This window comes from Actinomadura physcomitrii, from assembly GCF_008923205.2.
GTDB lineage: Bacteria > Actinomycetota > Actinomycetes > Streptosporangiales > Streptosporangiaceae > Spirillospora > Spirillospora physcomitrii.
Map to the genome: position 1 here is coordinate 63,035 of NZ_WBMS02000016.1, position 54,793 is coordinate 117,827.

Genomic DNA, 54,793 nt, shown 5'->3' on the forward strand with positions numbered 1-54,793 from the left:
CCGCCCCCCCCCCCCTGTGGGGGGGGGGGGGGGGGCGCGCGCCCCCCCCCCCCCCCCCCCCCCCCCCCCCCCACAACTCAACGGAGCCGTGCGGCGGGCGGGAGTGCGATGAGCCATCCTCGGATCGACTTCGACCCCTTCGGAGAGCCCCGCCCGCCCGGCACCACCCACGCGATGCTCGACGAGCTCCGCGAGCAGTGCCCGGCCTTCCGCAGCTCCGCACGGGACGGATTCTGGGTGCTGACCCGGTACGCCGACATCCTCGCCGCCTACCAGGACACCACCGCGCACTCCAGCCGCGCCATCGCCGTCATCGACCCGGACCCGTCCTACCGGTGGATACCGGTCATGCTGGACCCGCCCGAGCACACCACCTGGCGGCGGCTGCTGCGCCCGCTGTTCACCCCGGCCCGGGCCGCCGCGATGGAGGGCGCCGTCCGGCGGCGGTGCGCCGAGCTGATCGACGCGCTGGCCGCCGGGGGCGGGTGCGACTTCGTCGCCGACTTCGCCCGCCGCTACCCGACGGCCGTCTTCCTCGAGTTCATGGGGCTGCCCGTCTCCAGGCTCGAGGAGTTCCTGGAGTGGGAGTACGCGATCCTGCACGCGCCGCCGGCGGAGGGCGGGCGCGTCGAGGCCATGGGCCGGGTGGCGGCCCTGTTCCAGGAGCTGATCGCCGAGCGGCGCCGGGACCCGCGCGACGACGTCGTCAGCGCCGCGATCGCCTTCGAGCCGGACGGCAGGCCCGTCACCGACGACGAGCTGCTGCAGCTGTGCACCCTGCTGTTCCTGGCCGGCCTCGACACCGTCGCCGCGCAGCTGTCGTACTCGTTCTGGCACCTGGCGCGGCACGACGCCGACCGGGCCCGGATCGCGGCGGAGCCCGGCATCGTCCCCGACGCCGTCGAGGAACTGCTGCGCGCCTACTCCCTGGTGCTGCCCGCCCGCAGGCTCACCACGGACGTCACGAAGCAGGGCTGCCCCATGCACGCCGGCGACATGGTGATGCTGCCCCTCGCGATGGCCAACCGCGACCCCCGCATGTTCCCCGACCCGCGGACCGTCGACTTCGACCGCGCGTCCAACCGGCACATCGCGTTCGGCGCGGGCCCGCACCGCTGCCTCGGCTCCCACCTGGCCCGGCTGGAGCTGCGGGTCGCCCTGGAGGAGTGGCACCGGCGCATCCCGCACTACCGGATCCCCCAGGACGCCCGCCCCGCCGAGCACGCCAGCCTCGTCCTCGGCCTCGACACCCTCCCCCTCACCTGGGAGCGGTAGGGGCCGGGGGCCGGTCAGTCGCCCGGGCCCTCGACGGTGCCGGCGGGCCGACTATGAACTCATTGGGCGCGGCGGCCCGTGGCGGCGCTCGCGCTGGCGTCGCGGAGGTGGCGCGGAGGCGCCGGCCGCGCGTCAACGGCCGCCGCCGTGCGAGCACCGTCCCGTCCCTTGGCACGTTCCGCAGGTGCGGCCGCCGGGCAGCGTGCCGCTACCCCCGCAGGTGGGGCATCCGGGGCAGTCGCATGCCAGGACGGGATGGTGGACGGGGGCGGCGCGGCGGCCGGTGGTGGTGGCGGCGGGCATCGGGGTCTCCCATGGCGGGTCGCGGTGATCGACATGGCGCCGCTCGTAAGGCAGAGCGGTGCAAATTCTCCCGACGCCGTAACTACGCGTCGATGATGTGCAACTCTCCGATTACCGCCACCGCGCCATGGACGCCGTCCCTCGCGGGTACCGCTCCCGGCCGTCGCCGCTCATTGACATCCGGCGCTCGCCGTGGATGCCGCGGCGGAGCCGGTCGCGGCGGCGGTGGCGGCGATCGTCGCGGCCGTCGCGGCGGCCCGGATCGCCGCGCGCCGGACGGCGCGGATCCGGCCCGTCGAGGCGCTCGGCGACGCGGCGCTGGCCCTCGTGGCGGACCTGCGCGCCGTCGCCGGACGCCGCTCCGGGGACCCGGACGTCACCGGGCTCGTCGAACGGCTGAGCGCCGAGAGCGCCGACTTCCGCCGGCACTGGGCCGAGCACCGGGTGGCGGTCCGGCGCCTCGACCGCAAGACCCTCCTGCACCCCCGGGTGGGCCGCCTGCTGATGGACTGCGAAATCCTGCTCACCCCCGACCTGTCCCGGAAACTGGTGGTCCTCGCCCACGCGGACGCCGACACCCGCGAGCGCCTCGACCTGCTGCGGGTCATCGGCACCGAGGAGTTCGCCACCGGCGCCCCGGACGCGCCCGCGTCCTGGGAGGGGGAGGTCTGGACAGATCGGCACGCCGGTTCTACTTTGTTCTCGATCACGCTAGGACCGGCGGCGGAGCGGAGGTCAATGGTGAGCTGAGATCGTGGCGAATGCCCGGCCGAATCGATCGCAACGCACCCTGACCATGGGCTCCCACAATGGCTGATGAATCGCGGACCGACCCGCCTTCCATTCCGATACCGGCCGTTACCGGCGCGTTAAGCCGCCGGAACGCGCGGTATTGCGGGTAAGGCCGCTATATTGACCGCGGCAGGCGGCCGCCGGACGGAGCGGCGCGCATCCGAGATCGGCCCCGCGCGAGCGGCCGCGCGGGCACCCCTGGCTGGACGGTTGCATGGCTCGTCGTGAACGCCCGCTGGACCCGGCGGCCGGCCCGCTGGAGTCGTTCGCGCACGATCTGCGCGCGCTGCGGCTGTCCGCGGGCGAGCCGACCTACCGTCAACTGGCGCAACTCGCCGGATACAGCGCCTCGACACTGTCGGAAGCCGCCAGCGGCGTCCGGTTGCCGACGTTATCGGTGACGCTCGCCTTTGTCGGCGCGTGCGACGGCGATACCGAGAAGTGGGAGCGCCGCTGGAAAGAAGTCCACGCCGCCGTGCAGGCGTCGGAGGACGCGGCGCCCGCCCCGGAAGACAAGGAGCCCGCCCCGGAAGACGAGGGCCCAGGCGTAGAGGACGCGGGCGTAGACGGCACAGGGAACCCAGGGGAAGAGGACGCGGGTGCGGAGACCGTCGTCAGGCGGGAGATCCTGCGGCCGGACGTGCCGAACGAGCCGCCGGTGCCGCGCGAGTTCCATTCGATCGTCATCGGACCGGCCGCGGACGGCGGCCTGACCAAGCGGAACGCCGCCGCCATCGCCGCGGCGGTCCTGCTCGCGGCCGGCCTGTTCGTCATCGGGCTGAGCCTCGGCGGGCGCGACGGCGGGCACATGGACATGGGCGGCTGCCCGATGCCGGGGACGAACCCGAAGTTCACCGCCACCGCGTACGGCGACGGCGCGCACATCCGGTCCGGCGCCGGCCTCGACCGGCCGGCGGTGGCGACGGTCCCGGCGGGCTGCGTCATCGGGTTCACCGGCTTCTGCATCGGCGACAAGGTCACCGACCGGACGGCGGGCATCCCGGACAGCCGCTGGTTCGTGCTCCCGGACGGCCGCGTCGTCGCCTCCGCCGTCGTGCACGGCAACCCGCCCACGCACCTCGCGCCGTCCGGGTGCGCCGGGGCGCATCCCGCGCCGAAGAAGCTGTCCCTCAAGGCCATCGGGGAGCCCTCGCCGGACTCCCGCGTCGTCCTCACCGCGGCGGGCTCGGACGTGCAGATCGTGGGGTTCGCCGCCTACTACGCGGCCGACCCCGCCAGCCCCGAGCTGCGCCTGTGGCACCAGATCGGGATGACCGGCGACACCACGACCAGCCTGTCGGTCACCTGGCGGCCCGACCGGCTGCCGGCCCCCGTGCGCCCCGGTGACCGCGTCCCGGTCGCGGCGGTGGCCTGCTACGGCGGCGGCGCCCCGGCCGAGGCGGCGGCCGTCGCGTCGCTGCGGCTGCCCGGCCCGCACGCCGCGGCGGCGCTGGCGGCGCCGTCCCCGACGGTCGACGCGTCGGCGCGCGAGGCCGCCTGCAAGTACCCCAGCGCCTCCTGAGCAGACGCGCCCGCCCGCGTTCGGACGATGGACTCCGGCGTTCGCCGAACGACGCCGCGGCGCTCCGGTCACCGGCCCGGCCCGTGCCATCGAAACCCCCTCTGGCCTGCCCTTACAACGGCCGAACCGGTCGTCCTGACAGTCCCCGGCGGTCCCGGTGTACGGCGCTGATTGATCTTCTTCGGCGGATGTGTCGATCAATCAATGCGGCCGGTAGCAACGAGGGGCGACGAGCCGAGTCGACCGAACGGAAGGACGCACCGCATGAAGCTGACGAGGACCCGGGCCGCCATCACGGGGCTGCTCGCGACCGTCGCGGTCACCGGCGGCCTGGCGGCGGGCGCGGTGCAGGCGTCCGCCGCGCCGCACGCCGCTCCCGCCGCCGCACCCGCCGCTCTGCCCGCCGTCAATATGGAGGCCACCGTCCTGGCCGCGCAGATCGACCCGCGGCGCGCCGACGACACGCTGACCCCGGGCGCGAAGGCGTCCGTCCTGGCCGTCGAGCAGGCGCTCCAGGCCAGGGACCTCCTGGACGCCCGCTGGGTCGACGGCTACTTCGGCACGGAGACCATCTCGGCGTACGCGGCCTACCAGCGCTCCCTCGGGTACAGCGGGCTCGCCGCGAACGGCCTGCCGGGCGCCACGTCGCTCGCCAAGCTCGGCGAGAACCGCTACACGGTCACCAACAAGATCGGTCCGGGCGCGAAGGTCCAGCGCGACGGGTACACGGTCGACGCCCGCACCCAGGCGATGCTCACCGAGGCCGAACGGCTGCTCGGCCGCAAGCTCGTGCTGTCGCAGGGCTCCTACAACCCCGGCGGGGACCCCTCGTCCGCCGGCACCCACGACGGCGGCGGCGTCGTCGACATCAGCGTTACCGGGATGTCCGCCGCCACCCGCACGTCCGTGGCGCGCGCGCTGCGCCAGGTCGGGTTCGCGGCCTGGGTCCGCAACCCGGACCAGGGCGACTGGCCCTGGCACATCCACGCCGCGGCGATCAGCGACACCGACCTGTCCAGCCAGGCGCAGCACCAGACCGGCGACTACTACCTCGGCCTCAACGGCCTCGCCAACCGGGCCCCGGACGACGGGCCGCGCATCCCCATCCAGACCTGGGAGGAGTACCAGCGCACCCACTGACCGGGTCCGGCTTCCCGGACCCCGACCCCGACCCCGACCAGGCGTTCCATGCATCTCCACACCCCCTATCGAAAGAGGAGACCATGCCGCACCTGAAGAAGTCCCTGACGATCGCCGGCGCAGCGCTGGCGCTCACCGCGCCCCTCGTCGCCTCCGTCTCGCCCGCGTACGCGGCGTCCCGCGACGGGGTCTGCGACAGCGGTGAGTTCTGCTACTACTACAACAGCAACGAGGCCGGATCGATCTCCGACTTCACCACCTCGATCGGCGACTACGGCGCCACCCAGCCCTCCTGCTACGAGTTCAAGGGCGCCGGAAACGGCAAGGGCGTCTGCGTGAAGAACAACGCGGCGTCGGTGTGGAACCGCACGAGCCACACGGTGCGGGTCTACTACAACAGCAACTACGGCGGCTCCCACCAGGACTTCGCGGCCGGTGCGAAGGGCAACCTGAACGCCACGCTGAAGAACAACAACGCCTCCCACCAGATCCTCGACGGATCCGGGCAGACGCCGCGCAACGACTACGACGGCAACGCGCGGGGATTCGCGCAGAACAACTGCACCGCCTTCGCAGCGTGGCGGATCGCGAGCCGGCTCGGCGTCCCGAACTTCAGCAACTCCTACGGCGGGACCACCTGGGGTAACGCGGGCACCTGGGACGACGCGGCCCGCCGGGTCGGCGTGACCGTCAACAAGACCCCGTCCGTCGGCGCGATCGCCGTCAATGACGTCCACAAGGTCGGGCACGTCGCCTACGTGAACAAGGTCTACTCCGACGGCTCATTCGACGTCGAGGAGTACAACTGGAACAACCCGCTCGCCTACGGCACGCGCTCGCACGTGCACGTGAGCAGCGCCCAGGCCGACTTCCAGTGGATGCTCCACTTCTGAGAGGCGGCCGGAAATGGCGATTCGCGCAAGGCTGATCGGCCTGCTGGCCGCCGTGGCGACGGTCATGGCCGGAGCCGTGGTGGTGGCCGGGCCGGCGTCCGCGGCGTCCCGTGACGGGGTCTGCGACAGCGGCGAGTTCTGCTACTACTTCAACAGCAACGAGGCCGGTTCGATCTCCGACTTCACCAGCTCCCTGGACGACTACGGGACGACCCAGCCGACCTGCTACGAGTTCAAGGGCGCCGGAAACGGCAAGGGCGTCTGCGTGAAGAACAACGCGGCGTCGGTGTGGAACCGCACGAGCCACACGGTGCGGGTCTACTACAACAGCAACTACGCCGGCTCCTACCAGGACTTCGCGGCCGGTGCGAAGGGCAACCTGAACGCCACGCTGAAGAACAACAACGCCTCCCACCAGATCCTGGTGTCGCCGCCCACCGGCTGCAAGACCGACGGCACCAACAGCAAGCTGCCGACCTCGATCCTGGTGTACCGGGTGAGCCTCGGCCGGGTGGACCGGGTCGACTTCAAGACCTACGTCAAGAACGTCCTCCCGAACGAGTGGATCTCGAGCTGGCCGAGCGCGTCGCTGGACGCCGGGGCGATGGCGGTCAAGAGCTACGCCTGGTACTGGGCGCTGCACTCGACCCGCAAGACCCCGGGCGGCGCGTGCTACGACGTCCGGGACGACACGGGCGACCAGGTGTACCGGCCGTCCTCGGCGGTGTCGTCGACGTCCGCCGCCGTCGACCGCACGTGGTCGACCCGGATGACCCGCAGCGGCAACATCCTGATCGCGCACTACTGCTCCACCACGACCGCCTGCGGCGCCTGGGTGGACGGCAACTGGATGTCCCAGTACGGCTCGCGCGACATGGCGAACGCCGGCTCGGACTTCCGGGCGATCCTCCGCCACTACTACCGGGACATCGTCCTGTCCTGACGCTCTCCCCGCCCGCGGCGGGGCACCGGCGACCCGCCGGCGCCCCGCCGCTTCGCGTTCCCGCGAAAATCCTCGCGCCGACGGGAATTGAGTCGACCCGACTCATGTTTACTTAGTCGGAAGCCGCAGGAGTGAGACGGAGGAGATCGAGATGAGCAGCCTGACGCTCTGGCAGCGGGACCCCTTCACCGAGTTCGACGCGCTGGTCCGGCGCGCCTTCGGCCCCTACCGCGCCGACGAGCGGTTCGCCGGGTTCGTCCCGACGGCCGAGGTCGCCCGGGACGGCCAGGACGCCGTCGTCAGCCTGGACCTGCCGGGCCTGGACGCCGGCAAGGACGTCGCGATCGAGGTCGAGCGGGGACGGCTGGTCGTGCGCGGTGAGCGCCGCGACGAGCGGACGGGCGAGCGCGGCCGCCGCGAGGTGCGCTACGGCGCCTTCCGCCGCGAGTTCGTGCTGCCCGAGCACGTCACCGCCGACGCCGTCACGGCCGACTACGACGCGGGCGTGCTGAAGGTGCGGGTCGCGGGCGCGTTCGCCGAGACGGAGCCGCATCGCGTCGCCGTCACCGTCGGCGGGCGGCCGGCCGTGACCGGCGGCGAGGACGGCACCGACCAGAACGCCTGATCAAGGGCCGTTCCACGGCCGACGACAACGCGCGGGCTCGCCGCTCCGGCGGCGAGCCCGCGCTTGCTTGCCTTACCGGTGTCCCTTCGCGGACGCGGCACCGGCGGGCACGCGCGGTGCCGTCAGGGCGCGGCGGTCGGCTTCGGCGACGGTGCCGCCGGCGTCCCGTCCTCGGTCGCACATGTCCGTCACCCCGCGAGCATCTCACCGCCGCCGCCCTGCCGCGCGCGGGGCCGTGGGACCTCTACAATTCCGCGGATGGCCGGATATCAGGATCATGATGTGTTCGAGGGCCTGGACGTCTCGGCCCTGCCGCCGCGCCAGCAGCGGATCCTGGCCACGATCCGGGACTGGGTCGTCCGGTACGGCTACCCGCCGAGCACCCGCCAGATCGGCGACGCCGTCGGGCTGCGGTCCGCGTCGTCGGTGTCGCGGCACCTCGCGAGCCTGGAGGACAAGGGCTTCCTGCGCCGCGGCGCCGCCGTGGCCCGCCCGATCGACGTGCGGTCCTTCCTGCGGGACGGCGCGGACGAGGCGCCCGCCGGCGACTCGGTGCCCGTCCCGGTCGTCGGCGACATCGCCGCCGGCGCGCCGATCATCGCCGAGCAGCACGCCGACGACGTCCTGTCGCTGCCCCGCGAGCTCGTCGGGCGCGGCACCGTGTTCGCCCTGCGGGTGCGCGGCGACTCGATGATCGAGGCGGCGATCTGCGACGGCGACACCGTCGTGGTCCGCCGGCAGCCCGAGGCGCACTCGGGCCAGATCGTCGCCGCGATGATCGACGACGAGGCCACCGTCAAGGTCTACCGGCGCCGCGGCGGGCACGTCCTCCTCGAACCCCGCAACCCGGCGTACGACGTCATCGACGGCGACCGCGCGGTCATCCTCGGCATCGTCGTCTCGGTCCTGCGAAGCGTCTGAACCGGCGCCGTCATCCGGAGCCGACGGCCCGCGCCACCTCCTCCGGATGGGTGAGTTGCGGATGGTGGCCCGCGCCCGGGATGACCGTCACGGTGACGTCCGGGAGCGCGTCCAGCAGGGCCTGCCCTTCAGGGGTGAGCGGGTCGTCGGAGCCGACGATGACGTGCACGGGTCCCCGGTGGCGGCGCAGCCCGGCCCGGAGCTCGTGTAGACCTCGGTGACGTCCGCGCACCCGTCCTCGATCAGCGCCGGCCCGGAGAAGTCGGCGCGCAGGTCGGCGGGGGGCTCGCCGTGCCCGTGGTCGTCGAGCCAGCGGACGAGCCGCCGCCACATGGAGAACGACCGGGCCACGGGGAAGGTCGTCATGATCCCCTAACCGGACGCGGCGGCCGGACCGGTGTGGAGCACCTCGCGGGCCTGCTCGGCGGAGCGCAGCAGGCTCTCGCTGACGAAGTCGATGAAGCGGGCCCCGCCTTCGAGGCGCGCGGCGGCGGGCGTGCCGGGGCCGAGGACGGTGACGCCCTGCCGCATGGCCTCCATGACCTGCACGAGCGCCTTGGCGCTGGCGACCAGCGACTGGTACCAGATGTCGTCGTCGACGATGTAGCGCTCCCGGCGGCCCTCGGCGCGTTCCCGCCGGACGAGGCCCTGCTCCTCCAGGAACGTGATCGACTTGGACACCGACGCCGGGCTGACCTGGAGGCGCCCGGCGAGTTCGGCCGCGGTGAGGCTGCCGGAGTCGGTGGTGTAGAGGCAGGCCATCACGCGGGCCATCATCTTGGGCGTGCCCGAGGCCATGAAGACGGTGGTGAGCGTCTCCTCGAACTCGCGCACGGCCTCGGGGTCGCGCCCGTCGGCCTGCGCCGGCGGCTCCGCGCCGCGCGCCGCGGGCCGCCTGCGCCGGCGGGCGCGGCGCTCGGTGGCGCGGTGCGCCAGGTCGGCGCGGTAGCCGGTGGGGCCGCCGTTGCGCATCACCTCGCGGGTGACCGTCGACGTCGGACGGTCGAGACGCCGGGCGATCTCCGCGTAGGCCAGGCCGTCGGCCAGCCCGGCCGCGATCTGCTGGCGTTCCTGCTGGGTGAGCCTGCCTCCCGGCATCACGGCCCTCCTTCGCGCTCCTCGGACGTCCTCACCATAGCGTTCGCGCTTCCGGAAAGATGATGAGCGCTCCGGCGGGGGCGCGTCCGTCAGGAGTCGGCCGGGACGGTCGTGACGACCTTGCCCTGCGCGTTCGCCGCGAGGTAGCCGCCCCCGTAGTCGTCGGTGAAGTAGACCATCATGGTCGGCCGGTCGCCGTTGAAGGTCCACGACGCCTTGATGATCACGTACTTGTTCGTCGGCTTGGGCACCTTCAGTGTGCGCGCGGCCCGGCTCATGAGCGCCGGCAGGGCGTCCCAGTTGAAGCCGTTCAGGTTCACCGTGGCGTTGTCGGTGATGCCGATGCTGGGACGTCCCTTGACGGCGGCGTCGGCGCCCTTCTCGTAGGTGTAGTTGTCGAACGCGGCCCGCCGCCCGCGGACGGGCGCGTCGGCGGTCGCGCGGTCCTCGTAGACCGTCATGCCCGCGAACTGCTTCGCGCCCGACGCCGCCTCGAACTTTTTGATCACGTCGCGGACGGCGGCCGGGGTGAGCAGGGTCTTCGGCCCGGCGGCGGCCTTCCCCGGGCCTTCCTCGTCGTAGGGGGCCGACGGGCCGGACGACGGGAGGCGCGCGCCGATGTCGGCGTCACCGGCGTCCTTGAGCAGCCTCGGGACGACGATGATCGCCGTCACGAGCAGCACCGCAGCCACGCAGGCCACGGGCACGGCGATCGCACCGATGATCAGTCCGATCCGGCGCCGCCGCACCGGCGCGGCGGGCGCGGTGCCCGGGAACCCGCCCGGATTCGTCCCGGGGCCCACCGGCTGGACGGGCGGGGGCGGCGGGGGCGGCGCGAGGCTCGGCCCGGCCGCCGCCGCCTGGGCCAGCAGCTGGTCCAGTTCGGGCGCCGCCGGCCGGGCCGCCGGGTCGGGCACCAGCAGCGCCTGCAGTGCGCGCGCGAGCGGACCGGCGTGCCGCGGCGGCGGGATCCGCGCGGCCATCACCGCCGCGAGCGTCGCCGCCGCGGTCGGCCGGCGCAGCGGGTTCCGGCCCTCGACCGCCACGTACAGCAGCAGGCCGAGCGACCACAGGTCCGACGCCGGGTCCCCCTCGCGGCCGTGCAGCCGCTCCGGTGCGATGTACTCCGGCGAGCCGACGAGCCCGCCGGTGGCCGTGACCCGCGACGCCTCCTCCAGCACCGCGATCCCGAAGTCGGTCAGCACCGCCGTGCCGTCGTCGCGCAGCAGGACGTTCGCGGGTTTCACGTCGCGGTGGCAGATGCCCGCCGCGTGCGCGGCGCGCAGGGCCGCGAGGATCCCGCGCCCGATCGCCGCGGCCTCGGCGGGCGGCAGCGGCCCGTCCGCCAGCCGGTCCTGGAGCGACCGCCCCGGGACGAGTTCCATGACGAGCCACGGGTGCGGCATGTCGGGCGAGTCGACGATGTGGTGGATGGTCACCACGTTCGGGTGGTGGAGCCGGGCCAGCGCGCGCGCCTCGCGCATCACCCGCTCGCGCATCATCCCCGCCACCGCCGTGTCGTTCTCGGCCGCATCGGTTCCGGCGAGCCGCACCTCCTTCAGGGCGACCTCGCGGTGCAGGGCCAGGTCGAACGCGCGCCAGACCGTCCCCATCCCGCCGCTGCCGAGCCGTCCCCGCAGCTCGAAGCGCCCGTCGATCACCATCCGCCCAGAGGTCACGCCGCACAGCCTAGAACCACCGATCGCCAGAAACCGGGCAACCCGGACAAGATCCCGCGCGCCCGCGCGGGCCCGCCGACCGGCGACTCCCCGTAGCGGCTCGGCGCCGTTCCATCATCGGGTCTGGTGGGCGCGCGGAGGCTGATGCACACTGCCCACATGCCCCACGCCGGCCACCTCGAAGGACCGGACGGGCTGCGCGTCGAGGCCGTCCGGCTCGGCGACGCGGACGTGGCCTTCGCCCGCGCCCACCACCCCGACGCGCGCGCCGGCCAGACCTGGTTCCTCCTCACCCGGCACGGGCGCCTGGTCGCCTACTGCCGCGACGTCGAGGAGGTCGCCGAGCACGTCGACCTGTCCGACCTGCACGGCCCCGGCGAGGCCGCCGAGGACGCCTGCTAGGAGCCGGCCGGCTCCTGCGCTCGCGCGGCGGGCTTAATTGGAAAGACTCTTGGCAGTAATGGTGTTGTCCGCAACCGTGATGGGCGTCGACACCACTTCCTGATGCGCGCGTCAGACAACGGCAAACCGACCCAACCCCCGCCAGGAGAGTTTCCGTTGGTCACCCGCAGATCGTTCCTCGCAGCGGCCGGAACGGCCGCGCTCGCCGTCCCGTTCGGACGCGGCCTGCTCGGCACGCCCGCGTCCGCGGCACCGTCCACGTGCGGGCTCACGCTCGCCAACCACGGCTCCGCTCCCGTCAGCGCCTACATCACCGGCCGCGAGCAGGGCACCGGCCGGCTGATGCTGCTGCGCGCCGACAGCACGCCGTACTATCCGCCCTCGCCGTCCGCGCCGCAGACGCCGCTGCCCGTGGACTGCTCGATCCCCGTCGGCGCGGGCGGCGAGGCGAACCTCACGCTCGGGCAGATGTACGGGGCCCGCATCTACTTCGTGAAGAACGACAAGCTCGCCTTCTACGTCAACCCCGGGCCCGCGCTCGTCGAGCCGGCGTTCGCCAACCCGTCCGACCCGAACTACCTGAAGACCTGGTCGTTCTGCGAATTCACCTTCAACCCGACCCAGCTGTACGCGAACATCTCCTACGTCGACCTGCTCACCGCGCTGCCGATCGGGCTCGACCTCGCCGGGGACGCCGCGCACACCGTCGCGCCCGCGCCCGCCGGAGCGGTGAACGCGGTCGCCGAGGCCCTCGCCGCGCAGAAGAACGCCGACGGGCAGCCCTGGGACCGGCTCGTCATCCGCGACGGCGGCGGCGTCCTGCGGGCCATCGCCCCGCAGTGCTACATGGCCGACAACCCCGGCGCCTTCTCGTCCTACTGGGACGGCTACGTCGGCCGGGTGTGGGACAAGTACGCCGGCACCGACCTGCGCGTCGACCTCCAGGGCGGACGCGGCGTCTACACCGGGCGCGTCACCGGCGGCGTCCTCACCTTCAACGACGGGAGCACGTTCGCGCGGCCCGCGTCCAAGCCCGTCTTCACCTGCAACGACGGGCCGTTCGCCAACAACCCGGGCGACTCCGACGTCAAGAAGGGCCTGCTCGCCCGCATCGCCGCCGCGTTCAACCGCAGCACGATCCTGAGCAGCGCCGACCAGCCGAACGGCACCCCGGAGTCGGACTACTACCAGGACCCGACCACCAACCACTGGGCCCGGATCCTGCACGCCGAAACCCCGATCGGCTACGCGTTCCCGTACGACGACGTCTGCCCGGACGGGCAACCGGACGTGTCCGGCGCCGCCGTCGACGGCAACCCGCGGCGCCTGACCGTGACCGTCGGCTGAGCCGTCCGCCCGGGGCGCCGGCTTGGGCGGTCAGCGCGCGGCCGCCCAAGCCGGCGTCCAATCCGGCGTCCAGGTCCTGGCGCCGTCTTGGCCGGACGCCACGGCGGCGAGATGGGCGCGCAGAACGCCCAGCGCCGGATGGGCGTTGTCGCGGTGCCACAGGACCGAGTGCGGGTAGACGGGCGTGGGATCGGTCACCGGGATACGGCGCAGGCCGTGTCCCGCCGACCAGACGAGACGCGTCCGCGCGCCCATGAACGTGGCCAGGGCCGGGGTGTCGGCGACGGTGTCGAGCAGGGCGTCGGATCCGAAGTTGGGCCCGGTCGCCTCGATGGTGAGGCCGAACTCGGCGACGAGGTCGTCGTAGTAGGCGGCCCACTCGCTTCCCGGGACGATGCCGGGCATCCAGATCCGGTGCCCGGCCAGCCGCCCGAGGGGCAGCGACCGCGCGGCCGCCAGCGCGTGGCCGGGACCGGTGAGCAGTTCGAGTGCCTCGTCGAGCACCCGGACGTGCTCGACGTCCCGGGGAAGGGGCCGGCCGGGCTCGCCGACGGCCCGGAACGTCGCGTCGATCGCGCCGGACCGCAGGGCGCCGACGGCCGTCTCCATGTCGTGCAGCATCACCACGTCGAGGTCGATCTCGGGGTGCGCGCGGTGGAAGCCGCGCATCAGTCCCGACACCGCGCCGCGCGAGTTGATGATGTCGACGCGCAGCGGACGGCGCGCCGCGTGCACGGACGCGACGGCCCGGTCGGCGGCGCGCAGCACCTCCCGGGCCTGGGGCAGGAACGCCTGCCCGTCGATGGTGAGCTCGGCGCCGCGCGGCGTGCGGGTGAACAGCCGCACGCCGAGGCCGCGCTCCAGCGCCGCGATGCGCTTGGAGACGGCCTGCTGGGTGACCGCCAGCTCGGCGGCGGCCTCCTGGAACTGCCCCGCGTCCGCGGCGGCGACGAACGTCCGGACGGCTTCGAAGTCCATGCGGCAGACCCTAGGGCCACGACCAACGGCCATTTCCACCCCGCGAAGAGATGGGGTGGCGTGCGGCGTCCGTGCGAGGGGTGCGGCAGGATGAGGGGCATGGGACAGGTCGTGGTCACCGCGGAGAAGACGCTGAGGTCGAGTCCGGGACGGGTGTTCGATGCGCTCGCGGACTACACGGGCGTGCGCTCGAGGATGCTGACCGAGCACTACAGCGAGTACGACGTGCGCGAGGGCGGGCAGGGAGAGGGCACGGTGGTGCACTGGAAGCTCGCCGCCACGAGCAAGCGGGTGCGCGACTGCCTCTTCTCCGTCAGCGTCCCCGCGGCCGACACGCTCGTGGAGAAGGACGCCAACTCCTCGATGGTCACCACCTGGACCGTGTCGCCGGTGTCCGAGGGGACGCGGGTCCAGGTGCGGACGACCTGGGACGGAGCCGGCGGCGTCGGCGGATTCTTCGAGCGCACCTTCGCCCCGAAGGGGCTGCGGAGCATCTACGACGCGCAGCTGGCGAAGCTGGACACCGAACTCGGCGCCTGACCCCGGGTTCCGCCATCCGGTCGCCGACGCCGCCCGCGTGGCCTGCGCGGGGACGTCGGCCGGGCGGGCGGGCGCCCAGGCCGCCAGCAGCTGGACGGCGGCCTCGGTGGCGCTGCCGGCGACCGGCACGAGCACGACCAGCCGCTGCCGCGCGTCGCCGACCGGCACGAAATGCTCGAACGCGAACGTCACGGTGCCGAGAGCCGGGTGCCGCAGGTTCTTCGCCCCGTGCGCCCGGACGCCGACGTCGCCGGCGTCCCACAGCGCCCGGAACGACGCGCTGCCCTCGCGCAGCTCGCCGATCAGATCGGCCAGGGCGGCGTCGGCGGGATACCGCGCCCGCGTCACCCGCAACTGCCCGGCGGTCACCGCGGCGGCCTCGTCGTGGTCGACGTAGAAGTCCTGCTGCCGGGGTCCAGGAACAGGTGCCTGGCAAGGTTCGCCCGAGGCGGTGAGGCGACGGCGTCGAGCACCTCGGGCGACGGATGCCCGGCGCGGCCGGCTCGCGCTGACGGTCGCGGGGCATAGGCTGCCGACTGCTGGAGGTGAGGACGATGAACCCGCGGCGCATCGCGCTCAACCGGCGGCACAGCTACGAGATGGGGGTGCTCTTCTCGCGGTTCCTCGAACTCCATCCGGACGTCGAATCCGAAGTCCACGGGGCGCAGATGACCGACGAGCACGAGGCCGCGTGGACGGAGTTCAGCGCCGGGCTGCTCCGCCGCCACCAGGCCGAGCGTTCCGCTCTCGCGGACGTGCTCGAAGCCGAGGCCCGCGACTGAACCGGCGCACCGCGCGGCCGGTTCGGCCGCGGCGGCCCGTGGCCGAATGTCCGCTTCCGGCGTGTTTTTCGGCGTCACCGGCACGACACACCTGGCCCGGCTTGCTTAACTATGGACGATCTTGTCGTTACTGTCGTACCTCAGGCTCGGCGAACGGTCACCGGAGGTAGCGATGCGGTCCGGACGGTGGTTGCTCGTCGCCTGGCTGATCACTGGGGCGCTCGCCGCGGGACAGCGCCACTACTACGCCCACTTCGACGGCAGCTGCACCAAGTTCGCCACGATCGGACTCACCTGGGCCACCGGGCCGCTCAACTACATCGGCCTCAACCCCAGCGCGAACTGCAAGGTCCCCGAGCCGAGCAAGTGACGCGCCGGGGTCCCGGGCCGAAGACGCCCGCCCCGGACGCCGCCGCTACGAGCCGCCGCCTCCCGGCCCCGCGCCCGCGGCGGGACCGGACCTTCCCTGGGATCGGCGGATGAGGTGGGAGACCAGGACGAGGGCGGTGGTGAGGACGGCGGCGGCCAGCGCGATGTACGCGGTGGAGCCGATGGAGATGACGAACTCCTGTCCGAGCCGGCGCAGCTCGGCGGGGGAGAGCTGGTTGAACTCGGAGTTCTTGCTGTGCAGCGCGGCCTTGTTGAGGAGGAACACCGCGACGGCGGCCACGGCGAGGCCGCCCGGGACCGCGGCCCAGGTCGGCCTGAACCGCCGGGTGAACTCTGCGCTGATCACGATGTTGACCACGGCCACGGCCATGATCAGCGTGAGGACGCCCCAGACCGTCTCGATTCCGTGGACCTGGGTTGCGGCCTGGAGGATCTCGGTCTCGTGGCCGACGTTCTTCGTGCCGACCTTGGCCCAGGGCAGGAACGTCGTCGCGGCCAGCACCGCGGCGACGACGCCCGCGGCACGTACCAGCACGCGGCTTCCTGCCGGGGTGCGCGGAGCGGAGGCCGGTTCGACGCGCGTGGAGGCGGCCGAACCTTGGGCCGCCGCCCGGACGCCCTCACTGAGCAGGGATCGCGTGAGAGGAAGCGTCGGCGGTTCACTCGACGCGGCGGTCGCGTCGGCGGCTGCGGTGCCGGGGCCGGCGAGCAGGCGTATCAGCACGTCGCGGGCGGCCGGCCGGTGATGGGGCTGCTTGGCCAGGCAGGCTTCGACGATGTCGCGGAGCGGGCCGTCGAGGGCGCCGAGATCCGGTGGTTCGTGCAGGATGCGGTGCATCACCGCCGGGATGGAGTCCTGGCCGAAGGGCGTGCGGCCGTTGGCGGCGTAGGCGATGGTGCAGCCCCAGGCGAAGATGTCGGCGGCCGGCCCGATCGGTCCGCCGCTGATCTGCTCGGGGGCCATGTAGGCGGGGGTGCCGACGACGGCGCTGGTGAGCGTCCCGGTCGCCTCCAGCGCGCGGGCGATGCCGAAGTCGATGACGCGGGCGCCGTCGGCGCCCATGATCACGTTGCCGGGCTTGAAGTCGCGGTGCACGACCCCGCCCTCGTGGATCGCCGCCAGCGCCGTCACCGTCGCGATCGCCAGACGCTGCAGGGCCGGCCCGGCCGGGACGTCGCCGGAGGCGATGACGGACGCCAGCGACGGGCCGTCGATGAACTCGCTCACGATGTACGGCTGGTCGCCGTCCAGGTCGGCGTCCAGGACCCGGGCGGTGCAGAAGGGGGCGACCTGGCGGGCGTGCGCCAGCTCCGCGGCGAACCGTTCCCGAGCCTTCGCATCGGAGCCCAGCCGGGCGTGCAGCACCTTGACCGCGACCTCCGCCTGGTCAGGACCGATGCCCCGGTACACCACGCCCTGCCCGCCCTCGCCGAGCAGGCCCACCACCCGGTAGGCGCCCACGCGGGCCGGGTCGCCGGGACGAAGCGCCGACACCTGCTTCATGGCCAACGACTCCCGGGTCCTGGAACACGACCTCTTAATCGATCACCACAGTAGCGAGACGAAACGGGCCGTGCGTCGAGCCGTCGCGAAGGCGCCGGCGGAACGCGCCGCCGGGGAGAGCGGGCCCCCGGGATCACCGGCCGCGCCGCGCGGGCGGACGCGGCCCGGCCATCGGGCGCCTGCGGCGGCTTCTCACCAGCCCGCTCCCGCAACCGCCCCGGTGAGCCGGACGCCCGCCCGCACGGCGCCCGTCCGGCCGCATCGGGTTCCGGAGTCTCAGTCGCGGTCCAGGCGCTCCAGGCGCTTGGCGGCGGTGGCCTCGTGGGCGGGCATGAGGTCGGCCTGGGAGATGGTGACGACGTGCGGCGCGATCGCGCGGATGCCCTCGTCGGTGTCGATCCGCTGCCAGGTCACCGTCTTCAGGAAGGACGCGACGGACAGGCCGCCGGTGTAGCGGCCGGCGTTGGCGGTCGGGAGCACGTGGTTGGTGCCGATCGCCTTGTCGCTGAACGCGACGGTCGCCCGCTGCCCGACGAACAGCGACCCGTAGTTGCGCAGGTTCTTCAGGTACCAGTCGTCGCGGTCGGTGTGCACCTCCAGGTGCTCGGCCGCGAGCAGGTCGCTCAGCCGGACGGCGTCGTCGTGGTCGGCGGCGAGCAGCACGAAGCCGTAGTCGCGCCAGGCCGCGCCCGGGACCTCCGCCCCGCCGACCTTCGCCAGGTCGCCGAGCTGCCGGTCGATCTCCGCGATGACCGCGTCCGCCATGGCGCGGCTGGTGGTGACCAGGGCGGCGGGCGAGGTCGGGCCGTGCTCGGCCTGGCCGAGCAGGTCGGCGGCGACCAGCTCCGGGTCGGCCGAGTCGTCGGCGATCACCGCGACCTCGGACGGCCCGGCGATCATGTCGATGCCGACCCGGCCGTACAGCTGGCGCTTGGCCTCGGCGACGAAGGCGTTGCCCGGGCCGACGAGCTTGTCCACCGGGCCCGCGTCGTCCAGCAGGCCGAACGCCATCGCCGCGACGGCCTGGACGCCGCCGAGGCAGTAGACGGCGTCCGCGCCGGACGCGGTGAGGCTGTACAGCGTCGGCGCGTGCACGCCCTGGCCGGCGCGCGGCGGGGTGCACGCGACGACCCGGTCCACGCCGGCGACCTTCGGCACCTTCACGGTCATGAACGGGCTGGCGAGCATCGGCACCCGCCCGGCGGGCGCGTAGGCGCCGACGTGGGCGAGCGGGATCTGCCGCTGCCCGAGGACGACTCCGGGCAGCGTCTCGGCCTCGAAGTCGGTGAGGGTGGCGAGCTGGCGGGCGGCGAACCCGGCGACCTGCTCGATGGCGAAGTCGATGCTGTCGCGCAGCTTCGGGTCGAGCCCGCGCGTGGCCCGCTCGGCGTCGTCGGCGGTGACGACGAAGGACGCGGGGTCCCAGTCGTCCAGCTCGCGGGAGTACCGGCGGACGGCGTCCATGCCGTCCCTCTCGATCGTCGAGAGCATCTCGCTCACCCGGTCGCGGACCTGCGGGTCGACCGCGCTGGAGGCGACCTTCAGCGGCTTCTTGACCAGGGTGACGTCGCCGGCGGGAACACGCACGGTGGGAACTCCTTATGCGAGAGGTACGGAGCGGAAGCGGCGGGCCGTCCCGTCCAGGCACGGGCCGGCCGTGCCATGCGGGGCGCGCACGAGCGCCGCGGAGCGGAAGGCGGGGTGGGGATGTGGCCGACCCGTTCCACCCGGTGGTCCGGGCGCCGGGCGGGCACGGTGACGCCGGGCCGGGCACGGGGACGGGCGACCGCCCGGACCCGACTGCTCGGCTGCCGCGAGGTTAACCGACCGCGCTGACCAAGGGGTAGCCTCTCTTTCCTTAGGATTGGAGAGGCTTTTCCTTAATGACGCTGATCCAGCTGCTGTACTTCGTGTCCGCGGTGGAGGCGGGCTCGTTCTCCGCCGCGGCCGAGCGGCTGCGGTTGGCGACGCCGTCGGTGTCGGAGCAGATCCGGCGCCTGGAGCGGCACGTCGGCACGGCGCTGTTCGAGCGCGGGCGGGTGCTGCAGCTCACCGACGCCGGCCGGGCGCTGCTGCCGCAGGCGCGCGCGACGCTGCGAGCCGCCGAGGAGGCGGAGCGGGCGGTCGCCGACGTCCGCGGCCTCAAGGGCGGGCTCGCGAACTTCGGGCTGTTCCGCAACGCGGACTACTACCTGGTGGGCGCGCTCGTCGAGACCTTCCTGCGGGAGCATCCGCAGGTGCGGCTGCGGCTCCCGGGGCAGAACAGCGCCGAGGTCGCCGACGCCGTCCGCGCCGGCCGGCTGGAGGCGGGACTGGTCGTCCTGCCCGTCGACGACGAGAGCCTGACCGTCGCGTCGATCATGCGGGACGAGGTCCGCTACGTCAGCGCCGACCCGCGGCGGACCGGCAGGCCGGTGCCGCTGGAGCGGCTGGCCCGGCAGAACCTGATCCTCTACGACGCGGCGTGGGCGGGCCTCGACCCGACCCGGCGGCAGCTCGCCGCGCGGATGCAGACCCGCGGGCTGACCGTGGTGCCGCACGTCGAGGTCGAGCGGGTGGAGGGCGCGCTGGAGCTCGTCCGGCGGGGGCTGGGCGACACGATCGCGGCGAGCACCGTCCTGCGGACCCGCGCTCCGGGCCTGCACAGCGTCTCGCTGCAGGAGCCGCTGTACGACGAGATCGCCGTGATCCAGCGGCGCGGCGCGCGCCTCTCGGCGGCGACCGCCGAGTTCATCCGGCTGGCCCGCGGCCACCTGCACCGCCTCGCGGAGGGCAACCCGTACGCGCACATCCTGGGCCCGAACGAGTGACCGGAGCGCTGAACCCCTTACGCGGCGGGCTTTCCGGGGGCCACAGGATAATCCTGCGGATGCTAGAGGATCATTCGGCGTTGTCCTTCGGATCCTGCGGCTCATAGATTTCGCGCCAAGCCACGTGACGTGGGCCAGCCCACATGCGGGCCCTCCCGCCGGCCCGGCGACCCGCCGGCGGCGGCCGGGACCGCCCTGCGCGACCAGCCACCCCGCGAACGGCGGCGCAAGCCGGTCCGCGCGCCCGGACCGAAGGAAAGGTCGGTGAGATACACAGATGGCGGACCCGCTACTCCAGGCCCGTGGCATCGGGAAGAGCTACGGGCACGTCGAGGTGCTCCGGGGGGTCGACTTCTCGGTCGCCCGCGGCGAGGTGACGGCACTGATCGGGGACAACGGAGCCGGCAAGAGCACCCTGGTCAAGATCCTCTCCGGTGCGCTCAGCCCGGACAGCGGCGAGATCCTGCTGGACGGTGAGCGGGTGACGTTCAGCTCGCCGGAGAGCGCGCACGACATGGGCATCGAGACCGTCTACCAGGACCTCGCCCTGGCGCCGGAGCTCGGCTCGGCGGAGAACGTCTTCGCCGGGCGGGAGCTGCTGAAGCCGGGGCTGCTCGGCCGGCTCGGCGTCCTCGACCGCCGGACGATGCGCGACCGGGCCCGTGAGGCGTTCGTCGACATGGGCACCGACGTCAAGGACATCGAGGCCCCGGTCGCCGCGCTGTCGGGCGGGCAGCGGCAGAGCGTCGCGATCTGCCGGTCGGTGATGTGGGCCGACAAGGTCATCTTCATGGACGAGCCGACCGCCGCCCTCGGCGTGCGGCAGACCGGCAAGGTCCTGCAGCTGATCCGGCGGGTCGCGGACAAGGGCATCGCGGTCGTGCTGATCAGCCACAACATGCCGGAGGTCCTGGAGGTCGCCGACCGCGTCCAGGTGCTGCGGCTCGGCCGCCGCGTCGCCGAGTACCGGGCGGCGGAGACGACCGTGGAACAGCTGGTCGGCGCCATGACCGGCGCCCTGGAAGGGAAGGCCGCATGACCGAGATCCCCGCCTCGGCGGCCCCGGCGAAGGCCGCGGACGAGACGAGCGGCGCAGGCGACACGAGCGGTACCGGAAGCGCGCACGGCGCCCTGAAGATCGCCCACCGGTCTCCGCTGCGCAAGTTCCTGTCGTCCTCACCGGCCTACATGGGCCTGGTGCTGATCGTGCTCGTGCTGCTGTTCTCGGTGCTGCGGCCGGAGGCGTTCCCGACCACCGCGACCGGCCGCAACATCTCGCTGGACATCTCGGTGCTGCTGGTCATGGCCGTCGGCATGACGTACGTGATGGTCGCGGGCGGCTTCGACCTGTCGATCGGGTCGGTGCTGGTGTTCTCCGGCGTGGTGATGGCCAAGACGATGTCCGCGATCGGCGGCGACGGCACGTTCGTCGTGGTCGCCGGGATGGTGGCGGCGGTCATCGCCGGAACCGCCTGGGGCGTGCTGAACGGCGTGTGCATCACGCTGCTGAAGGTCCCCGCGCTGATCACCACGCTCGGCACCATGGGCGCGGCGCTCGGGGCGTCCCAGATCATGACCAAGGGCACCGACGTCACCACCGTGCCGAACACGCTGCTGAAGATCACCACGTCCCGGCCGCTCGGGTTCAGCTGGCTGGTCTACGTCGCGGTGGTCGTCGCGCTGGTCGGCGGCCTGATCCTGGCGTTCACCCGGTTCGGCCGCCACACCTACCTCGTCGGCTCCAACGACGAGTCGGCCCGCCGCGCCGGCATCAACGTGAACCGGCACCTGATCAAGCTGTACGCGATCAGCGGCGCCCTCGCCGGAGTGGCGGGCGCGATGTCGCTCACCCGCTTCGCCACCACCACGATCTCCGGGCACGCCACCGACTCGCTGCAGGTCATCACCGGGGTCGTGCTCGGCGGGACGAGCCTGTACGGCGGCATCGGCAGCGTCCTCGGCACCGTCGTCGGCATCTTCATCCCCGCCGTCCTGCAGAACGGCTTCGTCGTCACCCACGTCCAGCCCTACTGGCAGCAGGTCGTCATCGGCTTCGTCCTGATCACGGCCGTCTACGTCGATCACCTCAAGCGCGCCAGGCGCGATCGCAGCTAGGAGACCTCATGAGATACGGCACTGCGTTGCGGCTGTCCGCCGCCGTCGGTGTGGCCGCGATGGCCCTCACCGCCTGCGGCTCCGGGTCCGACTCGGGCTCGGGGTCGGGAGGCAAGCGCATCGTCTACGTCCCCGCCGTGACGGGCATCCCGTTCTACAACACGGTCGTGTGCGGGGCGCAGGAGAAGGCGAAGGAGCTCGGCGCCAAGTTCGACGTGCAGGGGCCGCCGGAGTTCGACCCGGCGAAGCAGTCCGCGATCGTCAACGCGCTGGTGGCCGACAAGCCGGACGCGATCATGATCTCGGTGGCCGACTCCAAGGCGCTGATCCCGCCGCTGAAGCTCGCCAAGGCCGCCGGCATCAAGATCATCGGAGTGGACGGCGACGTCGACGACCGCTCGATCATGACGACCAACATCATCTCCAACAACGTCAAGGGCGGCGCGCTCGCCGCGGACGAGATGGCCAAGGCCACCGGCGGCAAGGGCGAGGTCATGGGGCTGAACAACGAGCCCGGCAACCCGCTCGGCGAGGCGCGCGACAAGGGCTTCAGGGACGAGCTGAAGAAGTACCCGGGGCTGAAGTACATCGGCACCCAGTACAGCAAGAACGAGACGGCGAAGGCGGCCTCGATCGCCTCGAGCGCCAGCTCGTCCAACTCGCGGCTCGCCGGCATCTACGCCATGTCGACCACCAACTCCGAGGGCGCCGTGACGGGCCTGCGTGAATCGGGCAAGACCGGGAAGGTCAAGCTCATCGGCTTCGACATCTCCGGGCCCATCGAGACGGCGCTCAACAACAAGCAGATGGCGGGCACCATCGTCCAGCACCCCTACCAGGAGGGGCAGATCGGCGTGCAGTCGGCGCTGGACGCGATCGCGGGCAAGCCGGTGCCGCGCGACCAGAACTCCGACCTGGTCTTCGCGACCCCGGCGAACCTGGCCACGCCGGAAGTCCAGAAGTACGTGTACAAGAAAGAGTGCGGCAAGTGACGGAGACCAGCGAGGCGGGCGAGCGGGAAGGCGAGCAGGCCGCCCCGAAGTACGCGCCGCAGGCGTCGTCCACCGGGCGCGTCATGCCGGCGGACTTCTCGATCGCCCTCTCCGAGGGCCGCGGCGCCACTCTCCCGGACGGTGACTACAGCCGGCGCAAGCAGTCGCTGCGCGGGTTCGAGGACCAGTACACCGACATCGTCGACTACATCGTCCGGATCACGCACCGCATCTGGGAAGACCAGGACATCGGCTACATCTACGACACCTACGCGCCGGGCTGCCGCGTGTTCGACGACAGCGGCCCGCGGCACGGCATCGAGGAGATGGTGGCCGGAACGGTCCAGGCGATCGCCGCGTTCCCGAACATGCGGCACTACGCCGACGAGGTGATCTGGGCGGGCGACGACGAGCAGGGCTTCGTCACCTCCCACCGCGCCCTGAACATCGGCGACCACACCGGCCACTGGCGGTGGGGCCCGCCGACGCACCGCCGCCTCAACACCTGGGTGATCGCCAACTGCGTCATCAAGGACAACGAGATCTACGAGGAGTGGGTCCTCTACAACACCGCCGCCAAGCTGCAGCAGCTCGGCCTGGACGTGGCGGCCTGCGCCCGCGAGTTCGGCAACTCCCGCGCGCTGCGGCCGTACAGCGAGCGCGAGCAGACCGAGGTGGAGCGGCTGCAGGGCGGCCGCAAGCCCGTCGCCCTCCCCGAGCCCGGCACCTCCGGCGCGTTCGACGTGGAGGAGTGGGCCCGCGCCCTCGTCCACAACACCTACAACCGCCGCGACCTGAGCACCATCGACCGGTTCTACGCGCCGAACGTCCGGTGGTACGGCACCACCAACCGGCAGGGCTACGGAAGGCAGCAGGTGAAGGCGATGGCCCGCGCCCTGCTGGCGACGTTCCCGGACCTCGGCGTCCACGTCGACGAGGTGTACTGGATGGGCAACCCGGACGAGGGCTACCGGGTCAGCCTCCGCTGGGGCGGCGCGGGCACCCACAAGGGCTACTCGCTGTACGGCGCGCCGACCGGCCGCCAGGTGCACATCTGGGGCATGTCGCAGCTGTACATCCGGCACGGCGAGATCGTGGAGGAGTGGGCGCTGTTCAACGAGTTCGACGTGATGGCGCAGCTCCTCCGGGACGAGCCGGCCGCGCTTGTCTGACCGGACGATCGGGGACACGCCGATGGCACCGATGACGACCCGGGTGACGTGCGTGCAGCTCGCGCCCGTCCTCAGCGACCCGGACGGCAACATCGAGCGTGCCCGCTCGGCGATCCGCGCCGCCGTCGGCGACGGCGCGCGGATCGTCGTGCTCCCCGAGCTGGCGACCTCGGGCTACCTGTTCGAGAGCGCCGGCGAGGCCCGCGATGCGTCGATCACCGCCGACGATCCGCGGCTGGCGGCATGGTCGGCGGAGGCGGCGCGCGGCGGTGCCGTGGTCGTCGCCGGGTTCTGCGAGCGGGGCGCGGACGGCCTGCTCCACAACAGCGCGCTGGTGCTGGACGGAGCGGGGGTGCGGGCCGTCTACCGGAAGGTCCACCTGTGGGACCGGGAGAAGACGCTGTTCGCGCCCGGCCGCGCCGAACCGCCCGTGCTCGACACCCCCTACGGCCGGATCGGCGTGCTGATCTGCTACGACCTGGAGTTCCCCGAGATGCCCCGGGCACTGGCGCTGCGCGGCGCCGACCTCATCGCGGTGCCGACGAACTGGCCGGTGGTGCCGCGCCCGGACGGCGAGCATCCGCCCGAGGTCGTGGCGGCGATGGCCGCCGCGCGCGCCAGCCGCGTCCTCATCGCCTGCTGCGACCGCTCCGGCGCCGAACGCGGCGAGCGGTGGACGCGCGGCACCGCCCTCATCGACCAGGACGGCTGGATCCGGGCGAGCACCGCGAGCGAGGGCGGCCGGGCGACGGCCGACCTCGACCTCGCGGCGGCGCGCGGCAAGCGGCTGACCGACCTGGCCGACGTCATCGCCGACCGGCGGCCCGAGCTGTACGGGGAACTCGTGCGGCCGGACCGCGGCACCGGGCGGGCCGGCTGACACTGTGCGGGCCGGCTGACACTGTGCGGATCAGCTGACGCCGGGACGGCGCCGGGCCCGGCCCCCCGTCGCCGGGTAGACGCGCTGCGCCGGGTCGGTGATCCCGGCCAGCAGGGTGCTCCGCGCGCGCCGCGCCAGCTCCCGGGCGCCCGGCGACAGCACCGACGACGTGCGCTGGATGAAGGCGATGGTGTCGTACAGCGGTTCGGCGAACGGGACGGTCCCGACCTCGGCCGGGCAGAACGGGCTGTCGGCGACGGCGCGGGAGATGATCGTGTCGCCGACGCCCCGGGCGACCAGCGCGAGCGCCGCCTCGACGTGCTCCACCTCGATGACCGGCTCGATCCGCAGCCCCTCCAGCTGGGCGCGCTCGGCGATCTGGCGGCGGGTCGGGTCGGACCAGCCGTACCGGGCGTCGTACATGACGAGGTCGGCCTCCGCCATGCGGCGGATCGTCATCGGTGCCGCGAGCCGCTCGGGGTCGGCGCTGGCGTAGTACACCTCGTCGCGGATCAGCGGGGTCACGCGCAGCCCGGCGTCCTCCACCGGCAGCACGACCAGGCCGGCCTCCAGCTCTCCCTTGGAGACGGCGGCGGCGACCTCGCTGGAGTTCTGCCCGACGAGCCGGAGCCGGACGTTCGGGAACGCCTCGTGGAACTGCTGCGCCAGGTCGGGCAGCAGGTAGAAGGAGGCGTTGCGCAGCAGGCCGAAGGTGACCACGCCGCCCTCCAGGGAGCCGATGGAGCGCAGGGCCGCGCGTCCCTCGTCCACCGAGGAGACGGCCTGCTCGGCGAACGGCAGCAGCTCGGCGCCGGCCGAGGTCAGCACGAGCCGGCGCCCGCCCCGGATGAACAGCGGCAGTGCGACCTCCTCCTCCATCCGGCGGATGAGCTCCGACACCGACGCCTGCGCCATTTTCATCTCCGCCGCGGCGGCGGTGAAGGAGCCCGTCCGGACGGTGAGCAGGAACGCCCGCAGCTGATTCAGGGTCACAGGACAACCCTATGACAAATGCGGGATAAGTCGGTCTAGTCCTGTTCTTCCCGGCTCCCTAGCCTGTCCCTGGGACGCATTCCCCGCCGGGCGCCCGCGGACGAGTCCCTCCCGTCGCACATCCCCCTCGCCCGAAGGACGAAATGATCACCTTTCTGAAGGAGGCCGTCGCCTCCGAGCAGATCGCCGCCGACAACGGCCGCGTCGCCGAGACGGTGCGCGGCATCCTCGCCGACGTCCGCGCCCGCGGGGACGCCGCGGTCCGCGAGTACTCCTCCCGGTTCGACGGCTGGACCCCCGCCTCCTTCCGGCTGACCCCGGACCAGATCGGCGAGATCGTCGCGAAGGTGCCCCGCCAGGTCATCGAGGACATCGAGTGGGTCCAGGCGCAGGTCCGGGCCTTCGCCGAGCGCCAGCGCGCCTCCATCACCGACTTCGAGATGGAGACGCTGCCCGGGGTGCGCCTCGGCCAGCGCAACCTGCCGGTCCGCGCCGTCGGCGCCTACGTGCCCGGCGGGCGGTACCCGCTCACCGCGTCCGCGCACATGACGATCGTGACCGCGAAGGTCGCCGGGGTCCCGCGCGTGGCGGCGTGCACGCCGCCCATCCGCGGCGAGGTGCCCGCCGCGACCGTCGCCGCCATGCACCTGGCCGGAGCGGACGAGATCCACCTGCTGGGCGGCGTCCAGGCGATGGCGGCGCTGGCGATCGGCACCGAGACCATGGAGCGCGTCGACATGATCGCCGGGCCGGGCAACGCCTACGTCGCCGAGGCCAAGCGCCAGCTGTTCGGCGAGGTCGGCATCGACCTGTTCGCCGGGCCCACCGAGATCCTCGTCATCGCCGACGCCGCCGCCGACCCGTTCGTCGTCGCGGTCGACCTGCTGAGCCAGGCCGAGCACGGCCCCGACTCGCCGGCGGTGCTGGTCACCACCAGCGAGCAGCTGGCGCGCCGGGCGATGGCGCACGTGGAGCGGCTCCTCGGCGACATGCCGACCCGCGACTTCGCCGCCCCGGCCTGGCGCGACCACGGCCAGGTCCTCGTGGTGGACGACCTGGACGAGGCCTTCGCCGTCGCCGACACCTTCGCCTCCGAGCACGTCCAGGTGCTCACCCGCGAACCGCGGCAGGCCCTGGAGAAGATGCACGACTACGGCGCGCTCTTCCTCGGCGAGGGCACCTGCGTGTCCTACGGCGACAAGGTGATCGGCACCAACCACGTCCTGCCCACCCGGGGCAGCGCCCGGTTCACCGGCGGCCTCTGGGTCGGCAAGTACCTCAAGACCGTCACCTACCAGGAGGTGACGGACCGGGAGTCCAGCGCGCGGCTCGGCGAGGTGTGCGGCCGCGCCGCCCGGGTCGAGCTGTTCGAGGGGCACGCCCGCTCCGGCGACGTCCGCGCCGCCAAGTACCGGGGCGGGACGCTGCCGTGGAGCGACCACGCCTTCACCGGGACGCCGGCCGATGCCTGACACGCCCGATATGCCTGACGGGCCGGGTGGCGTGCTCGACGGGGTGCGCGGCCGGACGGCGCTGGTCACCGGCGCCGGAAACGGCCTCGGCCGCGCCATCGCCCGCGCCCTCGGCGAGGCCGGGGTCAGGGTGATCGTCTCGGGACGCACGCGGGCGAACCTGGACGAGACGGCCCGGCTGCTGACCGCCCGGGGCGCCGGTGCCCGCGTCGTCCCGGCCGACGTCGCCGACGCCGGTTCGGTGGCGGCCCTCGCCGACGCGGTCGCCGACGAGGATCTGTCCATCGTCGTCAACTGCGCGGGCGTCGCCGGGCCGGTCAAACCGCTCACCGAGATCGAACCCGACGAGTGGGACGCGGTCTTCGCCGCCAACGTGCGCGGCACCTACCTGGTCTGCCGCGCGCTGATCCCCGCCCTGCTCGCGCACGGCTCCGGCGACATCATCAACATCGCGTCCGTGAGCGGCAAGCGCCCGCTGGCGATGCGCACCCCGTACACCGCCTCGAAGATGGCGGTGATCGGCCTCACCACCACCCTCGGCGCGGAGGTCGGCCCGCTCGGGATCCGGGTGAACTCGCTGTCGCCCGGGCCCGTCCGCGGCCCCCGCATGGAGCGCAACTTCCGGCTGGAGGCGGCCCGCCTCGGCATCACCGAACAGGAGGCCGAGGCGGCGTTCGCCTCCCGCGCCGCGCTCGGCCGCCTCCTCGAGGAGGACGAGGTCGGCCGTGCCGTCGTGGCGATGCTGATGATGTCGGGGCTGCACTGCGCCGACATCGACCTGTCGGCCGGGATGGTGGCGCGGTGAGCGCCGCCGTGCCGGCCGCGCTGGTCCTGCTCCCCGGGATGCTCGGCGACGCCACCGTCTGGGACGGCGTCGTCGCCGAACTCGGGCCGGGGACGGACGTCCTGCGCGCGCGCATCGACCTCGACGACTCGATCGCCGGGCTCGCCGCACGGGTGCTCGACGAGGCGCCCGCGCGGTTCGCTCTGGCCGGCCATTCGCTCGGCGGCATCGTCGCGCTGGAGGCCGTGCGGCAGGCCCCCGACCGGATCACCCGGCTGGCGGTGCTCAACACCAGTGCGGGCGGCGGCTCGCCCGCCCAGCGCGCCGGGTGGGCGCGGCTCGCCGGACGCGTCGGGCGGGGCGAGTTCAAGGCGGTCGCCGGCGAACTGGCGAGGGCGACGCTGCCCGCCGCCCGCCGCGACGATCCCGACCTGGTCGCGCGCAACGAGCGCATGGCCGCGACCGTCGGACCGGACGGCCTGCTGCGGCAGCTCCGCGCCCAGGAGTCCCGGATCGACCTCCACCCGTCGCTGGCCGCGATCGAGGTCCCGGTGCTGGTGCTGAGCGGTGAGCTGGACGAGGTCAGCCCGCCGGCCCTCCAGCGGGACCTCGCGGCGCCGATACCGGCGGCGCGGCACGAGATCGTCCCGGACTGCGGGCACATGTCGCCTCTTGAGCGCCCCGCCGAGGTCGCCGCGCACCTGCGGCGCTGGCTCGCCATGTGAGGCGGCGGCCCGTCCCGGCCTCCGGATCAGCCGCGTGTGTGCGAGGTGCGCAGCACGGGTTCGACGGGATGGACGACGCGCCGCGGCCCACCGTCGTCCCCCGCGATCCTGTCCAGGAGCCGGTCGACCGCGCTGCGCAGCATGTCCTCGAACGGCACGCGCAGCGTGGTCAGCCCGACCAGCGGCCAGGCCGCCTGCTCCAGATCGTCGAAGCCCACGAGGGCCAGGTCGCCCGGCACCCGCAGCCCGAGCTCGTGCGCGCCGTTCATCGCGCCCAGCGCGATCGTGTCGTTCGCGCAGAACAGCGCCTGCGGCAGCCGGCCCTGCGCCGCCATGTCCGCGACCGCCGAGCGGCCGTGCTCGAAGTCGAACCCGCCGTGCCGGATCCACGCCGGGTCGGGCTCGATCCCGGCGTCCGCGAGCGCGGACCGGTAGCCGTCCTCCCGCTCGCGCGCGGTGCTGGCGGCGGGCGGCCCGAGCAGCGCGCCGACCTCGCGGTGCCCGGCGTCCAGCAGGATCCGGGTCCCGAGCCGGGCGCCGAGCCGGTCGTCGGCCACGCACGCGTCGAGCGGCACGTCCTCGGCGTACCGGTGCAGCAGCACCGCCGGCACCCCGCGCTCGTGCAGGACGCGCGGGAGCCGCGAGTCCCGCGACGCGGTGGAGACGAGCACGCCGTCCACCGTGCCGCCGAGGACGTGCGACTCGATGTCGTCCGGATCGCCGTGCTCGGCGATCAGGGAGAGCCGGTAGTGCCGCCGGTCGAGCTCGTCGCACAGCCGTCCGACCAGGAGCGACCACAGCGGGTTGTCGAGGTCGACGACCATCGCGACGCGGCGGCTGCTGCGCGTGACCAGGTCGCGCGCCCGGTCGCTCGGGACGTAGCGCAACCGCGCCGCCGCCTCCCGGACGCGCCGCGCGGTCTCGGCCGGGATGCCCGGATGGCCGCGCAGCGCCCGCGACACCGTGGACTGCGACACCCCGGCGGCGCGCGCCACGTCCAGGCTCGTCACTCGCATCGGTCCATCCCTCCGGTGGCGGCGGGTCAGTAGCCGCCGGACGGCGCCGCGGTCACCGCCGTCCCGCGCACGGCCGCGATGCCCTCCGCGGCGGCCCGCCGCAGGAGCGCCATGTCGTTGCCCGGTGTCACGAAATCGTAGCCCCGCTCGGCGAGCCGCCGGGCGCCGGCGGGACCGGAGGCGAAGGCCCCCGCGATCACGCCCGCGGCGTGCGCGGCCTCGGCGATCCGGGCCAGCGCCGCGTCGACCTCGGGCGGCGGGACGGGCAGGCCGGGCTCGGCGCCGAGCGCGAGCGCGAGGTCGTTCGGGCCGACGTAGACGCCGTCCAGCCCGGGGGTGGCCGCGATCGCGTCCACCGCGTCGAGGGCCGGCCGTGACTCGATCATCGCCCAGGTCAGGACCTGCTCGTCGGCCCGCGCGACGTAGCCGGGGACCTGCGCGATGTTCGCGCGGGCCGGTCCGTAGCTGCGCACGCCCGCCGGCGGGTATCTGCACATGGCGACGAACCGGGCCGCCTGACCGGGGTCGTCCACGGCCGGGCAGATGATCCCGTACGCGCCCGCGTCCAGCAGCTTGCCGATCACGGCCGCGTCGAGCGACGGCGTCCGGGCGAGGGGGACGGCGGGCCCGGCCGACACCGCCTGGATCAGGCGGACGGCGCCGTCCAGGCCGAACATGCCGTGCTGCAGGTCCACGGTCACCGAGTCGAACCCGGCGTGCGAGAGGGTCTCGGCGAGGTACGGGCTGTCGGCCGACACCCACGCGTTGACCACGACCTCTCCCGCGCCGAACAGCTCCTTGAGCCGGTTGTCGCGCATCTGGCTGCCGTCCCTTCCACTCCGGTTGTGCATACGCTAGCACGGCCGTTGACAACGGCTTTCCTCGCTGTAACAGTGTTGATTCACGCATACGTTTGCATGAAGGGAACGACCCCATGACCACCGAGGTGTCCGCGGCCGAACTCGCCTCCCGGACGATCCTGCGCAAGGACCTCAAGGCCGACGCCGCCGCGTTCATCGACACGAAGATCCCGGGCTCCGAAGGCAAGATCAACTACCCGCTGATCGGGCCGGGCGTCTCGGAGAACGCCGAGCAGGTCGTCCCGGTCACCGCGCCGCACGGGTTCAACCTGGGCGCGGCGGCGATGCCGGCCGGCGTCACCAACAACCTGCACCTGCACTTCACCGCCGAGGTCTTCGTCTGCATGGCGGGCGAGTGGCTGTTCCGGTGGGGCGTGCGCGGGGACGACGGCGAGGTGACCGTCCGTCCGGGCGACGTCATCTCGATACCGACCTGGGTGTTCCGCGGCTTCACCAGCGTCGGCACCGACGACGCGTTCCTGTTCACCGCCCTCGGCCGCGACCGCTCCGGCGGCCTGATCTGGGCGCCCTCCGTCCTGGAGAAGGCCGCCCGGCACGGCCTGCACCTCACCTCGGACAACCGGATCGTCGAGACCGCGCCGGGCGAGTACCCGGCCGGCGTGGAGCTGAAGCGCCCGCTGACCGACGAGCAGCTCGCGGCGCTGCGCACGATCGGCGTCGAGGAGATGCGGACGCGGCTGGCCCGCCCGTCCGACCTGCGCTGGTCCGCGACGCCGTTCCTCGACTCCGCGCTGGAGACCGGCGGCGCCGAGCTCGCCGCCGTCGTCGGCTACGGGATCACCGAGGACCGCGACCAGCATCCGCGCCTCGCCGACCCCCACGGCTTCAGCCTCGCCCGCCTGCGCGCGGCGACCGGGCGCGGCATGTCGGCGCACTCGGTGGACGAGTCGCAGGTGCTGATCGTCACCGGGGGCCGCTGGCGGATCACCCTGAACCGGGAGAACCCGATCTCCACGGAGCTGGGCCCCTACGACACCCTGTCGATCCCGGTCGGAGCCTGGCGGCGCTTCGAGAGCATCGGCGAGGAGACGGGCGAGATGGTCGTGATCACCGGCGGCGAAGGCCGGACCCGCATCGAGTGGGACCCGGCCGTCGTCTCCCTGGCCGAGGAGCGGGGCACCGTGATCGACGCGAACGGCTACGCCGCCGAAGCCGCGTTCCTCCAGGCCTGACGGGCACTGCCGCGCCCCTGCGCGCCGGCCGCGATCACCGGCCTCCGAGCACCGCGCGCAGGAGGCCGGGGAAGCGCGCCTCCATGTCGTCGTAGCGCACTTCGACGATCCGCTTGCGGCCGTCCACGACCGACCTGATCAAGCCCGCCTCGCGGAGGACGCGGTAGTGGTGGGAGATGGTCGGGTTGCTCAGGCCGAGGTCGGCCCTGTCGGCGGCGACGGCGCAGTCGACCGGCTGCGCGCCGCCGTGGAGCGCGGCCATCAGCGCCCGCCTGCCGGGGTCGGCGAGCGCGCTGAGGATGACGGTGAGGTCGAAGACCAGTCGTTGAGTTACAGAGGGAGATGCGTGCAGATCGCGCCACGGATATCCGTACCGGTGCACCTCCGCATCGGCGAATTCGACCGGCTCTGGACCGTCGACGACGAGCAGGTCGCCGAATTCGCCGCGGGCCTGACCTCTTCCCCGCGGGTCGACGCCGGGGTCTTCCCCGCGGCGGGGCACGCCATCGACTACCACCGGCGTGGTGCCGCGTTCCAGGTCCAGCAGCTCTCCTTCGCGCCGGACTGCGCGGCCCGCCGGATCACCCACAGCAGCTGACCCGGGACGCGGGGTTGTCCCCCGTGCGAGCTACCGGCGAATGTCCACTGCGCGGGGATGATCTACGGTCGGCCGGATCCCTAGCGTTCTCGCCGTGGCCGCGCCCCTTCGGGCGGGCGGGAATCATTCGCTGGAGGACCTCATGTTCCGCATGCTCAAGAAGACCGTTGTCGCCGCCGTCTGCTGCGCGGTGGCGGGAGGGGGCCTCGCCGGCTGCGACGACGACAACGGCGCGTTCCACAACGGCCTTCTCGCCGGGACCAGGAAGATCAACGTCGCGGGGTACTCGGTGAACGTGTCCTGCACGGGGGACGCGGCGGAGGGCAAGCCGGTCATCTTCCTGATGCCCGGGCTGGGCGACGGGATGGACAAGATGGCCGCTCTGCAGAAGACGCTGAGCGAGAAGAACTGGGTCTGCGTCTACGACCGGCTGGGCGAGGGCAAGAGCGACAAGCCGAAGGGGCCGCAGAGCATCGCCGATTCGGGGAAGGTCCTGACCGCGGTGCTCGCCCGGGTCACGGCCGGCCGTCCCGTCGTCCTGGCCGGGCACTCGCTCGGCGGGCTGATCGCCGCCAGGTACGCCCCCGACCACCGCGACATGGTGAAGGGCCTGGTCCTGATGGACGCGACGACCCCGGACTCCGTCGCCGACGTCACGAAGGGGATCCCCGCGTCCGCGACCGGTCCCGCGGCCCAGCTGCGCGCGCAGACCCTCGCGGTCGACGCGGGGAACAACCCGGAGAAGCTCGCGATCGCCGACGGGAAGGTCCGCTCCGCCGGCGACATCCCGGTGGAGGTGATCCAGCACGGGAAGAAGTACCTGGCGGCGGTCCCGGTGTACGGGCCGCGCCTGGAGCGGGACTGGGCGGCGGGCCAGCACAAGTGGCTCGCGATCTCCAGCCGCAGCAGGCTGAGCACCGCCGCCAACAGCCAGCACTACATCTACGTCGATCAGCCCGCGATCGCCGTCCAGGCGATCCAGCGCGTCGCCGCCCAGGTCAAGTGACCGGAAGGGCGGCGCCGCGGACTCAGCGGACGTTCTTGATGGGCAGCACGGCGAGCGCGCCGAGCACCGCGGCGGTGATCGAGCCGAGGAACAGCGCGAAGTAGTTCGGCCCCGCCGAGCCGATCGCCAGCAAGGGGGCCGCCATGGCCGGGACCAGCAGCTGCGGCAGCTGGAACGACAGCGCGACCACGGCCAGGCCCGCTCCGGCGTCCGAGGTGGCGGGCAGCACTTCGGTCATCATCGCCATGTCGACCGCCACGAACGCGCCCTGCCCCATCCCGGCGATGGCGAATCCCACCACGAACAGGGCCAGGCCCTGGGCGAACAGGCCGACCAGCAGGCCGGCGGCGGTGAGCAGCGTCGAGGTCCACACGATCAGCTTGCGCCCGCCGGTCCGGTCGGAGACCCAGCCGGCCAGGAACGAGGTGGCCACGCTGCCGGCGAAGTACGCGGCAAGGACGGCGCCCGAGGCCCGCGCGGCGTCGCCGGCCGCGATGCCGAGCCGGTCGGTGAGGAAGAACAGCAGGTAGATCGAGACCGTCACCAGGGACATCGTGACCAGCAGCCGGCACATCCAGGCCCAGGCGAAGTCCCGATGGCGCACCGGATCGATCCAGTAGCTGCGCAGCAGGCTCCGCCAGTCGACTCGGGCGCGCTCCGGGTGCACCACATCGCGCAGCACGATGGCGACCGCGGTGCTGGTGCAGAGGGCGATCACCGCCGGCACGCCGAACCACCACAGCGGGTCCCCGGGCAGCGCCCCGATCAGGCCGCCGCCGACGAACGGTGCGATCCCGGTGGCCAGCCCGAACATCGCCGACACGCGGGCCCTGGTCCGGGACGGGACCGCCTCGGCGAGCAGCGCCTGGAGCGCCATCGTCGTCGCGGCGAATCCGGCCTGGGTCAGGACCCAGCCGGCGATGAGGACCGGCACGCTCGCCGCGCAGGCGAGGACGAGCATCCCGCAGGCGCCGACGACGGCGCCGCCCAGGATGAACGGCCGCCGTGCGCCGAACCGGGAGGCGCTGACGTCGCTGATCCTGCCGAGCGGCGCCGTGACGAGCATGACCACCGCCCCGCCGATGGCGACGATGAGGGAGAGCTGCCGCGTCTTGTCCGCCGGGTCCAGAGCGGCCAGCCGGAGCGGGATGGCCACCGTCGCCGCCGACGTGATGGGGAGGGCGCAGCCGAAGATGGCGAGCACGTAGAGGGGGAGGAAGGCCGTCGACTGCCGTTCCTCGCGCGCGCCGGTCGCGTCATCGGCCGTTGAGAGCGCTTCGGACATCCGTTGCCCCTTGTGGTCGCTCGGATCAGGCGTGGAGGGTGCGCAGGGCTTCCGCGACGGCCGCCTGCCCCGCGCGCGCGGTGGCGGAGACACGGGTGTAGGCGCCGCCTTCGTGGTGCAGGCCGACGAGCCGGAGCGCCGCCACGGGGATTCCGGCGGCGGCGAGCGCCGCCGCGTACGCCTCGCCGTCGCCGCGCAGCAGATCGACCTCGGCGGTGAGGATGAAGGCGGGCGGCAGCCCGTCGAAGCCGTCCGCGAGCAGCGGCGAGACCGTGGGGCTGAGCCGGTCTCGCGGGTCGGGCACGTACTGGTCGACCACGCGCTCGATCCCGGCCCACTGCTCGCCGGTGACCTCCATCGCGTCACGGTCGAAGTGCCGCAGCGTCAGATCGAGGGCCGGCGCCTCGAGGATCTGCAACGCCACCGGATGCCGGGCACGGTCGCGGTTGAGGTGGGTCAAGGCCGCCGCGAGGTTGCCGCCGGACGACTGCCCGGACAGCGCGATGCGCTCGGGGTCGACGCCGAGGGGGCCCGCTTCGCGTACCAGCCATTCCAGCGCCGCGTACCCCTGCTCGAGCGCGGCGGGGTAAGGGTCCTCCGGGGCGAGCGCGTAGGAGACGGCCGCGACGACCACGTCGGCGGCGGCCGCGCGCAGGGCGCACATCGCGGCGGTGCTGGGGTAGTGCAGGCCGCCTTGCCGCCATGCGCCGCCGAAGAAGAACAGGCAGGCCGGCAGCGTGGTGCCCGGTTCGGGCTCGCGCGGGTAGAACAGCCGCACGAGCACGTCCGGGTGGCCCTCGACGGGAACGACGTGGTCGCGGGTCGGCAGATCCGGACCGGGCAGGCCCAGCCGCGGGTACACCGCCCGGTCGTACTCGAGAGCCTGCTGCCGTTGCACTTTCGGGTCGTCCGCCTCGGCGGGCGGTGCGACGCCGAGTTCGGCGAGCGCGGTGAGCAGTACGGCGTCGACGGGCATGACGAGCCTTTCGCTTAGGAGGGGGAGGTGGTTCGGCTGCGGAGGAAGGCGCTGACCCGGTCCTGCCAGTCCCTGGCGACGGCCGACGTGCGGGTGAGCGAGGCGGACCCGTGCGCCTGCCGGGGCGCGCACCAGGTCTCGACGGCCACGCCGGAGGCGGCGAGCCTGGCCGCGTAGCGCTGCCCGCTGTCGCGCAGCGCGTCGCACTCGGCGATGATCACCAGGGCGGGCGGCAGGCCGGTGAGGTCCGGGACGTCGGCGGGCATCGCAGGGCCGCCCGCTGGAGCGGACTCGCCCAGGTAGGCGGCGCGGATCAGATCGAGGTCCCCCGCGCCGGTCAGGTCGCGGTACCGGCGATACGACTCGTCCTGCTCGATGTCCAGGGTGACCGCCGGGACCTCGAGCACCTGGTGGTCCAGCGGCGGGCCGCCGCTGCGCCGGGCGTGGACGGCGACCAGGGCGGCGAGGTTGCCGCCCGCCGAGGCGCCGCCGACGCCGATGCGGTCCGGGTCGACGCCCAGCTCCGCGGCCGACGCGCTGAGCCAGGCCAGGGCGTCGAGGCAGTCGTCGAGCGCCGCCGGGAAGGGGTGCTCGGGCGCGAGCCGGTAGCCGACGGCGAAGATGTCGACGCCGCCGTCGACCGCCCTGCGGCGCAGCAGCCGCTCCTCGACCACCTCGTGGATCCCGCCTTGCACGAAACCGCCGCCGTGCAGGGAGAGGTGCGCGGGCCGCGGCCGGCCGGGCCCGGGAGGGTGGTACCGCAGGACGGCGATCTCGCCGGCGCGGGTGGGCACGCGGTGCTCGGTGACCGCGCATTCGGGCGGGCCGGGCAGGGTGAAGCGGAGGGCGAGGGCGTCGGCGAGCCGCCGGGCGGCCAGGCGCCGGCGGGGCCAGTCCGCCGCCCGCAGGTCCGGCAGGCCGGCGGCCAGCTCCCCGGCCGCGGCGATCCAGTCGAGCACCGCCGGTTCCACGTCGGCGCCGGCGTCGCGGGCGGGTATCACGCGCCCACCCCGCGGTCGGCGCCCGCCCAGTGCGGCTTGCGCAGCTCCCGTTTGAGGATCTTGCCCGCGCCCGAGACGGGCAGCGCCGCGGCGAACTCGACGGTGCGCGGCAGCTTGTAGTTCGCGATGTGGTCCCGGCAGAAGTCGCGCAGCTCGTCCGGACGGGCCTGCGCGCCGGGAGCCAGCACCACGACGGCGTGGACGCGCTCGCCCCAGTTCTCGTCGGGCACCCCGATGACGGCGACCTGCGCCACCGCCGGATGCTTGGCGAGCGCGTTCTCGACCTCGGCCGTGTAGACGTTCTCGCCGCCGGTGACGATCATGTCCTTGAGCCTGTCGACGACGAAGACGTATCCGCCGTCGTCCATGTAGCCGGCGTCGCCGGTGTGCATCCACCCGCCGCGCAGCGCCGCGGCAGTCTCCTCGGGCTTGTTCCAGTAGCCGGACATGACGTTGTCGCCCCGCACGACGATCTCGCCCACCCGGCCGCGCGCCACCTCGGTGCCGGCGGAGTCGACGACGCGGACGTCCGCGTGCGCCGCGGGACGGCCGCAGGACCGGGTCAGCGCCGGGTCGTCGTGGTCCTCGGCGGTGAGCAGGGTCGCGACCGGGGCGAGTTCGGTCATGCCGTACGCCTGGGTGAAGCGGGCGTTCGGCAGGATCTCCCGCGCCTTGCGCAGCACGGTCTCGGCGATCGGCGAGGCGCCGTACATCACGCGCTTCAGGCTGCTCAGGTCGCTCGCCGCCGCCTCGGACGAGTCGACGAGCTTCTGGATCATGGTCGGCACCAGCAGGACGTCGGTGACCCGGTGCTCGCGGATCGCCTCGGCGACGCCCGAGGGGGTGAACGACGGCACCATGACATGGGCGGCGCCGGTCAGGTTCCCGATGTTCCAGGCGGCGATGTCGGCCAGGTGGAACATCGGGGCGGCGTGCAGCAGGACGCCGCCCCGCGACAGGATCTCCGTGGTCACCAAGCTGCCCATCGCCGAGGTCAGGCAGGCCCGGTGGGACAGCATGACGCCCTTGGGGGAGCCCGTCGTGCCGCCGGTGTAGAAGACGCCGTACAGGGCGTCGCCCCCGCGCCGCGCGTCGTCCGCCGGGGACGCGCCGTCGATCAGGTCCTCGTACGAGTACATGCCCTCGGGGGTCTCGCCGTCCCCGCAGAAGACGACCGTCCGCAGTCCCGGCACCCGCTCCCGGAGGGCGGGGACGGCGGACGCGAAGGCGTCGTCGACCACGAGAGCGCGGGTCTCGCAGTCCACGAGGGAGTACGCGACCTCCGGCGCGCTCCACCGGACGTTCACGGGGTTCACCACGGCGTCCGCCCATGGCACCGCCATCAGCAGCTCGTGGTAGCGGTCGCTGTTGAACGCGTAGATCCCGACCCGGTCGCCCGAGGCGACGCCGAGCGACCGCAGCGCACCGGCCAGCCGCGCGACCCGCGTGGCCGTCTCGGTGACCGTGCGGGTCCGGGTACCGGAGATCGTCGCGACGCGGTCGGGCTCGCGCTGCCGTGCCGCGTGCAGGGACTGGGTGATGTACATCGACCTGACTCCGCCACTTGTGACTTCTCGTACGTGTGATGTGCTCAACAAACTGCCCAGGATGTAGCACTTTGTCAAGAGGTCTGCCATCCTTAAGTGAATTCTCGTTCGTCAACACGACAGGCACGATGACAGGAGGGGACATGCGGCGGGTCCATATCGCCGGGGTCGGCATGGTGCCGTTCTCGACGCCGAGCCGGAGCGAGCCGTACGACGTGCAGGCCGCGGCGGCGGTGCGCAACGCGCTCGCGGACGCCGGGATCGGTCTCGATCAGGTGCAGCAGGCGTACGCCGGGTACGTCTACGGCGATTCGACGAGCGGTCAGCGGGCGCTGTACGGCGTGGGCATGACCGGTATCCCGGTCGTGAACGTCAACAACAACTGCTCGACCGGCTCCTCGGCCCTCTGGCTCGCGCGGCAGGCGGTGGCCGGCGGCGCCGCCGAATGCGTGCTCGCCTTCGGGTTCGAGCAGATGGAGCGCGGCGCCCTCACGGTGAAGTGGCCCGACCGCCCGAGCCCGTTCGACGAGTTCATCGGCTTCGCCGACAAGCACGACGCCGACACGGACGGCGGCACCGGCGACGCGCCGTTCGCGGCGCGGCTGTTCGGAGCCGCCGGGGCCGCCTACGCCGAGCGGCACGGCGTGGACCCCGCGACCTTCGCGATGATCGCGGTGAAGGCGCGCCGCCACGCGAAGCACAACCCCTACGCCGTGTTCCGCGACGAGGTGACCCTCGAGGAGGTGCTCGCCTCACCGCGCATCTACGGTCCGCTGACCCGGCTCCAGTGCTGCCCGCCCACCTGCGGCGCCGCCGCCGCGATCGTCACGAGCGCCGACTTCGCGCGCCGCCACGGGCTGCGCACCGACGTCGCGATCGCCGCGCAGGCCATGACCACGGACCGTCCGGACACCTTCGAGAACCCGCCGAACCTGGTCGGCTTCGAGATGGCGCGCCGGGCCGCCGACGAGGTGTACGACGCCGCCGGGGTCTCGCCCGAGGACATCCGCATCGTCGAACTGCACGACTGCTTCACCACCAACGAACTGCTGAGCTACGAGGCGCTCCGGCTCACCCCGGACGGCACGGCCGAGCGGTTCGTCCGCGACGGCGACAACACCTACGGCGGACGCGTGGTGACCAACCCGTCCGGCGGCCTGCTGTCCAAGGGGCATCCGCTCGGCGCCACCGGCCTCGCCCAGTGCGCCGAGCTGACCTGGCAGCTGCGCGGGCGGGCCGGCGACCGCCAGGTGGACGGCGTCACCCTCGCCCTGCAGCACAACATCGGTCTCGGCGGAGCGGCCGTGGTCACCCTCTACGAGAAGGTGAACTGATGGCGATCGACATCGCGCGGGCCCGCGCGCTGCGGTTCCCCTCGTTCGCCGTCGAGGTCGAACGAGGCCGGCTGCGCATGTTCGCCCGGTCGATCGGCGAGACCGATCCGGTCTACACCGACGTCGAGGCCGCCCAGGACGCGGGCCACCGCGATCTCCCCGTGCCGCCGACGTTCTTCTTCAGCCTCGGGCTCGAGGCTCCCGATCCCTTCGGATACCTCGACGCGCTCGGCGTCGACCGGCGCCGGATCCTGCACGGCCGGCAGCGGTTCGAGTACGCGCGGACGGCCTACGCCGGCGACACGCTCGTGCTGTCGGAACGCATCACCGACGTGACCGTCAAACGGGGCGGCGCGATGGAACTGCTCGAGAAGACGACCGACATCCGCCGCGGCGGCGACCACGTCGCGCGGGCCCGGGCCGTGATCGTCGTGCGTCACCCGGAGGTGAGCGAATGAGCCCGCCATCGTCCCGCACCGAGGTCGAGGTGCGCGTCGGAGCCGAGCTGCCCGCGCTGGCCCTGCCGCCGATCTCGCGCGCCGACCTCGCCCTGTTCGCGGGCGCCAGCGGTGACCACAACCCGATCCACATCGATCTCGACGACGCCCGCGCGGCCGGCTTTGACGACGTCTTCGCCCAGGGGATGCTGAGCATGGCCTACCTCGGCCGCCTGCTCACCGGATGGGTGCCCCAGGACCGGATCCGGTCGTTCGAGGTGCGGTTCACCGCGCTCACGCCGGTGCACGCACAGCCCACCTGTACCGGCAGGGTCGTCGCGGTCGACGGCGGCCTCGCCACCGTCGACGTCGGGGTGACGCTCGCCGACGGCACGGTGACCTTGACAGGCCAGGCCACCATCGCATGCGAGAGCGCTGCCATGACCCGCACGCCGGAGCGGACCCTCGACGAGGGCGCGCACCTCCCCGCGGGGAGAAGCTCATGAACCGCGGCCGCGTCCTGCCGACCCTCGCGGCCGTCCTGCTCGCCCTGAGCGGCGGCACGGCGTGGGCGGACTCCGGGCCCGCCGGTACACCGGGGTCGGTCGTGCCTCAGCGGGACGCGTTCTACACGCCACCGGCCACGGTGCCGGACCCGCCCGGCACGCTGATCCGCTCCCGCCCGTTCACCCGCTACCACAAGCTCGGGGCGCCCGTTGAGTGGCAGACGACCGCCCCCTGCCCCACGGCGCCGCCGCCACGTGGTCGACGATCGCCGTCGCATGGCTCACCGCACACCTCACCGAACGACGACCAGGGAGCACACCATGACGAAGCTTGACGGCAAGATCGCGATCGTCACCGGCTCCGGACGCGGAATCGGCCGGGAGATCGCACTGAAGCTGGCCGGCGACGGCGCCGCCGTCGTCGTCAACGACCTCGACGAGGAACCGGCCGCCGGCACGGTGGCGGCCATCGCCGCCGCCGGCGGCCGGGCGGTCGCCTGCACCGGCAGCGTCACCGAGGACGGGTTCGCCGAGCGGTTCGTGAAGACGGCCGTGGACCGGTTCGGCGGGCTGGACATCATCGTGAACAACGCCGGATACACCTGGGACACCGTCATCCAGAAGATGACCGACGAGCAGTGGGACGCCGTCCTCGACGTCCACCTCAAGGCGCCGTTCCGGATCCTGCGCGCCGCGCAACCGGTGATCTCCGCCGCCGTCAAGGAGGCGAAGGCGGCGGGCGAGCCGGTCCCGTGCCGGAAGGTCGTGAACATCTCCTCGATCGCGGGCCTGGGCGGCAATGCGGGCCAGGCCAACTACGCCGCGGCGAAGGCCGGGGTCACCGGCCTGACCAAGACGCTGGCCAAGGAGTGGGGACGGTTGAACACGACCGTCAACACCGTCGCGTTCGGCCTGATCAGGACGCGGCTCACCGAGGCGCCGGCCGACGGCGGCAGCACGATCGACGTCCAGGGAAGGGAGATAAAGGTCGGCGTCAGCCCCCGGCTGCTCGACGCGATGGAGGCCGGCATCCCGCTCGGACGCGCCGGGACGCCCGGCGAGGCGGCCGGCGCGGTCTACCTGCTGTGCATCCCCGAGTCCGACTACATCAGCGGGCAGACCCTGGTCTGCGGCGGAGGCTTCCGCCTCTAGCCGGGGAGCGGCGTGCGCGGCCCGCGGTCGACTCGCGGGCCGCGCACATCTACCCTGGCCGGGGCCGGAGCGATCGGCCTTCACGCGACCTCGGGGAAAGGCGGGCCGGCACGATGGAGGGGACCGCGGTCCGGCGCCGTCGCCCGGCGAACCGGCGCGAGCTGATCGTCGAGGCCGCCGCGGCCCTGTTCGCCGACCGGGGCTTCGACTCGGTCTCGGTGGGGGACATCGCCGAGCAGGTCGGCTTCGGTCCGTCGGCGCTCTACCGGCACTTCGCGGGGAAGGACAAGCTCCTCGGCGCGGCGGTCGATCACGCGCTGGACCGGTTCGCCGACGCGCTCGGCAGCGGCGCCGCGGACCCCGACGTCCGGCGCGGGACCGTGGACGCGGTCGCCCGGTTCGCCCTCGACCACCGCTCGGCCGCCGTGCTGTGGGAGCGGGAGGCGCGGAACCTGCCCCCCGACGCGTTCGCGGCCCGCGCCGAACGGCTGGCCGAGCTGCGGAACACCTTCGTGCGGGCGGTGGGGGGACCGGCGGCGGCGACGGTCTCCGCGGAGCGCCTGGCGGCGCGGATGGCCCTGGCGGTCCTGCTCAGCCCGGCCTTCCACCACGGGACCCTCACCCCGGCGAGGTTCCGCTCGGTGCTGGTCGGCACCGCCTCCGCGGTGCTGGACGCGCGGCCCACCGTTCCGGTGCCGTCGGCCGCGCCGCCCCTTCCGGCGAGGCTGACCCGCGGCACCAAGCGCGAGCAGATCCTGCACACCGCGTTCCGGATCTTCGCCGAGCAGACCTACTCCGGCACGGGGATGACGGAGATCGCCGCCGCGGTCGGCATGTCGCCGTCCAGCATCTACCACCATTTCGGCACCAAGTCGGAGATCCTGCTGGAAGGGCTGCACCGCGGCAACGGCTACCTGCAGATAACGCTCGACGACGCCTTGAGCGAGGCCGCCGACGAAACGGCCGCGCTGCGCCGGCTGATCGAGGTCTACTCGACGTTCGCCCTCCGGCACACCGGGTTCGTGGACGCTCTCGTCGCGGAGCTGCACAGCCTCGGCGAGCAGGCCGAACCGCTGATCCAGGCCCAGCGGGACTACGTCGGCGAGTGGGTCCGGCTCTGTGTCGCCACCCGCCGCGACCTGGACGAAGCGCGAGCCCAGTTCGTGGTGCAGGCCGTCCTCATGGCGGTGAACGAGATCGCCCGCGAACGCGCCATCGGCCGGGTACCCGGCATCGAGGCCGCACTCATCGAACTGGCGACGACGGCGTTGCTCGCACCGTCCGCGCACGGCCCCCGAAACGGCGATCAGGCCGAAGCGGTCCGGTGATCCGCTCAGGCAAGGACGGCCGCGCAGTGTCTCATACCCGTCCCGCCTAAACGGCTTCTGTGGCCTGAAGTGGGCACGACACTGTCCGATTCACGTGACTGACCTGCCAAGTCAAGATAGTCACCATTTAATAACTTTTTCGGGATGGGGCGCAAAATGGCCCGTTTTGCCCACTGGGAAAGCTACGTTCAGGCGCACAGCTGAGAGATGCGTCACAGTCGCGGCGGAGCGGGTCGCCACCGGCACGGACGCGTCGGTAGCGGGGGAGACGCGATGACCCGACGGGCGCGATCGGTCAGGACGAGGATCGTCATTCTGCTCGTCCCGCCGATCATCGCACTGGTCGCGCTGTGGGGTTTCGCGGCCGGCGGCACGCTCGGGGACGCCCTGCGGCAGGCACGGTCGCGGACCTTCACCGACAAGGTCGTCCGGCCGACCGACGCGATGATCGACGCCCTGCAGAACGAGCGGCGCATGTCGCTGTCCTACCTGGGCGACGACGCCACCATCGGCAGGGCCGGGTTCGACGCCCAGCGGGCGCAGACGGACCGCACCCGGGCGGCTTTCCGCCGGTCGGCGGCGGATCCCGCCGTCCGGGGCGCGGCCGCGCCCGAGACCAGGCGCCGGATGGCCGAGCTGGCCGCCTCGCTGGGCGAACTGGACACCGTCCGCAGTCTGGTCGACCGGCGCCTGATCGACCGCGCGCAGGCCCTGGCCCGGTACACCGGATTCATCGATCTCGCGGCCGAGATCTACTCCGAGACCCGCTCGTCCGACGACCGCATCGCCCGCGACACCCGGCTCCTCGACACCCTGGAGCGCGCCCGGGAGAACCTGTCGCAGGAGGACGCGCTGATCACCGGTGCGCTGGCGGCGCACAAGCTCAGCGGCACCGAGCACCGGCGGCTGGTGGAGCTGTCGGGGACGCGCCGCTTCCTGTACGGCGAGTCGACCGGGGCGCTGCCCGCCGCCGACCGCGACCGGTACAAGGCGATCGTCGCCGGCCCGGAGTTCACCCTGTTCACCCGGCTGGAGGAGCAGCTGATCGCGGCCGGGGCCACCAAGGGTCGCCCGCCCGTGGACGTCGGGGCCTGGCACACCTCGACCGAGTCGGTGAACGCCGAACTGGTCGGGCTCTCGTCCGGAATCCGCGCGGCCACCTCGCAGCGCGCCGCCCAGAAGGCGGACGCGGTGCTGCTGCGGCTCGCCCTGACCGGAGGCCTCGGCCTCCTCGCCGTGGTGGCCGCGATCGTCATCGCGGTCCGGATGGGCCGCCGGCTGATCCGGGAGAGCCGGGACCTCGCCGGCGAGGTGGCCGCCTTCACCCAGGACCAGATCCCGGCGATCACCGAGCGGGCCCGCCGGGGGGAGCCCGTGGGCGACGCGGAACCCGCGACCCGGCCGGCGTTCACGGTGACCGAGATCGGCCGGATCGACGCGGCGTTCACCGAGGCGCGCAGGGCCGTCGTCCGCGCGTCGGCGGGCGAGGCGGCCGCGCACCGGCGCCTCAACGAGGTGTTCGTCACGCTGGCCCGGCGCAACCAGTCCCTGCTGCAGCACCTGCTCGGCCTGCTGGAGCGGATGGAGCGCGACACCGAGGACCCCGACGCCCTGGCGGGCCTCTTCGAGCTCGACCACCTGGCGACCCGGATGCGCCGGCACGCGGAAGGGCTGGTCATCCTGTCCGGGCGGCCGTCCGGGCGCAGCTGGCGCCACCCGGTCCGGCTGATGGACGTGGCGCGCGCGGCGGCGTCGGAGGTCGCGGACTTCACCCGGGTCGAGGTCGTGCCGATGGGGCACGCGGCCCTGTCCGGCCGCGCGGTGGCCGACACCATCCACCTGCTGGCCGAGCTGATCGAGAACGCCGCCGCGTTCTCCCCGCCGACGACCATGATCCGGGTGACGGGCACCGAGGTCGCGCACGGCTTCGCGATCGAGGTCGAGGACCGCGGGCTCGGCCTGTCCCCGGCGGAGCAGGACCGGCTGAACGCCCTGCTCGCCACCGACCCCGAGATCGACTTCGACGGCTCGGTCCAGCTCGGCCTGTTCGTCGTGGCGCGGCTCGCGGCGCGGCACGGCGTCAAGGTGACGCTGCGCCCGTCGGGCTACGGCGGGGTCACCGCGATCGTCCTTATCCCGCAGGAGCTCGTCATCGAGCCGCCGGGGGCGCGCAGGGGCGAAGTGGACGCGGGACCGGGCGACCGCACGTACCTGGCCGCCGTCTCCCGCCGGCCGGACACCGGGCGCGAGGAAGACCGGCGACGCGCGATACACGCCTCGCCTCCGGCTCTGGAGGGGGTGCCCATCGCGGAGCCCTACGCCCGGGAGAGCCGCCGTCCGGGCCACGGCGGCGAGGCCGGCATGGCGGACGGCGGCCGGGAAGGGCTGCCGAAGCGGCAGCGGCAGAAGAGCCTCGCGCCCCAGCTCCGGCGGGCACCGGCCGGGCCCGCCGACGCGCCGTCGCCCGACCGGTCGCCGGAGGCCGCCGGCCGCCTGGTGTCGAGGCTGCAGCGCGGCTGGCAGCGCGGGCGGGCCGCCGCCGATCCCGCCGAGGACGCCCGGCATCGGCCCCCGTCCGGTCCGGGCGGCGACTGATGCCGCAGGACCCGGACGAACTCTGGGTGGACGAGCAGGCCGGGCCCGTGGTCCGCCCGTTCGCCGTGGCCAGGGGCAGGACGGGGCGCAGGGGCGCCGCGATCGATCTCATCGCGGTCGTCGTCACCGCCGAGGTCCCGCCGCCCGATCCGCGGACGCTCGGACCGGAGGACGAGCGGATCCTCGAACTGTGCGTGCACCCGCAGACGGTCGCCGAACTCGCCTCCGACCTCGTCCTGCCCGTCGGCGTCGTGCGCATCCTGCTGAACGACCTGCTGGAGCGGGGACTGGTGCACGTGCGGCGGCCGGCCGTGACCCGGGCGGGGCGTCCCGACCCACGTCTTCTCAGGGAAGTGATCGATGGTCTCCGTGCGCTGTGACCCGAGGCGAGCGAAGGCGCTGCTCGCGAGCGCGCTGCTGGCGGCGACGCTGGGCGCCGCCGGCTGCAGTGCCGCACACGACGGCCCGCCGGCCGCCCGTACGCCGGGCGTGACGCGCGAGCCGTGCCCGCACCCGGTCAACAAGGGCCACGGCTGCATCTACCTCGGCTCCCTGTCCGACCTGACCACCGGGCCGTTCAGGTCGCAGGGCGCGCCGATCACCCAGGCGCAGCGAGCGTTCTGGGACCGGGTGAACCACCAGGGCGGCATCGGCGGCTACGACGTCGACGTCACCACCTACGTCCGCGACAACCACTACGACCCCCGGGTCCAGACCAGCGCCTACGACGAGATCAAGGGCAAGGTGCTGGCCCTGGCGCAGACGCTCGGGTCGCCGACCACCGACGCGATCCTGGGGAGACTGCGCGCCGACAGGATGATCGCGGTACCCGCCTCGTTCACCTCGAAGTGGGTGTTCGAGGACAACGTCCTGGAGTCGGGCGCGTCCTACTGCTTCGAGGCCATGAACGGCGTCGACTACGGCGTCGACCACTTCAAGGCCAAGAGCGTGATGGTGGTCCACTACTCCGGTGACTACGGCGACGACGCGGCCGCCGGAGTGAAGGCCGCGGCCGGCGCGCGCGGCGTGTCGTACATCGACGTGCCGACGGTCCAGGGGACGCCCGGCAAGAGCACGGCGGAGCAGGCGGCCGCCGTGCGCGCCGTCCTGTCGCGCCGGCCCGACCTGGTCGTGCTGACCACGGGCCCCGCCGACGCGGCCACCATCGTCGCCAAGACCGTCCAAGCCGGCTACAAGGGGCACTTCATCGGCGACAACCCGACGTGGTCGAAGAGCCTGGTGCGGAGCCCCGCCTTCGCCGCCATGAAGGAGCGGTACCTGATAGCGGCACCGTACAAGCCGTTCGCCACCGACTCGCCCGGCTACACCGCGATGCGGCTGGCGCTCGGCCGGGTCGAGCCGGACGACTCGTACACCACCGGATGGGCCCTGTCCTATCCGCTGAAAGAGGTCATCCAGCACGCTGTCGCGGCCAAGGACCTGACCCGGGCGGGGCTGCTCCGCGCCGTCCACGAGCTCAAGCACGTGAACTACGAAGGCATCATGCCCGCCGAGGCGGGGAACCGGTCCGCGGCCGCGGACGTCTCGGCCTTCCGGGAGTCGACGATCGGCAAGCCGGACGAGCACGCGTTCACCGGCATCAGGACGATCACCGATTTCGCGGCGGGCCTGACCGCGCGCGGCTACCGGCTGAAAGCCCCCTGCTACAGCACCAAGTGATCACAGGCGTGCGGGCCCGCCGTCACGATCCGCCGCTGCCCGCCTCGTCGAACGGCCCAGCACGTCGTTCTGCGCCTTTACCCGGCCAGAAGAAAGTGTATATTCACTTACATAGTGCGGCTCTTCGGAGAGAGGTGCGGTCGAGCCCTCGGCCGAGACGGTCGGACCCGAAGCCATCCGCGCGCCGGCCGCCGAGCCCGCCGAAAGGAAGGTCATGGCACGCCTCCAGGGAAAGATCGCGATCGTCACCGGCGCCGGGATCGGGCAGGGCCGCTCCACCGCCCTCCGGCTCGCCCGGGAAGGCGCGACGGTCATCGCCGCCGACGTGAGCGGTGCCGAGAAGGACACCGCCGCCGAGAGCGACGCCATCGTCGCGGTGAGCGCGGACGTCACCCGCGCTGCCGAGGTCGAGGCGCTCATCGGCGAGGCGACCGGACGGTACGGCCGGCTCGACGTCCTGTGCAATGTCGTGGGCGTCGCCGGGATCGCGCAGGCCGCCATCCCCGACGTCGACGAGGACGAGTTCGACCGGCTCATGGCCATCAACCTCAAGAGCGTCCTGCTCGGCATGAAGTACGCGATCCCGGCCATGGTCGCCGGCGGCGGCGGGTCGATCGTCAACTGGTCGTCCGTCGGCGGGCTGGTGTCCTCCCCGCACACGGGCGCCTACGGCGCGTCCAAGGCGGGCATCCTGTCGATGACCCGGACCGCCGCGCGCGAGTGGGGCAGGCACAACGTGCGCGTGAACGCCATCTGCCCGGGGTTCATCTACCCGACAGGAATGACCCTGATGGGGGAGAAGGAGTTCCCGTCGGCGGTGCGGAGCGCGGCCTCGAAGTCGGCGCTCGACCGCCCCGGCCACCCCGACGAGGTCGCCGCGGTCGCCGCGTTCCTCGCCTCCGACGACGCGTCCTTCGTGACCGGTTCCCACCTCGTCGTCGACGGCGGCTGGACCGCCGGGGGCTGAGACCCGGCGGCCCGGACGCCATCGCGCCGGCGGGCGACCGCCTCCGGACGGATCAGGCGAAAGGCGGCGGACCACTTCCGACCAGCGCGATGACGTCAGACCAGGCCTCCGAGGCGCCGAGCGTGATCTGTGCCTCGCGGCCGTCGGGAAGCCTCAGCGTCTGGTCGTGAGGGGCGCCGGCATCGAAGTCGGCAATGGTCGCGGTCCCGGACCACTCCCGCTGCTTGGCGCGCAGATCGACATAGACCTCGACCTCGCTTCCCTCGCTGCTGATCAGGGTGGCGGGTCCCCTGTAGCGGCTCACGCCGGGGCCTTCTCGCCGCGACAGGTGTGGAGTGTGTTCATGAAGACGCACCGTAGCGCTGAGGTCGGACGTTCTCCGCAGCCGATATCGAGCGCCGTACAGCGATGCCGGCGGCCGGGGGCTGGACGCGGGCGCCCTGCTCGGCGGGCCACGGGTAGTCAACACTATTGTTGACGGGTGCCGGGGGCCCGTGGTACCAAGGCCGGGTGACCGATCTATTCATCGAGGGCGTCGCGCTCGACGCCTCGTGGCGCGACCGCGACCGAAGTCTCACCGACCTGATCTTCGACGCGGTGCGCGCGGCGATCGACGATTCCGGGCAGCCGTTGGAGGGCATCGATTCCGTCGTCCTCGCCGCGCACGACCTGGTCGACGGCCGCTCGTTGTCGAGCATGGTCACGGCACCCGCCGCGGCCGCCTACCTGCGCGATGAGATCCGCTACGGGGACGACGGGGCGGGAGCGTTCGCGGCCGCGATGACCCGGCTCGAGGCGGGGCACAACCGGCGGACGATCGTCGCCGGCTGGGGCCGGGCCAGCGAGCACGACGTCGACGCCGTCTCCCATGGACTCTTCGACCCGTTCTTCGGCAGGCCGGTCGGGCTCGACGAGCTGGCCGTATCCGCTTTGCGCGCCCAGGCGTGGATCCAGCGGCACGGCACGGCCGGCCGCGACGCCGCCTGGCGGCGCCGGAGGGAGCGGGCCGCCCGCAACCCGCGGGCGGTGACGCAGAGCGGCGTCCAGCAGTCCGCGCCGTATCCGCTCCGGCCCGAGGAGCTGCCGGTCTGGGCGGACTTCGCCGTCGCCGTGGTGATGTCGACGGAGCCGGCCGGTGTGAAGGTCGCGGGGATGGGCCAGTCGTCCGACCCGTACCACCTCGGCGACCGCGACCTGGTCGGGATGCCGGCACTCGTGGACGCCGCGGGCAAGGCGCTCGCGGACGCGGGCGCGGCCCTGTCCGACGTGGAAGTCGTCGAACTGGACGCGCTGACCGGTTTCGACGAGGCGCTGGCCGTCGAGGCGCTCGGCCTGGCGGAGCCCGGCTCCGCCTTCGGCTATCTGGCCGAACACGATTCGGTCAACCCGAGCGGCGGTTGCGCCGCCGGCTACTGCGCTCCGGCGATGGGCCTGGCCCGGATCGTCGAGGCGACCCTGCAACTGCGCGGCACGGCCGGTCCCGTCCAGCAGGACGCCCCCCGCAGGGCCCTGGCGACCGGATCGTCCACGATCGGGTCCCAGACCCAGACCGCGATCGTTCTGGAGGCGGCATGAGCAACCCGGTCGCGATCGTCGGAGTCGGGCAGACCGGCTACCGGCGGGCGCACAAGGACAAGTCCTCGTCCGATCTCATCTGGGAGTCGGCCAAGCTGGCGCTGGACGACGCGGGGATGACGATCGACGATGTCGACGTGGTCGTCCAGGGCGTCGCCCCGGACGCGCTGAGCGGCGAGATCTGCGGTGAGAAGACGGCGATCATCGGTGCCGGCAAGCCGCACCTGCGCGTCAACACGGGCGGGGTCACCGGATCGTCCGCCGCCTTCAGCGGCGCGTCGTACGTCGCGTCGGGACGGGCCCGGGCGGCCCTGGTGGTCTCGCTCGAGCGGATGGGCCAGGCGACGTCGTCGCAGCAGGTCTTCAACACGATCTTCGACCCGGTCTACGAGAAGGACTTCCCGCTGACCACCATCACGATGGCGGCGCTGCGGGCCTCGATGCTCATGCGGATGTACGGGTACACCGAGGAGCACTGGGCCAAGATCGCCTCGCGCAACTACCGGAACGCGTTGAAGAACCCGCTCGCGCACATCCACAAGGACTACAGCCCGCAGGACGTCATGGACTCCCCGCTGCTGGCGTGGCCGATCCACCGCTACGAGGCGTGCCCGATGTCCGAAGGGGCGTGCGCCATCGTGATCGCGGACGAGCGGAGCGCGCAGGGGCGCACCCCGGCCTGGATCCAGGGGATGGCCTCGACGTCGGACAGCTACGCGATGGGCGACCGGATCCACCGCCCCGAGGCGACCCTGGTCGACCTGCTGACCCTGCGCATGTCGGCCGAGAGGGCGTATGCCGACGCGGGCGTCACCGACCCCGTCCACGAGATCAACGTCATCGAGCTGTACTCGCCGTTCTCCAGCGCGGAGGCGATGACCTATCCCGCGCTCGGACTGTGCAAGGCGGAGGACGGTCCCGCCTTCGTGGACCGCCAGGGCGTCGACCCCGAGCTTCCGGTGTTCAACCCGTCGGGCGGCCCGCAGGCGGCGAATCCGGTGAGCGCGACCGCGCTCGTCCGGATCGCCGAGGCCGCCCTCCAGGTGCGCGGCCGCGCGGGGGACCGGCAGGTTCCCGGTGTGCGCAGAGCGCTGGCCACGGGGCAGGGGGGCGCCACGCAGTTCTCGACCGTGTGCGTGCTCGGCGCGCAGCGGCCGCCGGCGAGGTCGTGACGGCCTTCGCCCGCCACCGGGGGTCGCGCGACTTCGCGGCCCGCGGATCCGGCTTCCCGACATCCGGTCGGTGCCTGTCCCGGTCAGGCCCGGGGCGGCGGGGGCCGCACGGCCTCCGGCGGCCGACCGGCGCAGACCGACGTCCGGCGGCGAGCACGGTGCCGTCGTCCACGAGAAAGAGGGTGCCCTAGTGGCCGCAGATCAGGACCTCATCACCGATGTCACCGATGTCGAGCCGGTCGAGATCCCGGGGAGGTGGGATTTCGCGTTCACCTACTTCGCCGGTAACGCGGCCAGCCGGTTCTTCGCCGAGATCCGCGAGAACCGGCGCGTGATGGGCACGCGGTGCCCGAAGTGCCGGCGACTGCTCGTCCCGGCCCGGTCGTTCTGCGACGCCTGCTTCGAGCGCACGACCGAGTGGGTCCCGGTGTCCAACGAAGGGACGCTGGAGACCTTCACCATCATCACGGCGGCCTTCCCCGGCCTGCCCGAGCCCCCGGTGGTCCTGGCCTACGTCACCCTCGACGGCGCCGACACGGCGCTCGTCAACGTCGTGACGGGAGTGGACTGCTCCGACATCGACGCGGCCGCCGCCCGGCTGTTCGAGCAGCCGCGGGTGCGGCTGTCGTTCGTCGCGGAGCCGCAGGGCCGCATGACGGACTTCAGCTTCGTGCTCGCGGACTGACGTCCCTACCTGCTCCGATCTCGACCAACGCCCGTGTTGAAGCTTTTTCAACACGGGCGTTGACGCGTCCTGTGATGCTGGTTACAGTCCAGGAATCAACACAGGTGTGGAATGGAGTGGGCATGCTCGACGTGCGGCACGTGAGCCTTCACTTCGGTGGGGTCCGGGCGCTCAGCGACCTGTCGTTCTCGGTGCCCGAGGGCGGCATATGCGCGCTCATCGGGCCCAACGGCGCCGGCAAGACGACACTGTTCAACGTCGTCAGCCGGGTGTACACGCCGACGGAGGGCTCGGTCACCTTCGACGGCGCCGACCTGCTGGCGCGACCCCGCCACCAGGTCATGCGGATGGGCATCGCGCGGACCTTCCAGAACCTCGCCCTGTGGCCGACCATGACGGTCCGCGAGAACGTGATGGTCGGCGCGCACTGCCGGTCGCGGGCGACGATGCTGGCCTCCGCCCTGCGGCTGGGCACGAGGACCGAGGAGCGCCGCCTCCGCGCGGAGGCCGACGAGGTCCTGGAGCGCCTCGGCATCGCCGAGCACGCCGGCCACCTCGCGGCCGACCTGCCCTTCGGCACCCTCAAGCGGGTCGAGCTGGCCCGGGCCCTCATGGCCCGGCCCCGGCTGCTGCTGCTCGACGAGCCGGCCGGGGGCCTGACGCACTCGGAGGTCGACGCCCTCGCCGACCTGATCCAGGACGTCGCCGAGAGCGACGGGCTCACCGTCCTCCTCGTGGAGCACCACATGGGCATGATCATGAGGCTGTCCCGCCAGGTGGTGGTCCTGGACTCCGGCACGAAGATCGCCGAGGGCACCCCGGCGGACGTCCGCCGCGACGAGCGCGTGGTCGCCGCCTACCTCGGGGTCGCGGCATGACGGCCGGCACGGTGCTCGCCGCCGAGAACCTCTCCGCGAGCTACGGCCCGCTCCAGGCGCTCCGCGAGGCGTCCTTCCGGCTCGGCGAGGGCGAGGTGGTCGCCCTGCTGGGCGCGAACGGCGCGGGGAAGACGACGACGCTGCGGGCGATCACCGGCAGCATCGTCCAGGTCACCGGCAGCCTCGAGTACACCTCCGAGGCCGGCGCCCTGAGCCTGATCGGCACCGCCCCCGCGGACGCGGCCCGCCACGGGATCGCCCACGTCCCCCAGGGCCGCGGCACCTTCACGGACCTGTCCGTCGAGGACAACCTGCGGGTCGGCGCGATGACCCGCCGCGACCGCGGCGAGATCGAGGCGGACCTCGACCACTGGTTCGCGACCTTCCCGCGGCTGAAGGAGCGCCGCCGCAAGCCCGCGGGCAACCTGTCGGGAGGCGAGCAGCAGATGCTCGCCGTGGCCCGCGCGATGATGATGCGCCCGCGCCTGCTGCTCCTGGACGAGCCGTCCCTCGGACTCGCGCCCCTGGTCGTGGCGGACCTCTTCGCGACACTGGGCCGGCTGCGCGCCGAGCTCGGCGTCACCGTCCTGCTCGTCGAGCAGAACGCCAACATCGCGCTGGAGCTCGCGGACCGCGGCTACGTCCTGGAGGCGGGCCGCATCGTCCTGGAAGGGACCGCCGCGGACCTCATGGCCAAGGACGAGATCCAGAAGGCCTACCTCGGTCAGTAGACCGCCCTTCACCCCCACACGAGGACGTGACGTGGACCTATTCATCGCCAGGATCTTCGACGGCATCGCGACCGGCGCGCTCTACGCGAGCGTCGCGCTGTCGCTGGTGCTCATCTACAAAGCGACGGCATTGATCAACTTCGCCCAGGGGGAGATGGCGCTCTGCGGCGCCTTCACCGTCTACGTCCTGGCCGTCGGGCACGGCGTCAACCTGTACGTGGCGCTGCTCGTCGCCATGGCGCTCAGCGCCGCGGGCGGGGCGGTGCTGCACCGCGTCCTGATCCAGCGCTTCGACCCCCGCGACCACCTCCCGATCGTCCTTGTGACGCTCGGCCTCCTGCTGGCGCTCAACGCGCTGGCGGCCATCGTCTTCGGTTTCGAGCCCCGCCGGATCCCCTCGGTCTTCCCGCGCGGCAACGCCGTCGCCTTCGGGTCGGCGTCGCTTCGCTGGTACACGCTCGGCGTCCTGGCGGTCTCCGTCCTGACCCTGGTCGGGCTGACGCTGCTGCTGCGCCGGACCCGCATCGGGCTCTCCTTCCGCGCGGTGGCCAACACGATCGACTCCGCGCAGCTCGTCGGCATCCGCGTCAACCGGGTCATCGGCGTCAGCTGGGCGCTGGCGGCCGCCATCGGCACCCTGGCGGCGACGCTCTACGTGTCCGACCCGCTCCGCCAGCTCGACACCGGGGTCATGGAGCGAGTGCTGATCTTCGCCGCGGCGGCCGCGGTGCTCGGCGGACTCGACAGCCTCTGGGGCTCGCTCGCCGGGGGGCTGACGCTCGGCCTCACCGAGAGCCTGGTGATCGGCTACGTGCACTGGGTCCCGCCGGAACTCGGCATGGTCGTCGCGCTGCTGGTGCTGGTGCTCGTGCTCGTCTGGAGACCCAACGGGCTGTTCGGGGCGGCTTCGGCGGCGAGGGTCTGACATGGCGGCCACGAACATCCTCCGATCGCGCCGGACGCGCCGGCGCGCCGGCTGGACGGCGGTCCTCGCGCTGCTCGCGCTGATCCTGCCGTACATGCTGGTCAACTCGCCGCAGTTCGCGGTGTTCGGCAACACGATCCCGCTCAGCATCGACGTCCTCAGCTACGCGGTCGTCGCCGGCCTGGCGGTGCTCAGCCTCGTCGTCCTCGTCGGCCACGGCGGGCAGCTCTCCCTCACGGCCGGCTTCTTCATGGGCGTGGGCGCGTACC

Annotated in this window: 57 protein-coding genes and 1 pseudogene (1 of these 58 only partly in view); 42 read left to right on the forward strand and 16 right to left on the reverse strand. The window is 73.0% G+C overall.

The window, feature by feature from the left end; genetic code table 11:
* Positions 1-108 precede the first annotated feature (108 nt).
* From F8568_RS21190 to lexA, 8 genes are all read left to right on the forward strand, one after another.
* On the forward strand, positions 109-1,275 hold the full coding sequence (locus F8568_RS21190) for a cytochrome P450 (protein WP_151595440.1): 1,167 nt from the start codon (positions 109-111) through the stop codon (positions 1,273-1,275).
* A 495-nt stretch (positions 1,276-1,770) separates the two neighbouring features.
* Positions 1,771-2,328 (forward strand): MmyB family transcriptional regulator, encoded by a 558-nt coding sequence (locus F8568_RS21195; protein ID WP_160573693.1) that lies wholly within the window; start codon positions 1,771-1,773, stop codon positions 2,326-2,328.
* A gap of 256 nt (positions 2,329-2,584) precedes the next feature.
* A complete protein-coding gene (locus F8568_RS21200) occupies positions 2,585-3,892 on the forward strand; it encodes a helix-turn-helix domain-containing protein (protein ID WP_151595441.1) in 1,308 nt (435 codons plus the stop codon).
* Positions 3,893-4,156: 264 nt separating this feature from the next.
* Entirely contained in the window at positions 4,157-5,032 is an 876-nt protein-coding gene (locus F8568_RS21205; protein ID WP_202125206.1) for a peptidoglycan-binding domain-containing protein, read from the forward strand.
* Between the two features lie 83 nt (positions 5,033-5,115).
* On the forward strand, positions 5,116-5,925 hold the full coding sequence (locus tag F8568_RS21210; protein ID WP_160573694.1) for a CHAP domain-containing protein: 810 nt from the start codon (positions 5,116-5,118) through the stop codon (positions 5,923-5,925).
* Between the two features lie 13 nt (positions 5,926-5,938).
* Entirely contained in the window at positions 5,939-6,868 is a 930-nt protein-coding gene (locus tag F8568_RS21215; protein WP_160573695.1) for a peptidase inhibitor family I36 protein, read from the forward strand.
* A 151-nt stretch (positions 6,869-7,019) separates the two neighbouring features.
* Positions 7,020-7,493: an Hsp20/alpha crystallin family protein gene (locus F8568_RS21220; protein WP_151595442.1), complete on the forward strand. Its 474-nt coding sequence runs from the start codon at positions 7,020-7,022 to the stop codon at positions 7,491-7,493.
* 258 nt (positions 7,494-7,751) lie between these two features.
* Positions 7,752-8,414, forward strand: a complete 663-nt coding sequence (gene lexA, locus F8568_RS21225) for a transcriptional repressor LexA (RefSeq protein WP_151595443.1) — start codon at positions 7,752-7,754, stop codon at positions 8,412-8,414.
* 87 nt (positions 8,415-8,501) lie between these two features.
* Here lexA and F8568_RS21230 read toward each other — a convergent pair whose 3' ends face one another.
* The 3 genes from F8568_RS21230 to F8568_RS21240 all read right to left on the reverse strand — a co-directional run bounded on the left by F8568_RS21230 (position 8,502) and on the right by F8568_RS21240 (position 11,191).
* Positions 8,502-8,780, reverse strand: coding sequence for a hypothetical protein (locus F8568_RS21230; protein ID WP_160573696.1), 279 nt, complete (start codon positions 8,778-8,780; stop codon positions 8,502-8,504).
* A 6-nt stretch (positions 8,781-8,786) separates the two neighbouring features.
* The gene (locus F8568_RS21235; protein WP_151595444.1) at positions 8,787-9,512 is read right to left on the reverse strand and encodes a GbsR/MarR family transcriptional regulator; all 726 of its coding nucleotides are present in this window, start codon (positions 9,510-9,512) and stop codon (positions 8,787-8,789) included.
* An 89-nt stretch (positions 9,513-9,601) separates the two neighbouring features.
* Positions 9,602-11,191 (reverse strand): serine/threonine-protein kinase, encoded by a 1,590-nt coding sequence (locus F8568_RS21240; protein ID WP_328600978.1) that lies wholly within the window; start codon positions 11,189-11,191, stop codon positions 9,602-9,604.
* A gap of 159 nt (positions 11,192-11,350) precedes the next feature.
* On the opposite strand from F8568_RS21240, the gene F8568_RS21245 reads away from it, so the two are divergent.
* Both F8568_RS21245 and F8568_RS21250 read left to right on the forward strand, forming a co-directional pair.
* On the forward strand, positions 11,351-11,593 hold the full coding sequence (locus F8568_RS21245; RefSeq protein WP_151595445.1) for a hypothetical protein: 243 nt from the start codon (positions 11,351-11,353) through the stop codon (positions 11,591-11,593).
* A gap of 156 nt (positions 11,594-11,749) precedes the next feature.
* Positions 11,750-12,940 carry a beta-1,3-glucanase family protein gene (locus F8568_RS21250; protein ID WP_151595446.1) on the forward strand — a complete coding sequence of 397 codons (1,191 nt, stop codon included), beginning with the start codon at positions 11,750-11,752 and terminating at the stop codon, positions 12,938-12,940.
* Between the two features lie 30 nt (positions 12,941-12,970).
* On the opposite strand, the gene F8568_RS21255 is transcribed toward F8568_RS21250, so the two are convergent.
* A complete protein-coding gene (locus tag F8568_RS21255) occupies positions 12,971-13,918 on the reverse strand; it encodes a LysR family transcriptional regulator (protein WP_151595447.1) in 948 nt (315 codons plus the stop codon).
* A 99-nt stretch (positions 13,919-14,017) separates the two neighbouring features.
* On the opposite strand from F8568_RS21255, the gene F8568_RS21260 reads away from it, so the two are divergent.
* Complete coding sequence (locus F8568_RS21260) at positions 14,018-14,458, forward strand: SRPBCC family protein (RefSeq protein ID WP_151595448.1); 441 nt, start codon at positions 14,018-14,020, stop codon at positions 14,456-14,458.
* Positions 14,459-14,602: 144 nt separating this feature from the next.
* Here F8568_RS21260 and F8568_RS51085 read toward each other — a convergent pair.
* A pseudogene (locus tag F8568_RS51085) lies at positions 14,603-14,827 on the reverse strand (MmyB family transcriptional regulator); the annotation flags it as partial.
* Between the two features lie 185 nt (positions 14,828-15,012).
* Here F8568_RS51085 and F8568_RS21270 point away from each other — a divergent pair.
* Together F8568_RS21270 and F8568_RS21275 are read left to right on the forward strand one after the other, a co-directional pair.
* The gene (locus F8568_RS21270) at positions 15,013-15,240 is read left to right on the forward strand and encodes a hypothetical protein (protein WP_151595450.1); all 228 of its coding nucleotides are present in this window, start codon (positions 15,013-15,015) and stop codon (positions 15,238-15,240) included.
* Between the two features lie 172 nt (positions 15,241-15,412).
* A complete protein-coding gene (locus F8568_RS21275; protein ID WP_151595451.1) occupies positions 15,413-15,610 on the forward strand; it encodes a hypothetical protein in 198 nt (65 codons plus the stop codon).
* Between the two features lie 45 nt (positions 15,611-15,655).
* On the opposite strand, the gene F8568_RS21280 is transcribed toward F8568_RS21275, so the two are convergent.
* Positions 15,656-17,134 carry a serine/threonine-protein kinase gene (locus F8568_RS21280; RefSeq protein ID WP_151595453.1) on the reverse strand — a complete coding sequence of 493 codons (1,479 nt, stop codon included), beginning with the start codon at positions 17,132-17,134 and terminating at the stop codon, positions 15,656-15,658.
* A 276-nt stretch (positions 17,135-17,410) separates the two neighbouring features.
* Positions 17,411-18,721, reverse strand: coding sequence for a histidinol dehydrogenase (gene hisD, locus F8568_RS21285; RefSeq protein WP_202125207.1), 1,311 nt, complete (start codon positions 18,719-18,721; stop codon positions 17,411-17,413).
* 296 nt (positions 18,722-19,017) lie between these two features.
* Here hisD (F8568_RS21285) and F8568_RS21290 point away from each other — a divergent pair, with 296 nt between their 5' ends.
* From F8568_RS21290 to F8568_RS21315, 6 genes are all read left to right on the forward strand, one after another.
* Entirely contained in the window at positions 19,018-19,944 is a 927-nt protein-coding gene (locus F8568_RS21290; protein WP_151595455.1) for a LysR family transcriptional regulator, read from the forward strand.
* Positions 19,945-20,221: 277 nt separating this feature from the next.
* Positions 20,222-20,983, forward strand: coding sequence for an ATP-binding cassette domain-containing protein (locus F8568_RS21295; RefSeq protein ID WP_151595457.1), 762 nt, complete (start codon positions 20,222-20,224; stop codon positions 20,981-20,983).
* Positions 20,980-22,059, forward strand: coding sequence for an ABC transporter permease (locus F8568_RS21300; protein ID WP_151595459.1), 1,080 nt, complete (start codon positions 20,980-20,982; stop codon positions 22,057-22,059). Before F8568_RS21295 ends, F8568_RS21300 begins: the two co-directional genes overlap by 4 nt.
* Before the next feature lie 8 nt (positions 22,060-22,067).
* Positions 22,068-23,051 (forward strand): ABC transporter substrate-binding protein, encoded by a 984-nt coding sequence (locus tag F8568_RS21305; RefSeq protein ID WP_202125208.1) that lies wholly within the window; start codon positions 22,068-22,070, stop codon positions 23,049-23,051.
* Positions 23,048-24,223 carry an ester cyclase gene (locus F8568_RS21310; protein WP_202125209.1) on the forward strand — a complete coding sequence of 392 codons (1,176 nt, stop codon included), beginning with the start codon at positions 23,048-23,050 and terminating at the stop codon, positions 24,221-24,223. Before F8568_RS21305 ends, F8568_RS21310 begins: the two co-directional genes overlap by 4 nt.
* Positions 24,224-24,245: 22 nt before the next feature.
* Positions 24,246-25,103, forward strand: a complete 858-nt coding sequence (locus tag F8568_RS21315) for a nitrilase-related carbon-nitrogen hydrolase (protein WP_236008995.1) — start codon at positions 24,246-24,248, stop codon at positions 25,101-25,103.
* 30 nt (positions 25,104-25,133) lie between these two features.
* Here the strand turns inward: F8568_RS21315 and F8568_RS21320 are convergent, their stop codons facing one another.
* The gene (locus tag F8568_RS21320; protein ID WP_151595461.1) at positions 25,134-26,096 is read right to left on the reverse strand and encodes a LysR family transcriptional regulator; all 963 of its coding nucleotides are present in this window, start codon (positions 26,094-26,096) and stop codon (positions 25,134-25,136) included.
* Between the two features lie 143 nt (positions 26,097-26,239).
* Between F8568_RS21320 and hisD (F8568_RS21325) the strand changes: the two genes are divergently transcribed.
* Genes hisD (F8568_RS21325) through F8568_RS21335 form a run of 3 tightly spaced genes read left to right on the forward strand, consistent with a single transcriptional unit; the run spans position 26,240 to position 29,077 of the window.
* Complete coding sequence (gene hisD / locus F8568_RS21325; RefSeq protein WP_151595463.1) at positions 26,240-27,568, forward strand: histidinol dehydrogenase; 1,329 nt, start codon at positions 26,240-26,242, stop codon at positions 27,566-27,568.
* A 10-nt stretch (positions 27,569-27,578) separates the two neighbouring features.
* Positions 27,579-28,373: an SDR family NAD(P)-dependent oxidoreductase gene (locus tag F8568_RS21330; protein ID WP_151595465.1), complete on the forward strand. Its 795-nt coding sequence runs from the start codon at positions 27,579-27,581 to the stop codon at positions 28,371-28,373.
* On the forward strand, positions 28,370-29,077 hold the full coding sequence (locus F8568_RS21335) for an alpha/beta fold hydrolase (RefSeq protein ID WP_151595467.1): 708 nt from the start codon (positions 28,370-28,372) through the stop codon (positions 29,075-29,077). Before F8568_RS21330 ends, F8568_RS21335 begins: the two co-directional genes overlap by 4 nt.
* 26 nt (positions 29,078-29,103) lie before the next feature.
* Here the strand turns inward: F8568_RS21335 and F8568_RS21340 are convergent, their stop codons facing one another.
* Together F8568_RS21340 and F8568_RS21345 are read right to left on the reverse strand one after the other, a co-directional pair.
* Complete coding sequence (locus tag F8568_RS21340; protein ID WP_151595469.1) at positions 29,104-30,093, reverse strand: LacI family DNA-binding transcriptional regulator; 990 nt, start codon at positions 30,091-30,093, stop codon at positions 29,104-29,106.
* A gap of 26 nt (positions 30,094-30,119) precedes the next feature.
* On the reverse strand, positions 30,120-30,911 hold the full coding sequence (locus F8568_RS21345) for an HpcH/HpaI aldolase family protein (RefSeq protein WP_151595471.1): 792 nt from the start codon (positions 30,909-30,911) through the stop codon (positions 30,120-30,122).
* Positions 30,912-31,027: 116 nt separating this feature from the next.
* On the opposite strand from F8568_RS21345, the gene F8568_RS21350 reads away from it, so the two are divergent.
* Positions 31,028-32,146 carry a cupin domain-containing protein gene (locus tag F8568_RS21350; protein WP_151595473.1) on the forward strand — a complete coding sequence of 373 codons (1,119 nt, stop codon included), beginning with the start codon at positions 31,028-31,030 and terminating at the stop codon, positions 32,144-32,146.
* 34 nt (positions 32,147-32,180) lie between these two features.
* Here F8568_RS21350 and F8568_RS21355 read toward each other — a convergent pair whose 3' ends face one another.
* The gene (locus F8568_RS21355) at positions 32,181-32,528 is read right to left on the reverse strand and encodes an ArsR/SmtB family transcription factor (RefSeq protein ID WP_202125210.1); all 348 of its coding nucleotides are present in this window, start codon (positions 32,526-32,528) and stop codon (positions 32,181-32,183) included.
* Here F8568_RS21355 and F8568_RS21360 point away from each other — a divergent pair.
* Together F8568_RS21360 and F8568_RS21365 are read left to right on the forward strand one after the other, a co-directional pair.
* Positions 32,523-32,744, forward strand: coding sequence for a hypothetical protein (locus F8568_RS21360; RefSeq protein WP_151595474.1), 222 nt, complete (start codon positions 32,523-32,525; stop codon positions 32,742-32,744). The two genes, F8568_RS21355 and F8568_RS21360, sit on opposite strands and share 6 nt — an antisense overlap.
* A gap of 94 nt (positions 32,745-32,838) precedes the next feature.
* The gene (locus F8568_RS21365) at positions 32,839-33,750 is read left to right on the forward strand and encodes an alpha/beta fold hydrolase (protein WP_328600979.1); all 912 of its coding nucleotides are present in this window, start codon (positions 32,839-32,841) and stop codon (positions 33,748-33,750) included.
* A 22-nt stretch (positions 33,751-33,772) separates the two neighbouring features.
* Here F8568_RS21365 and F8568_RS21370 read toward each other — a convergent pair whose 3' ends face one another.
* The 4 genes from F8568_RS21370 to F8568_RS21385 are packed head-to-tail and all read right to left on the reverse strand — an operon-like array spanning position 33,773 to position 38,559.
* A complete protein-coding gene (locus F8568_RS21370) occupies positions 33,773-35,035 on the reverse strand; it encodes an MFS transporter (RefSeq protein ID WP_151595476.1) in 1,263 nt (420 codons plus the stop codon).
* A gap of 25 nt (positions 35,036-35,060) precedes the next feature.
* On the reverse strand, positions 35,061-36,011 hold the full coding sequence (locus tag F8568_RS21375; protein WP_151595478.1) for an alpha/beta hydrolase fold domain-containing protein: 951 nt from the start codon (positions 36,009-36,011) through the stop codon (positions 35,061-35,063).
* 14 nt (positions 36,012-36,025) lie between these two features.
* Positions 36,026-37,012, reverse strand: a complete 987-nt coding sequence (locus F8568_RS21380) for an alpha/beta hydrolase (RefSeq protein WP_160573697.1) — start codon at positions 37,010-37,012, stop codon at positions 36,026-36,028.
* Entirely contained in the window at positions 37,009-38,559 is a 1,551-nt protein-coding gene (locus F8568_RS21385; protein WP_151595482.1) for a long-chain-fatty-acid--CoA ligase, read from the reverse strand. Before F8568_RS21385 ends, F8568_RS21380 begins: the two co-directional genes overlap by 4 nt.
* A 143-nt stretch (positions 38,560-38,702) precedes the next feature.
* Between F8568_RS21385 and F8568_RS21390 the strand changes: the two genes are divergently transcribed.
* The 10 genes from F8568_RS21390 to F8568_RS21435 all read left to right on the forward strand — a co-directional run bounded on the left by F8568_RS21390 (position 38,703) and on the right by F8568_RS21435 (position 48,558).
* Positions 38,703-39,893 carry a lipid-transfer protein gene (locus tag F8568_RS21390; RefSeq protein ID WP_202125211.1) on the forward strand — a complete coding sequence of 397 codons (1,191 nt, stop codon included), beginning with the start codon at positions 38,703-38,705 and terminating at the stop codon, positions 39,891-39,893.
* Positions 39,893-40,351 carry a MaoC family dehydratase N-terminal domain-containing protein gene (locus F8568_RS21395; RefSeq protein ID WP_151595486.1) on the forward strand — a complete coding sequence of 153 codons (459 nt, stop codon included), beginning with the start codon at positions 39,893-39,895 and terminating at the stop codon, positions 40,349-40,351. Before F8568_RS21390 ends, F8568_RS21395 begins: the two co-directional genes overlap by 1 nt.
* The gene (locus F8568_RS21400; protein WP_151595488.1) at positions 40,348-40,836 is read left to right on the forward strand and encodes a MaoC/PaaZ C-terminal domain-containing protein; all 489 of its coding nucleotides are present in this window, start codon (positions 40,348-40,350) and stop codon (positions 40,834-40,836) included. The genes F8568_RS21395 and F8568_RS21400 overlap by 4 nt, the downstream gene beginning before the upstream one ends.
* The gene (locus tag F8568_RS21405) at positions 40,833-41,171 is read left to right on the forward strand and encodes a hypothetical protein (protein ID WP_151595490.1); all 339 of its coding nucleotides are present in this window, start codon (positions 40,833-40,835) and stop codon (positions 41,169-41,171) included. The genes F8568_RS21400 and F8568_RS21405 overlap by 4 nt, the downstream gene beginning before the upstream one ends.
* Positions 41,158-41,988: an SDR family NAD(P)-dependent oxidoreductase gene (locus F8568_RS21410; RefSeq protein ID WP_151595492.1), complete on the forward strand. Its 831-nt coding sequence runs from the start codon at positions 41,158-41,160 to the stop codon at positions 41,986-41,988. The genes F8568_RS21405 and F8568_RS21410 overlap by 14 nt, the downstream gene beginning before the upstream one ends.
* A 113-nt stretch (positions 41,989-42,101) precedes the next feature.
* Entirely contained in the window at positions 42,102-43,316 is a 1,215-nt protein-coding gene (locus F8568_RS21415; RefSeq protein WP_151595493.1) for a TetR/AcrR family transcriptional regulator, read from the forward strand.
* A gap of 273 nt (positions 43,317-43,589) precedes the next feature.
* The gene (locus tag F8568_RS21420; RefSeq protein WP_160573698.1) at positions 43,590-45,911 is read left to right on the forward strand and encodes a sensor histidine kinase; all 2,322 of its coding nucleotides are present in this window, start codon (positions 43,590-43,592) and stop codon (positions 45,909-45,911) included.
* Complete coding sequence (locus F8568_RS21425; protein WP_151595497.1) at positions 45,911-46,291, forward strand: DUF742 domain-containing protein; 381 nt, start codon at positions 45,911-45,913, stop codon at positions 46,289-46,291. Before F8568_RS21420 ends, F8568_RS21425 begins: the two co-directional genes overlap by 1 nt.
* Positions 46,272-47,591, forward strand: coding sequence for an ABC transporter substrate-binding protein (locus F8568_RS21430; RefSeq protein ID WP_151595498.1), 1,320 nt, complete (start codon positions 46,272-46,274; stop codon positions 47,589-47,591). The genes F8568_RS21425 and F8568_RS21430 overlap by 20 nt, the downstream gene beginning before the upstream one ends.
* 214 nt (positions 47,592-47,805) lie before the next feature.
* Positions 47,806-48,558 carry an SDR family NAD(P)-dependent oxidoreductase gene (locus F8568_RS21435; RefSeq protein ID WP_151595500.1) on the forward strand — a complete coding sequence of 251 codons (753 nt, stop codon included), beginning with the start codon at positions 47,806-47,808 and terminating at the stop codon, positions 48,556-48,558.
* Positions 48,559-48,610: 52 nt separating this feature from the next.
* On the opposite strand, the gene F8568_RS21440 is transcribed toward F8568_RS21435, so the two are convergent.
* A complete protein-coding gene (locus tag F8568_RS21440; RefSeq protein ID WP_151595502.1) occupies positions 48,611-48,862 on the reverse strand; it encodes a DUF4873 domain-containing protein in 252 nt (83 codons plus the stop codon).
* Positions 48,863-49,068: 206 nt separating this feature from the next.
* Here F8568_RS21440 and F8568_RS21445 point away from each other — a divergent pair, with 206 nt between their 5' ends.
* From F8568_RS21445 to F8568_RS21475, 7 genes are all read left to right on the forward strand, one after another.
* On the forward strand, positions 49,069-50,133 hold the full coding sequence (locus F8568_RS21445; protein ID WP_151595504.1) for a thiolase C-terminal domain-containing protein: 1,065 nt from the start codon (positions 49,069-49,071) through the stop codon (positions 50,131-50,133).
* Complete coding sequence (locus F8568_RS21450; RefSeq protein WP_151595506.1) at positions 50,130-51,305, forward strand: thiolase family protein; 1,176 nt, start codon at positions 50,130-50,132, stop codon at positions 51,303-51,305. The genes F8568_RS21445 and F8568_RS21450 overlap by 4 nt, the downstream gene beginning before the upstream one ends.
* A gap of 190 nt (positions 51,306-51,495) precedes the next feature.
* Positions 51,496-51,990, forward strand: a complete 495-nt coding sequence (locus F8568_RS21455; RefSeq protein ID WP_151595508.1) for a Zn-ribbon domain-containing OB-fold protein — start codon at positions 51,496-51,498, stop codon at positions 51,988-51,990.
* 122 nt (positions 51,991-52,112) lie between these two features.
* Positions 52,113-52,868, forward strand: coding sequence for an ABC transporter ATP-binding protein (locus F8568_RS21460; protein WP_151595510.1), 756 nt, complete (start codon positions 52,113-52,115; stop codon positions 52,866-52,868).
* Positions 52,865-53,599 (forward strand): ABC transporter ATP-binding protein, encoded by a 735-nt coding sequence (locus F8568_RS21465; RefSeq protein ID WP_151595512.1) that lies wholly within the window; start codon positions 52,865-52,867, stop codon positions 53,597-53,599. Before F8568_RS21460 ends, F8568_RS21465 begins: the two co-directional genes overlap by 4 nt.
* Before the next feature lie 31 nt (positions 53,600-53,630).
* Positions 53,631-54,524, forward strand: coding sequence for a branched-chain amino acid ABC transporter permease (locus F8568_RS21470; RefSeq protein WP_151595514.1), 894 nt, complete (start codon positions 53,631-53,633; stop codon positions 54,522-54,524).
* A gap of 1 nt (position 54,525) precedes the next feature.
* Positions 54,526-54,793, forward strand: partial view of a branched-chain amino acid ABC transporter permease gene (locus F8568_RS21475; protein ID WP_151595516.1) — the 5' portion only. It continues 1,016 nt past the right edge of the window; only the first 268 of its 1,284 coding nucleotides appear in the window; it begins with the start codon at positions 54,526-54,528; its stop codon lies beyond the right edge, outside the window.

What these genes read in the sequence shown, in the direction of transcription:
- F8568_RS21385 (WP_151595482.1), bottom strand. Translation starts at nt 38,559, where the DNA reads ATGTACATCACCCAGTCCCTGCACGCGGCACGGCAGCGCGAGCCCGAC.
- F8568_RS21340 (WP_151595469.1), bottom strand. Translation starts at nt 30,093, where the DNA reads ATGCGAGTGACGAGCCTGGACGTGGCGCGCGCCGCCGGGGTGTCGCAG.
- F8568_RS21405 (WP_151595490.1), top strand. Translation starts at nt 40,833, where the DNA reads ATGAACCGCGGCCGCGTCCTGCCGACCCTCGCGGCCGTCCTGCTCGCC.
- F8568_RS21245 (WP_151595445.1), top strand. Translation starts at nt 11,351, where the DNA reads ATGCCCCACGCCGGCCACCTCGAAGGACCGGACGGGCTGCGCGTCGAG.
- F8568_RS21410 (WP_151595492.1), top strand. Translation starts at nt 41,158, where the DNA reads ATGACGAAGCTTGACGGCAAGATCGCGATCGTCACCGGCTCCGGACGC.
- F8568_RS21435 (WP_151595500.1), top strand. Translation starts at nt 47,806, where the DNA reads ATGGCACGCCTCCAGGGAAAGATCGCGATCGTCACCGGCGCCGGGATC.
- F8568_RS21450 (WP_151595506.1), top strand. Translation starts at nt 50,130, where the DNA reads ATGAGCAACCCGGTCGCGATCGTCGGAGTCGGGCAGACCGGCTACCGG.
- F8568_RS21395 (WP_151595486.1), top strand. Translation starts at nt 39,893, where the DNA reads ATGGCGATCGACATCGCGCGGGCCCGCGCGCTGCGGTTCCCCTCGTTC.
- hisD (WP_151595463.1), top strand. Translation starts at nt 26,240, where the DNA reads ATGATCACCTTTCTGAAGGAGGCCGTCGCCTCCGAGCAGATCGCCGCC.
- F8568_RS21275 (WP_151595451.1), top strand. Translation starts at nt 15,413, where the DNA reads ATGCGGTCCGGACGGTGGTTGCTCGTCGCCTGGCTGATCACTGGGGCG.
- F8568_RS21330 (WP_151595465.1), top strand. Translation starts at nt 27,579, where the DNA reads ATGCCTGACGGGCCGGGTGGCGTGCTCGACGGGGTGCGCGGCCGGACG.
- F8568_RS21290 (WP_151595455.1), top strand. Translation starts at nt 19,018, where the DNA reads ATGACGCTGATCCAGCTGCTGTACTTCGTGTCCGCGGTGGAGGCGGGC.
- F8568_RS21465 (WP_151595512.1), top strand. Translation starts at nt 52,865, where the DNA reads ATGACGGCCGGCACGGTGCTCGCCGCCGAGAACCTCTCCGCGAGCTAC.
- F8568_RS21370 (WP_151595476.1), bottom strand. Translation starts at nt 35,035, where the DNA reads ATGTCCGAAGCGCTCTCAACGGCCGATGACGCGACCGGCGCGCGCGAG.
- F8568_RS21235 (WP_151595444.1), bottom strand. Translation starts at nt 9,512, where the DNA reads ATGCCGGGAGGCAGGCTCACCCAGCAGGAACGCCAGCAGATCGCGGCC.
- F8568_RS21375 (WP_151595478.1), bottom strand. Translation starts at nt 36,011, where the DNA reads ATGCCCGTCGACGCCGTACTGCTCACCGCGCTCGCCGAACTCGGCGTC.
- F8568_RS21390 (WP_202125211.1), top strand. Translation starts at nt 38,703, where the DNA reads ATGCGGCGGGTCCATATCGCCGGGGTCGGCATGGTGCCGTTCTCGACG.
- lexA (WP_151595443.1), top strand. Translation starts at nt 7,752, where the DNA reads ATGGCCGGATATCAGGATCATGATGTGTTCGAGGGCCTGGACGTCTCG.
- F8568_RS21420 (WP_160573698.1), top strand. Translation starts at nt 43,590, where the DNA reads ATGACCCGACGGGCGCGATCGGTCAGGACGAGGATCGTCATTCTGCTC.
- F8568_RS21400 (WP_151595488.1), top strand. Translation starts at nt 40,348, where the DNA reads ATGAGCCCGCCATCGTCCCGCACCGAGGTCGAGGTGCGCGTCGGAGCC.
- F8568_RS21205 (WP_202125206.1), top strand. Translation starts at nt 4,157, where the DNA reads ATGAAGCTGACGAGGACCCGGGCCGCCATCACGGGGCTGCTCGCGACC.
- F8568_RS21350 (WP_151595473.1), top strand. Translation starts at nt 31,028, where the DNA reads ATGACCACCGAGGTGTCCGCGGCCGAACTCGCCTCCCGGACGATCCTG.
- F8568_RS21315 (WP_236008995.1), top strand. Translation starts at nt 24,246, where the DNA reads ATGGCACCGATGACGACCCGGGTGACGTGCGTGCAGCTCGCGCCCGTC.
- F8568_RS21430 (WP_151595498.1), top strand. Translation starts at nt 46,272, where the DNA reads ATGGTCTCCGTGCGCTGTGACCCGAGGCGAGCGAAGGCGCTGCTCGCG.
- F8568_RS21255 (WP_151595447.1), bottom strand. Translation starts at nt 13,918, where the DNA reads ATGGACTTCGAAGCCGTCCGGACGTTCGTCGCCGCCGCGGACGCGGGG.
- F8568_RS21345 (WP_151595471.1), bottom strand. Translation starts at nt 30,911, where the DNA reads ATGCGCGACAACCGGCTCAAGGAGCTGTTCGGCGCGGGAGAGGTCGTG.
- F8568_RS21220 (WP_151595442.1), top strand. Translation starts at nt 7,020, where the DNA reads ATGAGCAGCCTGACGCTCTGGCAGCGGGACCCCTTCACCGAGTTCGAC.
- F8568_RS21200 (WP_151595441.1), top strand. Translation starts at nt 2,585, where the DNA reads ATGGCTCGTCGTGAACGCCCGCTGGACCCGGCGGCCGGCCCGCTGGAG.
- F8568_RS21425 (WP_151595497.1), top strand. Translation starts at nt 45,911, where the DNA reads ATGCCGCAGGACCCGGACGAACTCTGGGTGGACGAGCAGGCCGGGCCC.
- F8568_RS21300 (WP_151595459.1), top strand. Translation starts at nt 20,980, where the DNA reads ATGACCGAGATCCCCGCCTCGGCGGCCCCGGCGAAGGCCGCGGACGAG.
- F8568_RS21210 (WP_160573694.1), top strand. Translation starts at nt 5,116, where the DNA reads ATGCCGCACCTGAAGAAGTCCCTGACGATCGCCGGCGCAGCGCTGGCG.
- F8568_RS21295 (WP_151595457.1), top strand. Translation starts at nt 20,222, where the DNA reads ATGGCGGACCCGCTACTCCAGGCCCGTGGCATCGGGAAGAGCTACGGG.
- F8568_RS21190 (WP_151595440.1), top strand. Translation starts at nt 109, where the DNA reads ATGAGCCATCCTCGGATCGACTTCGACCCCTTCGGAGAGCCCCGCCCG.
- F8568_RS21305 (WP_202125208.1), top strand. Translation starts at nt 22,068, where the DNA reads ATGAGATACGGCACTGCGTTGCGGCTGTCCGCCGCCGTCGGTGTGGCC.
- F8568_RS21280 (WP_151595453.1), bottom strand. Translation starts at nt 17,134, where the DNA reads ATGAAGCAGGTGTCGGCGCTTCGTCCCGGCGACCCGGCCCGCGTGGGC.
- F8568_RS21260 (WP_151595448.1), top strand. Translation starts at nt 14,018, where the DNA reads ATGGGACAGGTCGTGGTCACCGCGGAGAAGACGCTGAGGTCGAGTCCG.
- F8568_RS21415 (WP_151595493.1), top strand. Translation starts at nt 42,102, where the DNA reads ATGGAGGGGACCGCGGTCCGGCGCCGTCGCCCGGCGAACCGGCGCGAG.
- F8568_RS21215 (WP_160573695.1), top strand. Translation starts at nt 5,939, where the DNA reads ATGGCGATTCGCGCAAGGCTGATCGGCCTGCTGGCCGCCGTGGCGACG.
- F8568_RS21460 (WP_151595510.1), top strand. Translation starts at nt 52,113, where the DNA reads ATGCTCGACGTGCGGCACGTGAGCCTTCACTTCGGTGGGGTCCGGGCG.
- F8568_RS21230 (WP_160573696.1), bottom strand. Translation starts at nt 8,780, where the DNA reads ATGACGACCTTCCCCGTGGCCCGGTCGTTCTCCATGTGGCGGCGGCTC.
- F8568_RS21270 (WP_151595450.1), top strand. Translation starts at nt 15,013, where the DNA reads ATGAACCCGCGGCGCATCGCGCTCAACCGGCGGCACAGCTACGAGATG.